The following is a 40,613-nucleotide window of genomic DNA, read 5'->3' as shown; positions in this document are numbered from 1 at the left end:
CGACCCACCCGGGTCACAGCCAAACGTAACGCTCAGCAATACGAAGTAACTGCAACTACAAACTTAAGGACAACATGACCGCTTCGCCGTATGACAACCTGCCGCAGCTGCCGACCTTCACCCTGACCTCGACATCGCTGACCGACGGCGGCCCGTTGGCCAACGCTCAGGTCAGTGGCATCTTCGGCGCCGGGGGAGAAGACGTCTCGCCGCAGCTGAGCTGGTCGGGCTTCCCGGCCGAGACCCGCAGCTTCGCCGTCACCGTCTACGACCCCGACGCACCGACCGCGTCGGGCTTCTGGCACTGGGCCGTCGCCAACCTGCCCGCCGACGTGACCGAGCTGGCCGCCGACGCGGGCAACGGCGAGGCGCTGCCCGGCGGCGCCATCACTCTGACCAACGACGCGAGCCTCAAGCGCTTCCTGGGCGCCGCCCCGCCGGCCGGCCACGGCCCGCACCGCTACTACATCGCGGTGCACGCACTACCTGTGGAAAAGCTGGACATCCCCGAGGATGCCACCCCGGCGTTCCTGGGCTTCAACCTGTTCACGCAGGCCATCGCCCGGGCCGTCATCCACGGCACGTACGAGCAGAAATAGGCCGCGCGCGCCGGGTCGCGGCTCGTCATCGCCCGACCTACTATCGGACCGAGGTCGGGGCAGCGACGCTTGCCGAACCTGAAGGGGGCCATCAGCTTTGTCCACATCCACTTCGGTGAATAAGCGCTCGGCGCCGACGGACGAGGACCGCCTCGACTACATCGACCAGGCCACCTTCCTGTCGTACCGGGCCAATGGCCGGGTCCAGGTCGGCATGGCGCTGTGGTTCTACGAGGGGCCGGTGGACCTCGACGGGTTGCGCCGGTTCAACGAGAACTTCGGCAAGGGGATGGTGGCGCGGTACATCGAGCGCTCCCCACTGCCGTTCGGCCGTCATCGTTGGGTGGCCGCGTCAGGCCCGCCGCGGCCGGTCGACGTCGCCGAAACTCCCTGTCCACGTTCAGGACTGAGCGACTGGCTGGAGGAGCGTGCCCAGATCCCGATCGATCCCGAGCGCGGGCCGGGTTGGCACCTGGGGGTGCAGCCTTTCACCGATGGCTCGACGGCGGTCGCGATAGTGCTCTCGCACTGTCTGATCGACGGCAGCGGCTCGGTCGTCGCGTTCATGGACGCGGTCCTGGGCAACGAGCGCGACCTCGGCTACGAGCGGCCGCGATCCCGGACCCGTCTGCAGGCGATCCGTTCCGACCTGCGACAGACCTTCAGGGACCTGCCGGAGCTCCGGAGGACGGTCAAGGTCGCCGCCAAACTGGCCCGAGAGCGGCGCGGCGAGATGACGGCAACACCGTCGACAGGAGGGTCTGCCTCCGGTGACGAACTCGTGCACGTGCCGTTCGCGTCCGCCATCATCGACCTCGATCACTTCGATGCGCGTGCAGTAGAACTCGGCGGAAACGGCCATTCACTGGTCGCTGCGTTCGCCACGCGACTGGGCGTACGGATGGGCCGCCAGCGTGCGCGGGACGGCGCCATCTCGTTGATGGTCGCGATCAACGACCGCACGTCCTTCGAGGACACCAGGGCCAACGCGATGACGTTCACGACGTTCACCGTCGATCCCGCTTCGGCCACAACCGACCTGACTGCGCTGCGCGGCGAGATCCGCACCGCGCTGCGCCGCGCCCGGGAGCAGCCGGACGAGTCCTTCCAGCTGTTGCCACTGACGCCGTTCATCCCGCGGCGGGCGGTCCGCCATACTGCGGCCATGGTGCTCGGCGAGCTTCCGGTGACCTGCTCCAATGTCGGCGACGTGCCGGAGCTGGTCGGCCGTATCGACGGAGTCCGCCAGGCCGATTACGTGATCTGTTGGGGTGTCGAGCAGAACGTCAAGAAACGCGACATCGAGCAGCCCGGCGGCCTGCTGGTGGTGACGGCCCTGCGCCACAACGGCAAGGTCACCCTGGGCGTCGTGGGCTATCAGGTAGGCGCCGAGAACACCAAGGCCGTGCTGCGCGAGCACGTGCAGCAGACCTTGGACGAACTCGGTGTCATGCCGCTGGAGGTTTACTAGGCCGAGCTACGCGCCCGAACCCACCGCATCGGCCAGTGAAGCGAAGCCACCGGCCTTCAACTTCGCGGCCACGCCGTCGTGAATGTGCTTGGCCCACAGGCCGCCGCCGTAGATGAAGCCGGTGTAGCCCTGCACCAGGGAGGCGCCGGCGAGGATGCGCTCCCAGGCGTCGTCGGCGGTCTCGATGCCACCGACGCTGATCAGCACCAGCTGATCGCCGACGCGCTTGTGCAGCCGCCGCAGGATCTCGAGCGACCGCGCGGCCACCGGCGCCCCGGACACGCCGCCCGCGCCCAGCTCGGCGACGCCGGGCGTCAGCAGCCCTTCACGAGAGATCGTGGTGTTGGTCGCGACGATCCCCGCGAGGCCCAGTTCGACGGCCAGGTCGGCGATCTCGTCGACGTCGTCGTCGGACAGGTCGGGCGCGATCTTCACCAGCACGGGCTTGGTCGTCTCGGCGCGCACGGCGGCCAGGATCGGTCGTAGCGACGCCACGGCCTGTAGGTCACGCAGCCCGGGCGTGTTCGGCGAGCTGACGTTCACCACGACGAAGTCGGCCAGTGGCCCGCACAGGCGGGTGCTCTCGGCGTAGTCATCGACGGCGTGTTCGGGCGGGGTGACCTTGGTCTTGCCGATGTTCACGCCGATGGGCACGGTGGACTGGCTGCGGGTCAGCTTGATGGCGAGCTCGCCTGCCCCGTGGTTGTTGAAGCCCATGCGGTTCAGCAGCGCGCGATCCTCGGGCAGCCGGAAAAGCCGCGGCGCCGGGTTGCCGGGCTGCGCCTGCGCCGTCACGGTGCCCACCTCGGCGTAGCCGAAACCCAGTGGGCCCCAGGCGTTGATGCCACTGCCGTTCTTGTCGAAGCCGGCTGCCAGGCCCACCGGGCCCGGGAACGTCACGCCGAACACCGTCGTCTCCAACACCGGATCCGACGGGGCCAGCCACTTGGCCAGCAACCGGCGGCTGACGGCCAATCCGGTCGCGACGCGCAGCAGCGCGAACACCCAGGTGTGAATCCGCTCCGGGGACACCAGGAAGAACACCCAGCGCAGGGCGCGATACATCAACGGCTCCTCACATCGACGGCTGTTCGGGCGCCAACCTATCGGGCACCTGGCCCGTCGTTTCGCCCGCCCCGGGCACATTTCCCGTCGCGTCGCCCGTCCTGATCTTGCGGCGGCGCAGCAGCACCCGGCGCGAACCGTCGGTATAGAGGCGCACGCGCGTCAGTTCCCACCCGCGGTATTCGGCCTCGATCGACAGCCGGATCGACGCCGACAGCCTGGTCACTTCCGGCGGCAGTCGGAGCGGAATCCATTCGTAGTCGTCGGACAAGTCCTCCGCCCACGCTGCCGGCATCCGCCCCCGCTGCATCAGTGGCCGCCCGACCCCGGCCCCGCGGCGGCGTTCGCGATCACCTGGACCCCGGCGCCCGACCCCGACACCACGAACAAGGTGCCGGTGCGTTCGTCGAAGGAGAGGACGTCGGGCTGCTGCACGGTGCGATATCGGACTTTCTCGACGGGGATACCAGTCGAAAGATCGTAACCAACCACGCTGTTCGTCGCGGTCTGTGAAACCCAGGCGAGTTTCGCCGATCCGACGATGCCGTACGGCGCGCCCCGCACCGGCGCCTGCTGCCGCAGCATGAGCGGTGTCGTCCCGAAGACCAGCAGGCCGTCGCCGCGCGTGTCGGCCACCAGCACCCGCCCGGCGGGATCGGCGGCCAGCGTGGTGGCGCCTTCACCGGCGCGTAGCGCCTGGGCGACGTCGGTGCCGTCGGCGTTCACCTCGGTCACCGAGGTTTGCCCGCGGTCCAGGACCACGACGGTATTGCCTTGCGCGGCAAGGCCGTCCACGCGGGCGAAGGCCTTCATCCGGGACTTCACCGCGGTGCCGTCGACGATCAGCACCGCCCCGTCGGCGGTGCCCAATGCCAGTTTCCCGTCGGCCCGCCGGGCGATCGAGGTGAAATCGGTGCCGGACTGGCCGTCGACCGTGACCGCTTGCACCGTGCGCTTGCCGATGTCGAACCGCAGGTAGCCGCCGCGGGTGGACAGGAACGCCGTGCCCGCGCCGTCGACTGTGACGCCCGTCGCAGCGGCCGGCAGGACCACCGGCGGTGTGCCGGGCACCGTCACCACCGGACGTCCGGCGTCGGTGCCGAGCACGACGAGCGACGCCGTCGCCGTGTCGAAGGCGGCGCCGGTGCCGGGCCCGGGAAGGGAGCGGACGACGCCGTCGGGAGCGCCGGTGACCGGGGGTGACACCGCGGCGCGTGCGGGCGAGATGGTCGGCGGCGCCGTCTCGGCCGGATGTGACGAGCACGCCGCCAGCGTGCCGACGGCCAGCGCGGCCGTCGCGAATCTCGTTAGACCCACCCGATATTCACGCAGCCGACAATTAATGGGATGGTGATCCATTGACACAGGCTGGCTTTCGGTCGGTGAACGGCGGTTAATCGCTAATTGCCAGTTTAGGCAAATATTTTGACGTCAATTATCTGCTTCAGGCGGGTACGTCACGTACCGGAGGGGTATGGTCGGGACCATGAGCATTGCCACCGACGGCGATCTGGCCAACGGTAATTTTGCTATCGAAGACCTTTCGACAGGTCTGCGGGCCAGCGGGTTTGGCCAAGTTGGCGACGGCCGGAGTTTTTCATTTCGCCTTGACGACAAGCGCGTGTTGATTGTGGAGGTCTACCGCCCGCGTCTGTCGGGGCCGGTGCCGCAGGAAGAGGACGTCGTCGCGGTGTCCTCGCGAAGCCTGGCGCACGTCGACGTGCACGACGAGCGCAGTCTCGCCGCCGCCGTACGCGACGCGGTCGCCGACGCACAACCGGTGCAGCGCAACCACTAACGCCTGCGCCTGCCGCTCACGGTACGGTCGTCGGCGTGACTGACGTGGCAGCCATGAGCTGGTGGCAGACGATCGTGCTGGCCGTCCTCCAGGGGCTCACCGAGTTTCTGCCGGTGTCGTCGTCGGGCCATCTGGCCATCGCCTCCCGGGTTTTCTTCGCCGATGATGCGGGCGCGTCGTTCACCGCGGTCACCCAGCTCGGGACCGAGGCCGCGGTGCTGATCTATTTCGCCAAGGACATCTGGCGCATCCTCACCGCCTGGTTCGCCGGGCTGACCGACGCTGCCCGCCGCACCGCCGACTACTGGCTGGGCTGGTGGGTGATCATCGGCACCATCCCGATCTGTGTGCTGGGACTGCTGTTCAAGGACCAGATCCGTTCCGGCGCCCGCAATCTGTGGGTCATCGCCACCGCGATGATCGTGTTCTCCGCGGTGATCGCCCTCGCCGAGTACGCCGGCAAGCAGACCCGCGACGTCGAGCAGCTGACCTGGAAGGACAGCGTCATCGTCGGCCTGGCGCAGTGCCTGGCGCTGGTGCCGGGGGTGTCGCGGTCCGGCGCGACCATCAGCGCCGGCCTGTTCCTCGGCATGAACCGCGAGCTGGCGGCGCGCTTCGGCTTCCTGCTCGCCATCCCGGCGGTGCTGGCCTCCGGCCTGTTCTCGCTGCCCGACGCCTTCAAGCCCGTCACCGAAGGCATGAGCGCCACCGGCGCGCAGCTGACCGTCGCCATCTTGATCGCGTTCGTCGTCGGCTACGCCGCGGTGTCCTGGTTCCTGAAATTCCTGGTGCGGCACAGCATGTACTGGTTCGTCGGCTACCGCGTCGTGCTCGGCGCGACGGTGCTGGCGCTGCTCGGCACCGGGGTGGTGGCCGCATGACCGTCATCTTGCTGCGGCACGGACGCTCGACGTCCAACACCGCCCACACCCTGGCCGGCCGGTCCGAGGGCGTCGACCTCGACGACAAGGGCCGCGCGCAGGCCGACGGTGTCGTCGCCCGAATCGGCGAGCTGCCGGTCAAGGCCATCGTCCGTTCGCCGCTGCTGCGCTGCCAGAACACTGTCGCCCCGCTGGCCGCGGCGCTCGGTATCGAACCGCGCGTCGACGACCGGCTGACCGAGGTCGACTACGGCGGCTGGACCGGCCGCAAGATCGCCGACCTCGTCAAAGAGCCGCTGTGGCCCGTCATCCAGCAGCAGCCCAGCGCCGCGGTGTTCCCGGACGGTGAGGGGCTGGCCCAGGTGCAGTCGCGCGCGGTGGCCGCCGTCCGCGAGATCGACCGGGCCCTGGCGCAGGAGCACGACGGCGACACGCTGTGGATCGCCTGCACGCACGGCGACGTCATCAAGGCGGTGCTGGCCGACGCCCTGGGCGTGCACCTCGACGGCTTCCAGCGGATCGTCGCCGACCCGGCCTCGATGAGCGTCATCCGCTACACGCCGCACCGGCCGTTCGTCCTGCACGTCAACCACACCGGCACGGATCTCTCCTCGTCGCTTCGCCCCCCGCCCGCGGAACCCAAATCCGACCAGCCCGGCAAGCCCGACGATGCCGTACCGACACACGACGCAACCGTCGGCGGCTCGACCGATTAGACCGGTGAACCGGTATTTTGAAAGGTGCCATGGCTCGCGCAATTCACGTCTTCCGTTCTCCCGACCGCTTCGTGGCCGGGACCGTTGGGCAGCCTGGTAACCGGACGTTCTACCTGCAGGCCGTGCACGACCAGCGGGTCGTCTCGGTCATGCTGGAGAAGCAGCAAGTCGCGGTCCTGGCCGAACGCATCTCCGCCCTGCTGGTCGAGATCAACCGCCGGTTCGGCACGCCGATCCCGCCCGACACCGGCGAGGTGACCGACCTCAACCCACTCGTGATGCCTGTGGACGCCGAATTCCGGGTCGGCACCATGGGTCTGGGTTGGGACTCCGAAGCGCAGACCGTGGTGGTCGAGCTGCTGGCCGTCACCGACTCGGAATTCGATGCCTCCGTCGTGCTCGACGACGCCGAGGAAGGTCCCGACGCCGTGCGGGTGTTCCTGAGTCCGCGGTCGGCCCGGGACTTCGCGAACCGCTCCAACCGGGTGATCTCCGCCGGCCGGCCGCCGTGCCCGCTGTGCGAGGAGCCGCTCGACCCGGAGGGGCATATCTGCGTGCGCACCAACGGGTATCGGCGCGGCATGCTGGATGCCGACGGTGATGAGCCGGATGACGCCTCCTGACGCCGAGCGGATTCTGCAACGCGGTGAGCTGACGGCGCTCGGGCGCATCAGGTCGGCCAGCAACGCCACGTTCCTGTGCGAAGCCGAGCTGGACGATGCCCTGCTGCACTGCGTGTACAAGCCGATCTCCGGGGAGGCGCCGCTGTGGGACTTCCCCGACGGCACCCTGGCCGGACGCGAGCTGGCGGCTTACCTGGTGTCTGCCGCGCTGGGCTGGAACCTGGTGCCGCACACCATCATTCGTGACGGCCCGGCGGGCCCGGGCATGGTGCAGCGCTGGGTCGACCAGCCTGGCGACGCGCTCAGCGAAACCGAACCGCCGCCCGGCCCGGACCTCGTCGACCTCGTACCGGCCGGCCGGGTGCCGGCGGGATACCTGCCCATCCTGCGCGCCTACGACCACAAGGGCGACGAAGTGGTGCTGGTACACGCCGACGACGCCCGGCTGCACCGGCTGGCGGTGTTCGACGTGCTGATCAACAACGCCGACCGCAAGGGCGGCCACGTGCTGGCCGGTGCCGACGGCCAGGTGTACGGCGTCGACCACGGCGTCAGCCTGCATGCCGACGACAAGCTGCGGACGGTGCTGTGGGGCTGGGCCGGAAAACCGATCGACGACGACGTGCTCGGTGCGGTCGCCGCATTGCGGGACGCCCTGCACGACGGTCTCGCCGCGACGCTGGCCCCACACCTCACCCGCCCTGAGATTGCCGCGCTGCAGGCGAGAGTTGTTGAGCTGCTTGACAATCCGATCATGCCCACCCCGGATCGGCACCGGCCGATCCCGTGGCCGGCCTTTTGATCGCAGTTTGCACACAGGTGGCGATTTGCGTAGTGATTTCGGCAGTCCTACCGATCGGTAGTGCTCTAGGCTCGTCGGCATGACCGACCACGACAAGGCCGCAGCCCGCCGCGAGATCACCGATGCGCTCCAGAAAGCACTGGACCGCCGGCACGAGGTGCTCGACGTCATCGTCGAAGCCGACAACAAGGCTGCCGCCGTTGATGCCATCGCGAAGCTGCTGGGCACCTCGCATGCCGGGGGCGAGCAGGTCATGGCGATGTCCTTCGATCTGCTGACCAAGGACGCCCGCAAGCGCATCGCCGACGAGCTGGAAGATCTGAACAGCCAGTTGTCCTTTGCGGTGAAGGACCGCCCCGCCAGCTTCGGGGACAACCTGTCGCTGCGCCCGTTCTCCGGTGCCGCCGACCGCGACATCTTCGCCACCCGCACCACCGATGTCGGTGCGTCCGGTGACGGCTCGGGCCGTGCCGCCGGCGACCTGGACGACGAGATCAAGGCCGCGCTTGCCCGCGTCAACGCCGAGGAAGCGGTGTGGTTCGTGGCCGAGGAAGACGGCGCCAAGGTCGGCATGGTGTTCGGTGAGCTGGACGGCGGCGAGGTCAACGTCCGCATCTGGGTCCACCCCGAGTACCGCCACCGCGGCTACGGCACCGCGGCGCTGCGCCGGTCGCGGTCGGAGATGGCGTCGTACTTCCCGGCCGTGCCGATGGTGGTCCGCGCTCCGGGTGCGACACCGAAGTAGGCTGTGCCCCAAAGGAAAAGGGCTCCGGGAATTCCGGAGCCCTTTTCCGTGCCTGTCGGTCAGCTCAGCCGGAGTACGGCTTGGCCTTCACCGGCGGGGAAGCGACGGTGACGGGCTCGACGCTGCTGGGCGTCGTCGGCGCTTCGGTGGAGCCCATGTTGATACCGGCGACCGTCGGCTGGGTGTATTCACCCGACGTGGCGCCATGTCCCGACGAGGCGACGGGCGCGACGGCCGGCGCAGGTGCGTTGGTCACGCCGAGTACGCCCATCGTCACTGCTGCGGCGATGCCCACGAATCCGAATGTCTTCGCCAACTTCATGACGTCCTCCTTGCTGACTACCCGGTAAATAGTTGTCCGAAATGCTATGAGGCCTATTTCGGCAGGACCTGCCAGCAGCCTGCAACGTGCCTGTGAATGGGCGATTTCGGCTGTGACGTTGCCCTCGGCGATACTCATGGGCATGGCGGACAGTGGCAGGGCGCAGACCGATGTCGCGCTGGCCGCCGAGGTCGCGCAGGAGGCCGGGGAATTCCTGCTGTCGGTGCGCGACCGGCTCGGCTCCCACGATCCGTACACCCTCGGCGCGGCCGGCGACCGGCACGCCAACACGCTGATTCTCGATCGGCTGCGCACGGCCCGCCCCGACGACGCCATCCTGTCCGAGGAGGCCGCCGACGATCTGGTGCGCCTGCGCTCGGACCGGGTGTGGATCGTCGACCCTGTCGACGGCACCCGCGAGTTCGGGCGCGGGCGGCCGGACTGGGCCGTCCACATCGCGCTGTGGCAGCGCGACGGCAGCCCGGACGGGTCCATCACCGACGCGGCCGTCGCGCTACCGGCGCACGGCGAGGTGCATCGCACCGACACCGTGACCGGACCGCCACCGCGTCGTCCCGGCCCCATCCGCGTTGCCACCAGTACCTACCGGCCGCCGGCCGTCGTGTGGTGGCTGCGCGATGTGCTCGACATGGAACTCGTCGGCATCGGCTCGGCCGGCGCCAAGGCGATGGCCGTGGTGCGCGGCGACGTCGACGCCTACGTGCACGCCGGCGGGCAGTGGGAATGGGACTCGGCGGCACCGGCCGGCGTGGTGCAGGCGGCGGGGCTGTTCGCGTCGCGTCTCGACGGCTCGCCGCTGCGGTACAACCGGCCCGATCCGTACCTGCCGGACTTCGTCATGTGCCGCCCGGAGTTCGCCGATTCGTTGCTCGATGCGGTGCGCCAAGTGTCTCGTGGACCGAGTTGACGCGGTCGATGCGCTGCGCGCCGTCAGGCGTGAGGGCGAGGACGCGATCGGACAGCACGGCAACGAGGCTCATCACCGCAGCGTGGCTGTCGAACGCGCCGGGGGAGACGTTCGGGCATTCGAGCCACCAGGTGGCACGTGCCGCGAGCGCACGCAGTTGGTCATCGGCGAAGAGCGCCAACGGAATTCGCGAGTCGGAAGCCCAGTCGACGAGTTCTTTGGCCCACCGGCCGTGGCGCCGGAATGACATCGCGATGACGAGGTCCTGCTCATCGAAGTCCGCGATGTCCTCGGCAACGGACTGACCCGAACTGGGCGCCAGCCAGGTGTCGGGCCGGATCTGTGCGAGGTTCAGCCTCAGCACGGTTGCCGCGGCCAGGCTGCTCCGGTAGCCGCAGACGGCGACGCGACGGGCAGTGGCGATCTTCTCTGCGATGGCCTCGACCACGGCCTCATCCAGCAGCGCGTGCATGGCGTGCAGGTTCGCGATGTCCTGCGAGATGATGGCGCTGACGTCGGGCGCGCGCTCGATGGCGACGGGCACACCTGATCGCCGCAGGGCGCGCAGGTGCTCACGCATGGCATCGAAGTTGGTGAATTCCAGGGCGCGCACCAGCCGGGAGAACGTCGCCTTCGAGACGTCGGCCATGGTGGCGAGTTCGCTGGCGCGATAGGTACCGGCATCGCCCGCATGCGCGAGCAGCACATCGGCAGCGCGGCGTTCCTGCGGGCTAAGGGACGCATAGCAATTCGCGATTCTCGCCTCCAGCGAGTCCGGCTCGTCCGCGCGCATCAGCTGCCCTTGTAGGTGGTGTATGCGAACGGGCTGAGCAACAGCGCGACGTGCGTGTGGCCCGCTCCGATCGTGACGTGCACGTCGACGGCGGGGTAGAACGTCTCCCGATCGGCACTGGCGAACCAGGCGCCCGTCGCGAAATGCAGTTGGTAGTCACCGGGATTCAGTGGGACGTCCCAACGAATTCGGCCGTCGTCGTCGGTGTGTGCGGTCGCCACCTGCTCGTTCATTCGGCTCAGGACGACCTCGAGATCCGCGGCGGGTTTCCCGCGGGCCGCGTCGAGCACATGGGTGGACAGGGACGTCTGCGCGGCCGGCGATGTCATGGCGTCACCCTTTCTGCCAAGCGGAGCAGTGCGATCTCCCGAAGCTGGCCGATGGCGATGGCGGCTTCCTCCTCGGGTTCCAGCGACAGCCGATATCGCAGGGCGTCATAGATGTCCGCGGCACTGCGGCCCTTCGCGCGGATGAGGAAGATGCGCCCGAACTTCGCCTCATAGTCCGCGTTGGCCCTGGCCATCGTTGCTGCCAGCCCGTCGGGCATGGCCGGCTGTTCGCCGCGGGAGAGGCCGGACTCGACCGATGTTCCGTCGGCTCGTTCGCCGATGCGCGGGTGCTGTGCCAGCGCCTGGTCCAGGTTGTCGACGCTCCAATCGGCGGCGGCGCGCGCGGCCGCCGACTCGAGTTCACTGATGGTCGCAAAAGGCCGCGCGGCGACAACCGCGCTGAGCCAGGACGCAATATCGGCGCAGGGACGCAGCACCTCTTCGGCTTCCTCAGGCAACGCAGAGTTGAAGGTCTGAAGATCCATGGACTGAATCTAGCGTTGCAGCAAAGATTCGCCCTGACGAGATTGTTACGATCCGTTTACGTCCAGGTCCAGGCCATATCGGCCGTCTCTGGAGCGGAAAACACCGTCACACGGTTGAAACGAAATGGTGACGCCCCAACAAAAACTGAAACGTACGTTGCAGCGGTAAGCCGTTCAACGTGCGTCAGGGGAAATCGTGGCAGTGGGTGACATCGTCCTCGGGTCGAATCAGTACGGCAAAGCGGAGAACCGCCTCGTGCGCATCGTCCGGGACACCCCCGTACATCGCATCATCGATCTGAACGTCACCTCGCAATTGCGGGGCGATTTCAGCGCATGCCACTACGCGGGTGACAACTCGCACGTCGTCGCGACCGACACGCAGAAGAACACCGTGTACGCCTACGCGAAAGAAGTGGGCGTGAAGTCGCCCGAGGATTTCCTGATTGCCCTGGGCCGGCACTTCGTCGGTGATTTCGAATGGGTCACCGGAGGTCGTTGGGAGGCAGAGGAATACGCGTGGGAGCGAATCGTCGTCGACGGCAGGCCGCACGACCACTCGTTTGTCCGGGCCGGCAAGTTCGTCCGGACGACGGTCGTCCAGATGGCCGGCGACACGACGTGGGTGGTGTCCGGCATCAAGGACTGCGTCGTGCTCAAGTCGACCGGATCGGAGTTCCACGGCTTCCCCCGCGACAAATACACCACGCTGGTCGAGACCGACGACCGCATCATGGCCACGTCCATCACCGCATGGTGGCGCTACCTCAGCACTGACACCGACGGCACCGCCCTCGACTTCAACGCGCTGCACGAGGCCATCACCGAGGTCGTGCTCGCCACGTTCGCCGGCGTCCACTCACTCGCGTTGCAACAGACGCTGTTCGAGATCGGCAAGGCGATCCTCGAGACGTTCGATGTGGTCGCCGAAGTGAAGTTGTCATGTCCCAACAAGCACCACTTCGTCGTCGACCTCAGCCCGTTCGGTCTGGAGAACCCGAACGAGGTCTTCTACGCCGCCGACCGGCCGTACGGCTTGATCCAAGCCACGATCACCCGCGAAGGCGCGGAGCAGGCGCCGGAGGCGTGGGCCACGATTCCAGGTTTCTGCTGAGCCATGGACCTGCACACCGTCAGCCGGTACCGATTCGCGCGCACCCGCGACGACCTGCGCCTTGCCGACGGCGAGTCCTTAGTCGCCGGCGGAACGTGGACGTTCTCCGAACCGCAGGCCGAGCTCGCCGGTGTCGTCGACCTCACGACCATGGACTGGTGCCCCATCGAGCGCACCGGCGACGGACTGCGCATCGCGGCCACCTGCACCATCGCCGAACTCGTGCGCTACCCGCGCCGCGCCGAGTGGCCGGCCCAGCAGCTCTTCGGCGACTGCGCCAATGCGTTGCTCGCCTCGTTCAAGATCTGGAACGTCGCCACCGTCGGAGGCAACATCTGCCGGTCGTTCGCGGCCGCGTCGATGGTGTCGCTTGCCGTCGCCCTCGACGGCGTGGCCGAGATCTGGACTCCTGACGGCCAGACCCGATGGGACCCGGTCGCGGATCTGGTCACCGGCAACGGGACCAACTCGCTGGCCCACGGCGAGGTGCTGCGGGCCGTGCACCTGCCGGAACGGGCGCTGCGTTCCAGGGCGGCACTGCGCACCATCGCGCTGGCCGAGTACGGACGCTCGGGTGCCGTCGTCAGCGGCCGCCGCGACGACGACGGGTCGGCGGTCTTCACCGTCACGGCTGCGACGCTGGCGCCCACCGTTTTTCGCTATCCGGAGCTGCCCGGCGCCGAAGCTCTCCGGTCCGACGTCCTGGCCGCGTCCGGCTATTACACGGACCCGCTCGGGTCCGCGGATTGGCGCCGGGCCGTCAGCGCGGTTCTCGCCGTGGACATTCGCTCAGAAATTTCTTCTCGCCTGGAGGTGGGCCATGCCGATTGAGACGGACCGAGCCGACGTCGCGCGCAAGGCCGTGCATCCCGTCGACGAAGTGTTGCCGATCCCCAAGCTCGCGGTGTACGGGATGCAGCACGTGCTGGCGTTCTATGCCGGCGCGGTGCTGGTTCCGATCATCGTCGCCGGCGCCCTGAAGCTGTCGCCCGAACAGACGATCCACCTCATCAATGCCGACCTGTTCACGTGTGGCATCGCGACGATCATCCAGTCCGTCGGCTTCTGGAAAGTGGGCGTCAAACTCCCGTTGATCCAGGGGGTGACCTTCGCGGCGGTCAGCCCGATGATCGCGATCGGCACAGCCGGTGGGTTGTCGGGAGTTCCCGGTCTGCTGTCGGTGTACGGGTCGGTGATCGTCGCCGGACTCTTCACCTTCTTCATGGCGCCGTACTTCTCGAAGCTGCTGCGCTTCTTCCCGCCGGTCGTGACCGGATCGGTCATCACGATCATCGGGATCGCGCTCCTGCCCGTCGCGGCCAACGACATCGTCGGTGGCACGACCACCGAGGCGATGAAAACGGATGTGGCACTGAAGGATCTCGCGTATGCCGCGGGCACGCTGCTGATCATCATCGTGATGCAGCGGCTCTTCCGCGGGTTCCTCGCGACGATCGCCGTGCTGGCCGGGCTGGTCCTCGGCACCGCGGTTGCCGCGCTGCTCGGGGATGTCGACTTCAGTGCGGTAGGTACGTCCCACTGGCTCGGCGTGACCACACCCTTCTACTTCGGCTGGCCCACATTCAGCGCCACCGCGATCATCTCGATGATCGTCGTCATGATCATCACCGCGGTGGAAACCACGGGTGACGTCTTCGCGACGGCCGAGATCGTGGGTAAACGCGTGGGAGCAAACGACATTGCCAGAGCACTGCGCGCCGACGGCATGGCGACCACGATCGGCGGCGTCCTCAACTCGTTCCCGTACACGTGCTTCGCGGAGAACGTCGGGCTCGTTCGCTTGACGCAGGTCAAGAGCCGCTGGGTGGTCGCCACCGCGGGGGTCATCATGATCGTGCTGGGCTATCTCCCCAAAGCCGCGGCCGTCGTGGCCGCGATCCCGCATTCGGTGCTCGGCGGGGCATCGCTGGCGCTGTTCGCCACGGTGGCTGTGGTGGGCATCCAGACGCTGTCGAAGGTCGACTTCAACGACCACCGCAATGCCGTGATCGTCGGCACCGCACTCGGCCTGGGCATGCTCGTCACCGCCCAACCGCTGCTGAAATTCAGTTTTCCCGCGTGGGCCCAGATCATCTGTGGCTCAGGGATCACGCTGGGCGCCCTTGCCGCGATCGTCCTGAACATCGTGTTCTTCCACATCGGGCCGAACCGCGGCCCGATGGTTGCGGGCACGCCACGGACCGGCGAGGTCGGACTCGATGCCGTCAACAAGATGACGCAGGAGGAGTTCGTCAAGACGTTCTCGATCCTCTACCAGGGCCTCGCTTGGCCGGTCGAGCGCGCGTTCGCGCAACGTCCGTTCGCCGACACCCGCGCACTGCGCGGCGCCGTCCAGACCGCGCTGCTCGCGGCCACCCCCGCCGAACAGATGGAGTTGATGCAGGCGTATCCGGACCTCGCCCAGACCCAGGAACACAACGTGTCGAAAGTCGATCTGGCCTACCTGGGTCTCGACGGTCTCACCGAGGAGGAGGCCGAGGAATTCAGCGAGCTTTCTGCGGCCTACGAAGCCAAATTCGGCTTCCCCCTCATCATCTGCCTTCGGGATCTGGAACGGCGCGAACACATCCTGACCCTCGGCTGGCGGCGCCTGGACAACTCCCCGCAGGTCGAGCACATGGCGGCGCTCAGTGAGATCTCGCGGATCGCGGCGTGGCGATTCGACGACCTGGTGGCCGACGCGAATCCCATTGCCTCCGCCCGACGCCTGCGAATCGCGCGATGACGACCGGCCGGCGGCACCGCGTAGTGGCGTGCGTATGAGATTTGATGTCAACGGCACGACCGTCGAAGCCGATGCTCGCCCGGGGCAGTGCTTGCGCACGCTGCTCCGGGAAACCGGGCACCTCGACGTCAAGAGGGGATGCGACGCCGGCGACTGCGGGGCGTGTGCGGTCATCCTCGACGGCGTACCGGTGCACTCCTGCATTTACCCCGCCGCGCGGGTGGGCGGCCGCGCTGTCACCACGGTGGCCGGGCTCGCCGACGGCGATGACCTCCATCCGGTGCAGCGTGCGTTCTGCGACAACTTCGCCTTCCAGTGCGGCTTCTGCACCGCCGGAATGATCGTCACCGCCGCCACCCTCGAGCCGGACGACCTCGGTGATCTCGACCGCCGGATGAAGGGCAACCTGTGTCGTTGCACCGGCTACCGCCCGATTCGCGAGGCGATCCATGCGGCCGTCACCGGCAGCGGCGACCGCGTGGCCGTGGCGGGTCCGGCCATCGGACAGTCACTGCGGCCGCCCGCCGGCCGACGGATCGTCACCGGGTGCGAGCCCTTCACGTTCGACATCGACGTGTCCGGGCTGCTGCATCTCGCGGTGGTGCGGTCACCTCATGCGCACGCCCGGATCCTCGCGATCGATACCGCGGCCGCCGAGAAGGTCCCCGGCGTCGAAGTGATCCTCACGCACCGCAACGTCGCGACGCCGCGCTTTTCCACTGCGCGCCACGAGATCCGGACCGACGACCCGGACGACACCCTCGTGTTCGACCCGGTCGTCCGCTTCATCGGTCAACGGGTCGCGGCGGTGGTCGCCGACACGCCCGCGGCCGCGCACGACGCGGCACGGCGCATCGTGGTCGAGTACGAGCTGCTGCCCGCGGTGTTCGATCCGGAGGCCGCGAGGTCGGCGGGCGCGCCGCTGCTACATCCGGACCGGACGCTCGACGACGGCGTCGCCGACGCGTCGCGCAACGTGATCGCGGCGATGCACGACGGTTTCGGTGGCGACATCGACGAGGCCCTGGCGAACGCGGATGTCACCGTCGGCGGTACGTGGCGGACCGCGCGGGTCACGCACGCGCAGTTGGAGGCCCACGGCACGATCGGCTGGTTGGACGACGACGGCCGGCTCACCCTGCGCACCAGCTCACAGGTTCCGTTTCTGGTTCGCAAGGAACTGTGCCACCTGCTCGGCCTGACCGAGGACCGGCTGCGCGTGTACACCGCGCGGGTCGGGGGCGGTTTCGGCGGTAAGCAGGAGATGTTCACCGAAGACCTCGTCGCGGTCGCCGTGTTGCGCACCGGGCGGCCGGTCGCGTACGAGATGTCGCGGACCGATGAGCTCACCGCGACCGCCTTTCGCCATCCCATGCGTGTCGACGTCACCCTCGGCGCCCGCTCTGACGGCACGTTGACGGCGATGAAGCTGGCCGTGCTGAGCGACGGCGGCGCCTACGGAAACCACTCGCCGGGCGTCATGTTCCACGGCTGCGCGGAGTCGATTTCGGTCTATCGATGCCCCGTCAAGCGGGTCGACGCCGAGGCCGTCTACACCAACAACCCGCCGTCGGGCGCGTTCCGCGGGTACGGGCTCGGTCAGGTGATCTTCGCCATCGAGAGCGCACTCGATGAGCTGGCGCTGCAACTGGGCATCGACCCGTTCACCATTCGCCGCACGAACATGGTGCGCGACGGCGACGACTTGTTGATCGCCCATCCCGAACCCGAACCGGACCTGATCTACGGCAGCTACGGGCTCGACCAGTGCCTCGACCTGGTCGAGCAGGCCCTGGCCGGCGCCGATGACGAGACCGCGCCGACGGGAGCTCAGTGGCGGACAGGGGAGGGCATCGCATTGTCGGCGATCGCCACCATGGCTCCGCGGGGCCATTACTCCTCGGTCAACGTTCGGCTCACCCCGAGCGGCGGCTATGAGGTGGGCATCGGGACCGTGGAATTCGGCAACGGAACCACGACGGTCCACACGCAGATCGCCGCCACCGCGCTGGCCACCACACCGGAACGGATCACGCTGCGCAACGGCGATACCGATGCCGCCGACTACGACACGGGGGCCTTCGCCTCGGCGGGGACCACGGTCGCGGGCAAGGCGTTGTACGCCGCGGCGTCGAGCATGCGAGAGCTGATCCTGGACACGGTCTTTCAGCTGACGGGCGAAGTCGGCGCGCTGGGCGAACACGGGGTGCAGACCTCGACCGGGTTGGTGCGATTCGGCGACATCATCGCGGCCGCGCCGGCGCAGTACCGGGTGGGCGACGGCATCCAGACGACGGGTGCCGAAACGGGTGAATTGCGTTCGATCGCGTTCAATGTGCAGGGATTTCGGGTCGCGGTCAACACCGAGACCGGGACGGTCAAGATTCTGCAGTCGGTGCACGCCGCCGACGCGGGCACCGTCGTCAATCCGGCGCAGTGCCGGGGACAGGTGGAAGGCGGCGTCGCTCAGGGCATCGGGTCGGCGCTCTACGAAGAGATCATGATCGACGAATCGGGCCGGGTGTCGACGCCCACATTCCGCCTGTACCGGGTGCCCCAGATGGCCGACATTCCGGAGACGACAGTGCTGTTCGCCGAGACCGCCGACGACCTCGGTCCGTACGGCGCGAAATCGATGAGCGAATCCCCGTACAACCCCGTGGCGCCCGCCCTCGCCAACGCGATTCGTCGCGCCATCGGCGTGCGTCCATACGAACTCCCCATGTCGAGGGACCGCGTCTGGCGGCTGGCGCAGGAAGGAACACCACAATGAACACTTTCGCGGGTACCGATCCGGAGTGGCTCGCCGTCGCGATCGACCTGGCGACCGCCAACGTCGAAGCCGGCGGCGGGCCGTTCGGTGCCGTGGTCGTCGGTGCCGGTGAGCTGGTCTCCACCGGGCAGAACCGGGTGACGCAGAACCTGGATCCGACCGCGCACGCCGAGGTGATGGCGATCCGGGCCGCCTGCGAGCGGATCGGGAACTTCAGCCTTGCGGGACACACGCTCTACTCGTCATGTGAACCCTGTCCGCTGTGCCTGTCCGCGGCCTTGTGGGCCAGGGTCGATCGCATCGTGTTCGCGGCGGACCGCCACGACGCGGCCGTCGGCGGTTTCGACGACCGGGCCTTCTACGAATTGTTCGACAAGCCGCGGGCGCACTGGGAAGTCCCCGTCCAGCAGCACCGCCTGGACCGGTCACTCCTGCCGTTCGAGACGTGGATCGGCAACAGCAACCGGGTTCAGTACTGACCGTGGACGTCATCGCGGATTTGTTGGCCCGCACCCGGCTCGGTGAGTCGGTGGCGCTGTGCACGGTGGTCGCGGCCAGCGGATCAACGCCGCGGGGGCCCGGTACATCGATGCTCGTGACCGGCGACGGCAGCGTCGTCGGGTCCATCAGCGGCGGTTGCGTGGAGAGCGCGGTGTACGAGCTGGCGCTGGAGGTGCTGGCCTCGGGCGAGCCGCGGCTCGTCAGCTATGGCGCCGGTGATGAGTCGGTGTTCGCCGTCGGCCTGCTGTGCGGCGGCACCATCGATGTCTTCGTCGAGCGCGTCGGCCCGTCGAACGTCGCCGAACTCGAGTTCGCGGTGAAAGTCGCCGACCGGGGCCAGACTGCTGTCCTGGCCACGCTCGTCAGCTCTACGGGGCCGGCTCCGCTCCGGAGCGGAGCCCACCTGGTGATCGCCGACCGGTCGGTGACGGGCAGCCTCGGCGTCGGCTCGCTGGACGACGCCGTGGTGCGCGCTGCGAACTCGTTGGCCACCAGCCGGACGCTGACGGGCCCGGACGGCGACGTCGTCTTCGCGCGCGTACTGGCGCCCAAACCGCGAATGATCGTCTTCGGCGCGACGGACTTCGTCGCCGCCGTCGCGCACGCGGCGGCATTCACCGGCTACCGCGTGACGGTGTGCGATGCGCGAGCGGTATTCGCCACGAAAGACCGGTTCCCGATGGCCGACGAGGTTGTCGTGGACTGGCCCGATCGCTACCTCGGGCAGCAGGTCGACGCCGGGCTGATCGATGCGCGCACCGCGATCTGCGTCCTGACGCACGACGACCGCTTCGACGTGCCGCTGCTCGAGATGGCCCTGTCGCTGCCCGACGTCGGTTTCGTCGGCGCGCTGGGTTCGCGCAGAACACATGACGAGCGGGTGGCCCGGCTGCGCGAGCGGGGGCTCGACGACAGTCGACTGGCCCGGCTGTCCTCTCCGATCGGGCTGGATCTCGGCGCTCGAACTCCCCAGGAGATCGCCATCGCGATCATGGCGGAAGTCATCAGTCTGCGGGAAGGCGGCACAGGTCTTCCGCTGCGTGACCGCGACGGCGAGGTTCATCAGCGGCCGGGGGTGTCCGTGTCTTCGCCCGTTGCCAGATCCTCGCAGGGAACATGAAGCACGCCAGCGCTTTTCAGGTAGTTCTGCGCGCCGTGGTCGCCGCGGGCACTCATGGCGACCCGGTCCCAGTGACTGCGGCCGATCAGAACGGGGTGCCCGGGCGCGCCGGAGTACGTCGCCCTGGCGAGCCGGTCCCGATCCGCGAGAGCACACAAGCGCGAGACGACGGCCGGACCGACGTCCGGCAGATCCACGAGATGAATCAGCGCCGCGTCACCGTCGATCGCCGCGAGTCCCGCCCGCAGCGACGCCGCGATGCCTTCCTCCCACCCCGTAACCTCGATGACCGCCGCAGTGTCGGGCGCGAGCGCCGCAGCGCGTTCGTATTCGGCGCCGAGAGCGACGGCAACAGAGGCGCAACCACCCGAGAACAACACGTCGACGGCACGCTCAATTGCACCGGGCACCAACGCTTTCGGCATGCCGAACCGGCGACCCGCGCCCGCGGCCAACAACAGCCCGGCGACCCGCGGCTGATCAGGCGGCCTCATCGTGCGGACGATACCGGCCCCGGCACAACCACTCGCTCCGAAAACCACCGATGAGGAGTAATCAGATGGAGCTCGTCCCGCGACTGCTCGACGTGATCGAGTCCGACATCCTTCCGCTGACCGCACAGGGCGTTGCCGCGGGCAACAAGGTCTTCGGGGCCGCGCTGCTGCGCAAAACGGACCTGTCGCTGGTGCTGGCGGGGACCAACGCGGAAACGCGTAATCCGCTCTTTCACGGCGAGATCAACACAATCAATCAGTTCTACGAGATCGAAAATCGCCCGGCGACGCGTGACCTGCTGTTCCTGAGCACGCACGAGCCCTGCACCCTGTGCATGTCGGCCATCACCTGGGCCGGTTTCGACAACTACTACTACCTGTTCAGCCACGAGGATTCGCGCGACAGCTTCGCGATTCCGCATGATCTGCGAATCCTCAAAGAACTGTTCGGTCTTGACCCGGGCGGCTATCGACGCAGCAACGCGTTCTGGACCGCCCGGGGGATTCGCGAACTCGCCGATGCTGAGCCGGAGCCACGTCGCGGCGACCTGCACGCGCGCATCGCGCGGATTGCGCAGCGGTATCAAGAACTCTCGGAGGAGTATCAGGAGTCGAAGCCGGGCAGCGGCATTCCACTGAGTTGACGACGGCTAAAGTCGACGTCATGCGATCGTGGCTGGCGCCCAGCGTCCCGAGCCTGCCGGGCCGACCGAAACAGGCCGGTCCCGAACTCCGGCTCTATGACACCGCCGACCGTCAGGTCCGCCCGGTCTCGGCGGGCCCGAAGGCCACCATGTACGTCTGCGGGATCACGCCGTACGACGCCACCCACCTGGGGCACGCGGCCACCTATCTGACGTTCGATCTGGTGCACCGGTACTGGCTCGACGCCGGCCACGAGGTCCACTACGTACAGAACGTCACCGACGTCGACGACCCGCTGTTCGAGCGGGCCGCGCGCGACGGCATCGACTGGCGCGACCTCGGCGACCGCGAGACCGAGCTCTTCCGGCAGGACATGGCGGCGCTGCGGGTGCTCCCGCCGCACGACTACGTCGGCGCCATCGAGTCCGTCGCCGAGGTCGTCGAGCTCGTCGAGAAGCTGCTGGCGTCCGGCGCGGCGTACGTCATCGACGACGCTCAGTACCCCGATGTCTACTTCCGGGCCGACGCCACCACCCAGTTCGGCTACGAGTCGGGCTACGACCGCGACACCATGCTGGCGCTGTTCGGCGAGCGCGGCGGCGACCCCGACCGCGCCGGCAAGGCCAGCCAGCTGGACGCGCTGCTGTGGCGGGTGCAGCGCCCGGGCGAGCCGAGTTGGCCGTCGCCGTTCGGCGCGGGCCGGCCGGGCTGGCACATCGAGTGCGCCGCGATCGCGCTGAACCGCCTCGGTGCGGGTTTCGACATCCAGGGCGGCGGCAGCGACCTGACCTTCCCGCACCACGAGTTCTCTGCCGCCCACGCCGAATCAGTAACGGGGGAGCGGCGTTTCGCCCGCCACTACGTGCACGGCGGCATGATCGGCTGGGACGGCCACAAGATGAGCAAGAGCCGCGGCAACCTGGTGCTGGTGTCGCAGCTGCGCGCCGACGGCGTCGACCCGGGTGCCATCCGGCTCGGTCTGATGGCCGGGCACTACCGCGCCGACCGCTTCTGGAGCCCCGAGGTCCTCAGCACCGCGCAGGTGCGGCTGCAGCGCTGGCGGGCGGCCACCGCCCTGCCCGCCGGGCCGGATGCGACGGATCTGCTCGCCCGGGTGCGCCGGTACCTGGCCGACGATCTCGATACCCCGAAAGTCCTTGCCGCCCTTGATGGCTGGTCGACGGACGCCCTCGAATACGGCGGGCACGACGCCGCCGCGCCGCGATTGGTGGCCGACACCGTCGACGCGCTGCTCGGGGTGACCCTCTAGTCACTTCGTCGTGAGGGTACGTTTCGGACCATGTCTTCTGTGTACGGAAAAGTCGTCTTCATCACCGGTGGTGCTGCGGGGGTCGGGGCCGAGGTGGCCCGCCGGTTGCACCGCAAGGGCGCCAAGCTGGTGCTGACCGATGTCGACGCGACGGCGCTGGACGCCACGGCCGCCACGCTCGGTGACGATGTCCTGACCGTGGTCGCCGACGTCCGCGACCTGTCCTCGATGCAGGCCGCCGCCGACGCGGCCGTCGAGCGCTTCGGCGGTATCGACGTGGTGATGGCGAACGCCGGCATCGCTACCTACGGCTCGGTGCTGCAGGTCGACCCCGAGGCCTTCAAACGGCTGCTCGACATCAACGTGCTCGGGGTGTTCCACACCGTGCGCGCCACGCTGCCGTCGGTCATCGATCGCCGCGGCTACGTCCTGATCGTGTCGTCGCTGGCCGCCTACACCGCCGCTCCCGGCCTGGCGCCGTACAACGCCTCCAAGGCCGCCGTCGAGCACTTCGCCAACGCGCTGCGCCTGGAGGTCGGGTACCGCGGCGTCGACGTCGGCTCGGCGCACATGTCCTGGATCGACACCGCCATGGTGCGCGACACCAAGTCCGACCTGTCGACGTTCGCCGAGATGCTGACCAAGCTGCCGTGGCCCATCAGCAAGACGACGTCGGTCGACAAGTGCGGCGAGGCATTCGTCGCCGGCATCGAGGGCCGCAAGACGCGGGTGAACTGCCCCGGCTGGGTCGGCGCGCTGCGCTGGCTGCGGCCACTGCTGGCGACGCGCATCGGCGAGGTGCCAGTGGCCAAGTTCGTGCCCGACCTGCTGCCCCGCATGGACGCCGAGGTCGCCGCCCTGGGCCGCTCGTCCAGCGCGCACACCGAGCAGCTCGACAAGCACTGACCATGCGGGCCGGTTTCTTCGCCCTGGGCTTCGTCGCGATGCTGCTGGCGGTCACCGGGTGTGCAGACGAGAAGTCGTCGAGCCCGTCCCCGTCATCCCCGCCGACGCCGGAACAGGTGCGGGCCATCGCGAAATCCGCGTACACATACGGGTTTCCGATGGTCGACAACTACCGGGTCCAGTACTCGTACTTCGCCGACAAGGCCGGGCCCGAGTACAAGGGCGCCTGGAACCAGATCCACAACGTCGCGCGCGTCTTCACTCCCGAGGACAAGGCGATCCAGACGCCCAACTCGGACACCCCGTACTCGTTCCTGGGTGCCGACCTGCGCGCCGAGCCGCTGGTGCTGAGTGTGCCGGACGTCGAGCCGGGCCGGTACTACTCGCTGCAGTTCGTCGACGGCTATACCTACAACATCGCGTACGTCGGTAGCCGCGCGACGGGCAACGGCGCGGGCAAATACCTTCTGGCCGGGCCGAATTGGCACGGTGCGACCCCGCCAGGCGTCGAGCGGGTCATCCGCAGCTCGACCGAGCTGGCCTTCGTGCTGTACCGCACGCAGCTTTTCGGGCCGACGGACATCGAGAACGTCAAGAAGATTCAGGCCGGTTACCAGGTAACGCCGTTGTCGGCGTTCCTGAAGCAGCCACCGCCACCGCCGGCGCCGGCCATCGACTTCGTCGCCCCGCTGTCGGCGCAGGACGAGCGCACTTCGCCGAAGTTCTTCGAAATCCTCAACTTCGCAATGAAGTTCGCCCCGGTGCAGGCTGCCGAGGAGGTGATGTGGAAACGCTTCGCCACCATCGGCATCGGTCCCGACGGCACCTACCGAGCGGACCAGCTGACGCCCGAGAACCGCAAGGCCGTCGAGGCCGGCATCGCCGACGCGTGGGCGGCGTTCGAGACCTTCAAGAAGGACAAGTTCGACACCGGCGAAGTGACATCGGCTCAATTGTTCGGCACCGCAACGGATCTCAGGGGTAACTACCTGTACCGCATGGCCGGCGCGGTGCTCGGGATCTACGGCAACACCGCGGCCGAGGCGATCTACCCGGGCGAGTCGAACGACAGCACCGGCGCGCCCCTGACCGGTGCCAACAACTACACGCTGCGGTTCGCCCCGGGGCAGCTGCCGCCCGTCAACGCCTTCTGGTCGGTGACCATGTACGAGATGCCGCAGAGCCTGCTGGTGGCCAATCCCATCAACCGCTACCTCATCAACTCGGCGATGCTGCCCACCTTGATCAAGGACCCCGACGGCGGCATCACGCTGAACGTGCAGAACAAGTCGCCGGGACCGGCCCGCGAAGCCAACTGGCTACCCGCCCCGACCGGCCCGTTCATCATCGCGATGCGGCTGTACTGGCCCAAACCCGAAGCGCTCGACGGCACCTGGAAGGCCCCCAAGCCCGTGAAGGTGCCTTAGTTCTCTTTCCCGCGAGCGGCCGTGTTTGTGCACGACACACCGGGTGATCGCGTACAAAAGGGGGCAGCTCGTCGCCCACGAGCGGCCGCAAGCTGCTCGCTGGAACCCGCGTGTCGGTGTACAAACAGGGCCACTCGCGGATAGGGGACTACGCGGGCTGGGGAACTAACGGCCCCGGCGCTTCAGGTACCGCTCGAACTCCGCGGCCAGCGCGTCGCCGTCGATCTTGCCGAGCGCCTCGTTCATGTCGACCTCGGCGTCGCCGCGTTCTTCGAGGGACTGCACGTATTCGGCGATCTCCTCGTCGTCGGCCGTCATCTCGGTGACCGACTGCTCCCACTCCTCGGCCTGCGCCGGCAGATCGCCGAGGGGCACCTCGACGTCGAGGGCGTCCTCGACGCGCCGCAGCAGCGCGACGGTGGCCTTGGGACACGGGGGCTGCGACACGTAGTGCGGTACCGCCGCCCAGAACGTGACGGCCGGGATGCCGGCCTGCACGCAGGCGTCCTGGAAGACGCCGGCGATGCCGGTCGGTCCCTCGTAGCGGGTCTCTTCGAGCCCGAAGAACTTGGCCGAGTCGGCCGAGTACGCCGCGCCGGACACCGGCACCGGGCGGGTGTGCGGGGTGTCGGCGAGCAGCGCGCCCAGGATGACGACGGTCTGCACGTTGAGTTTGTCCAGGATCGCCAGCAGCTCGGCGCAGAAGGTGCGCCAGCGCATGTTCGGTTCGACGCCGTGCATCAACACCACATCGCGATCCGAGCCCGGTGGGCGGCAGTGGGAGATGCTCATCGACGGCCACACCAGCTCGCGCGTGACGCCGTCGACCTGGCGGATGACGGGGCGATTCACCTGGTAGTCGTAGTAGCTCTCGTCGTCGATCTCGACGAGGTTCCGGGCCTCCCACATGGCATCGAGATGCTCGAGGGCGTCACTGGCGGCGTCTCCGGCGTCATTCCACCCCTCGAACGCCGCGACGACGACGGCATCGTGCAGTTCGGGCAGGTCAAGTCCCTGGGGCAGGGGCCGGTCGGACGGGCTCACAACGCCAGCGTAAGCCCTTCTCGGCGCCCGCGAGCGCTACCCCTGGGCGGGTCGGGCCGAGAAACCGGTTTGGTGACTCCACCTACCATGGTGATGTGACTGCACTGGACAATCGACTGTCCAACGTGGGCGTCCGAACGTCTGTCGGCTGACGACGTAGACTCTTTGGCGTCGAGAGGCGTTGCAACGGATCCGGGTTTTCCGGTGTCCGCCACGCTCGGCAGAGTTAAGGACGCCTTCCGCAATGGAAGGAACGCATGTGACTGCCGCCCCGGTGAAAACCTTCGCGCCGAACATCCGCCCGGACTGCACCGATGAACTCACGGCTGCGCTGGGCCGGCGGATCATGGTCATCGACGGCGCAATGGGGACGGCGATCCAGCGCGACCGGCCCGACGAGGCCGGCTACCGCGGCGAGCGGTTCAAGGACTGGCCGAGCGATCTGGTCGGCAACAACGACCTGCTCACGCTGACGCAGCCGCAGATCATCGAGGGCATCCACCGCGAATACCTCGAGGCGGGCGCCGACATCCTCGAGACCAACACGTTCAACGCGAACGCGGTCTCGCTCGCCGACTACGGCATGGAGGAGTTCGCCTACGAGCTGAACTACGCCGGCGCCGCCCTGGCCCGCCAGGCGGCCGACGAATTCAGCACCCCCGAGAAGCCGCGCTACGTCGCCGGCGCTCTGGGGCCGACGACGCGCACCGCGTCGATCTCGCCCGACGTCAACGACCCCGGCGCCCGCAACGTCTCCTACGACCAGCTGGTCGCCGCCTACCTCGAAGCCGCCAACGGCCTCGTCGACGGCGGCTCCGACATCCTGATCATCGAGACGATCTTCGACTCGCTCAACGCCAAGGCCGCGGTGTTCGCCGTCGAGACACTGTTCGAGGAGCGCGGCCGCCGCTGGCCGTTGATCATCTCCGGCACCATCACCGACGCGTCGGGCCGGACGTTGTCCGGTCAGGTCACCGAGGCGTTCTGGAATGCGATCCGGCACGCCAAGCCGCTCGCGGTCGGCCTGAACTGCGCCCTCGGCGCGCCCGAGATGCGACCGTACATCGCCGAGGTGGCGCGCATCGCCGACACCTTCGTCTCCTGCTACCCGAATGCGGGTCTGCCCAACGCTTTTGGCGAGTACGACGAGTCCCCGGAGCGTCAGGCCGGCTACATCGAGGAGTTCGCCGAGGCCGGTCTGGTCAACCTGGTCGGCGGGTGCTGCGGCACCGCGCCGCCGCACATCGCCGAGATCGCCAAGGTCGTCGAGGGCAAGACACCCCGCGAGCTGCCGGAGATTCCGGTGGCGACCCGGCTGTCGGGTCTGGAGCCGCTCAACATCACCGAGGATTCGCTCTTCGTGAACATCGGTGAGCGCACCAACATCACCGGTTCCGCCCGGTTCCGCAACCTGATCAAGGCCGAGGACTACGACACCGCGCTGTCGGTCGCGCTGCAGCAGGTCGAGGTCGGTGCGCAGGTCATCGACATCAACATGGACGAGGGCATGATCGACGGCGTCGCCGCGATGGATCGCTTCACCAAGTTGATCGCGGCCGAGCCCGACATCAGCCGGGTTCCCGTGATGATCGACTCCTCCAAGTGGGAGGTCATCGAGGCGGGCCTGAAGAACGTGCAGGGCAAGCCGATCGTCAATTCGATCTCCATGAAGGAGGGCGAGGAGAAGTTCATCCGCGAGGCGCGGCTGTGCCGTAAGTACGGTGCCGCCGTCGTCGTGATGGCCTTCGACGAGCAGGGCCAGGCCGACAACCTGGAGCGCCGCAAGGAGATCTGCGGGCGGGCCTACCGGATTCTGACCGAGGAGGTCGGCTTCCCGGCCGAGGACATCATCTTCGACCCGAACTGCTTCGCGCTGGCGACCGGTATCGAGGAGCACGCGACCTACGGCATCGACTTCATCGAGGCCTGCGCCTGGATCAAGGAGAACCTGCCCGGGGTCCACATCTCGGGCGGCATCTCGAACGTGTCGTTCTCGTTCCGCGGCAACAACCCGGTCCGTGAGGCGATCCACGCCGTGTTCCTGTTCCACGCCATCAAGGCGGGCCTGGACATGGGCATCGTCAACGCCGGTGCGCTGGTGCCGTACGACGAGATCGACCCCGAGCTGCGGGACCGCATCGAGGATGTCGTGCTGAACCGGCGCGAGGACGCGGCCGAGCGGCTGCTGGAGATCGCCGAACGGTTCAACACCAAGGGCAAGGAAGAGGACCCGGTCGCGGCGCAGTGGCGCAGCCTGCCGGTCCGCGAGCGCATCACGCACGCACTCGTCAAGGGCATCGACGCGCACGTCGACGACGACACCGAGGAACTGCGCGCCGAGATCGCCGCCGCCGGCGGGCGGCCCATCGAGGTGATCGAGGGCCCGCTGATGGACGGCATGAACGTCGTCGGCGACCTGTTCGGCGCGGGCAAGATGTTCCTGCCGCAGGTCGTGAAGTCGGCTCGCGTGATGAAGAAGGCCGTCGCGTACCTGTTGCCGTTCATCGAGGCGGAGAAAGAGCAGAACGGAACCGCAGCGGCGAAGGACACCAACGGCACCATCGTGATGGCGACCGTCAAGGGCGACGTCCACGACATCGGCAAGAACATCGTCGGAGTTGTGCTGCAGTGCAACAACTTCGAAGTGATCGACCTCGGTGTGATGGTGCCGGCCCAGAAGATCCTGGACGCCGCCAAGGCGCACAACGCCGACATCATCGGCCTGTCCGGCCTGATCACGCCGTCGCTCGACGAGATGGTGAACTTCGCCGTCGAGATGGAGCGCGAGGGCCTGGAGATTCCGCTGCTGATCGGTGGCGCGACGACGTCGCGCGCCCACACCGCCGTGAAGATCTCGCCGCGCCGCAGCGGTCCCGTGGTCTGGGTCAAGGACGCGTCCCGCTCGGTCCCCGTCGCGGCGGCGCTGCTCGACGACAAGCAGCGTCCGGCCCTGATGGAGGCCACGGAGAAGGACTACGCGGCCCTTCGGGAACGGCACTCGCAGAAGAACGAGCGGCCCATGCTGACGCTCGAGAAGGCGCGTGCCAACCGCACGCCCATCGAGTGGGACGGCTACACGCCGCCGGTGCCCGCTGGCGGGACGGGAGTACGAGAATTTCTCGACTACGACCTGGCCGAGCTGCGCGAGTACATCGACTGGCAGCCGTTCTTCAACGCCTGGGAGATGAAGGGCAAGTTCCCCGACATCCTCAACAACCCGGCGTCGGGCGAGGCTGCCCGCAAGTTGTACGACGACGCCCAGGAGATGCTCGACACCCTGATCAAGGAGAAGTGGCTGCGCGCCAACGGCGTCATCGGGTTCTTCCCGGCCAACGCCGTCGGCGACGACATCGAGGTCTACACCGACGAGACCCGCACCCAGGTGCTCACCACGCTGCACAACCTGCGCCAGCAGGGTGAGCACCGCGACGGCATCCCGAACAAGTCGCTCGGCGACTTCGTCGCGCCCAGGGACACTGGTCTGGCCGACTACGTCGGCGCCTTCGCGGTCACCGCGGGGCTCGGCAGCCAGGACAAGATCATGGAGTTCAAGGCCGCCCTCGACGACTACAGTGCCATCCTGCTGGAGTCGGTCGCCGACCGGCTGGCGGAGGCGTTCGCCGAGCGGATGCATCAGCGGGTCCGTGAGGAGTTCTGGGGATACCGGCCCGACGAGCAGCTCGACAACGAGGCGCTCATCGGGGAGAAGTACGTCGGCATCCGCCCGGCGCCCGGCTACCCGGCCTGCCCCGAGCACACCGAGAAGACGACGTTGTTCTCGCTGCTGGACGTCACCGAGCGGACCGGTATCGAGCTGACCGAGTCGATGGCGATGTGGCCCGGCGCCGCCGTCAGCGGCTGGTACTTCTCGCACCCGCAGTCGCAGTACTTCGTGGTCGGCCGCTTGGCCCAGGACCAGGTCGCCGACTACGCGCGGCGCAAGGGCTGGACCTTGAAGGAAGCCGAGCGCTGGCTCGCGCCCAACCTCGGCTACAACCCGGAGGACTGAAGTAGATGTTCAAAGCTGTCCTGTTCGACATGGACGGCACGCTCGTCGACTCCGAAAAGCTGTGGGACGTCGCGATGCATGCCTTTTACGCCGAAAAGGGCGGGGTGCTGACCGACGCCGTCCGGGAGACGACGGTGGGCGGCTCGGCGGAGAACGTCATGCGGATCGTTTACGACGACCTCGGCCTGGACCCGACGCCGGAGTCGATGGCCGAGTCCGCGGACTGGCTGCACGACTACACCGGTGAGCTGTTCGAGCAGGGGCTGCCCTGGCGGCCGGGCGCGCAGGAGTTGCTGGAGACGTTGGCCGCCAGCGACATTCCGCTGGCGCTGGTGACCAACACCCGGCGCACCTTGACCGAACAAGCACTGAAAACCATTGGTAGCCACTACTTCACGGTCACGGTCTGTGGCGACGAGGTGCCCGACGGTAAGCCGCACCCGGCGCCGTACCTGCGGGCCGCTGAACTGCTCGGCGTTGCGGCGGAGGACTGCCTGGCCATCGAGGATTCGGTGACCGGTGCGCAGTCGGCCGATGCCGCGGGTTGCGTCGTGCTCGTCGTCCCCAACGATGTCGAGGTGCCCGACGGGCCACGCCGCCGGCACATCGAGTCGCTGGCCGGCCTCGGGGTCGCGGACCTGCGTGACATCTACACCGAAATATGTTCGTAGCCGCCAGTTCTGGTCCTGTGGCGCGGCCTGCTGTGCAATTGTTGACGCACCCCACGCAGCGTTGCGAAAGGACGTCCGATGTCCCATGGCCCGATCGGTGACGACACAACCGCGATCTTCGATGACGAGGAGTTCGACTCCGGTCGCAGTGCGGTGCGCATAGCGTCGGTGGCGGCGCTCGGCGGTCTGCTGTTCGGCTATGACAGCGCCGTCATCAACGGTGCGGTGAAATCCATCCAGCAGTACTTCGAGATCGACGACCAGTCGCTGGGAATTGCCGTCGCCTCGGCACTGCTCGGTGCGGCAGTCGGCGCCGTGACGGCCGGACGGCTGGCCGACCGGATCGGCCGCCTCTCCGTCATGAAGCTGGCCGCGCTGCTGTTTCTGATCAGCGCGATCGGTGCCGGGCTGGCGTGGAACATCTGGGTGCTCGTGGCGTTCCGGGTCGTCGGGGGTCTCGGCGTCGGCATCGCGTCGGTGATCGCGCCCGCCTACATCGCCGAAACCTCACCGGCGAGCATTCGAGGTCGACTCGGGTCGTTACAGCAGTTGGCCATCGTCAGCGGCATCTTTCTGTCGCTGGCGGTCGACGCACTGCTGGCGCATCTCGCCGGGGGCGCGAGCAACATGCTGTGGCTGGGTCTGGAGGCCTGGCGCTGGATGTTCATCCTGATGGCCGTCCCCGCTACCGTGTACGGTCTGTTGGCTTTCACCATTCCCGAGTCGCCGCGTTATCTGGTTGCCACACACCGTATTCCGGAAGCGCGCAGGGTGCTCACGACGCTGCTGGGGGAGAAGAACCTCGAGATCACGATCGGTCGCATCCAGCAGACGCTCGAATCCGAGGAGAAGCCCACCTGGCGCGACATGTGCAAGCCCGGCGGTGGACCGCTGAGCCTCTACGGCATCGTCTGGGTCGGTTTGGCGCTGTCGGTGTTCCAGCAGTTCGTCGGTATCAACGTGATCTTCTACTACTCGAACGTGCTGTGGGAGGCCGTCGGTTTCAACGAGAGTTCGTCGTTCCTGATCACCGTCATCACCTCGGTGGTGAACATCCTGACGACGGTCATCGCGATCATGCTGATCGACAAGATCGGCCGCAAGCCGCTGCTGCTCATCGGCTCTGCCGGCATGACGCTGACGCTGGCCACCATGGCGGTCATCTTCGGTACCGCCCCGCAGGTGAACGGGGTGCCGCAGCTCAGCGGCGTCGAGGGGCCCGTTGCCCTCATCGCGGCGAACCTGTTCGTGGTCGCGTTCGGCATGTCGTGGGGACCGGTGGTGTGGGTGCTGCTGGGCGAGATGTTCCCCAACCGCATCCGGGCCGCGGCGCTGGGTCTGGCCGCGGCCGGCCAGTGGGTCGCCAACTGGGCCATCACCGTCACCTTCCCCGAACTGCGCAGCATGCTCGGCGTCGCATACGGCTTCTACGCGCTGTGCGCGTTCCTGTCGCTGGTGTTCGTCGCCAAGTGGGTTCGCGAGACCAAAGGTGTTGCGCTGGAGGATATGCACGCCGAGTTGCTGGCAAAGTGAGGCCGCTGGCTGCCTGGCTGCAGTGACTGGCTGATTTCCGCGACTGACTGAATTCAGCGACTGACTGAATTCAGCCACGCGCCCCGGAATCTCCGTCAGATGGCTGATGCCCATCCGTATTGACGTGCGAGATAATTATCGGCGGTGAGCGTTGGTGCTGCCGCGGTTCTGACGCTCCTTCGCGGAAGGGGTGCGCAATGGTCAACGCCGGCTCTCGTTGTATGGCTCGCCTGAACGGTGTGGCTCGTCTGAACGTCGGTGTCTCGGTGGCCACGGCCGCAATCGTGGTGATCGGCTTTGTGGGCGCGGCCCCGCCGGTGCGTGATTCGCATGTCGCCAGTGCCGTCCGGGTAGCGGCTGTGAATACGTCGAATATGTTGCTCGCGGCGCAATGGGCCGCGCTGGACCAATTCCTGGCCACCCACGCCGACTTTTTGGCGACCGCAGGGCGGGCCGAGGCTGATCGCAGCTTTGGTGCTGTAGCCGCGATAACGCCGACGACTGGATCTGGCACGGCGCCAACATCTATGGCGGAATCCAGCACGGCGCCAATGCCTCTGGCGGCGACGGCACTACCCGCTCCGCAGCCGGCCGGCGCCGTCGCCGTCATCGAGCAGGCGATCGTGTCCGCGCTGTCGACGGCGTTCCTGACGTTGGCCCAGCCGCTGGTCAGTACGCCCCAGTTGGCCGCGATCTTCGGCCCGTTCGTGTTCTTGGGCGTCATCTTGTACGGCTTGGTCGTGGGTGTGCCGCTCACAATTTTCAACTCCATTGCTGCCCCGATCCTCAACTTGCTGCCGTTCTCGGCGGTGCCTGCACCCGTCTCGGCGACGCCCACGCCGACTGCAGCCGTGTCGACCGGGCCCCTCGCGCCCACCGCACGCACCGTGGCTGCCTCTGACCCGGTGACGCCATCTCCCAAGGCGACCCATAAGGGCCGGGCCTTGCCGACGTCGCGCACACCGAAAGGCGGGGTGGCGACTCCGGATGCGACCGGTGACGACGACGCGGCGGGGCAGCTCAGGTCGACGGCGCGGCAGTCGATGCCGCACGGGCCGGTGACTGCTGCCAGCCAGTCCGGGGATCGTGATGCCGGCGACCCGGGTTCGGGATCGCAGGCGGGCAATCCCAAGGGTGCCGGCAAGGCGGGGGCTGCGCCGTCTCGTGGCTCGAAGCTGGGCCACGGCAGCCGGTCGGTTCGCGGTGACAAGGGCAACTCCTAGGCGCGGTTGAGGCTTGGCGTTGGCGTTAGCGTCGACGTAGGCGTCGGCGGCTCTCGGGCGTGGCGGCTCTTTTTCGGCCCGTAGCTCCGCGGCGCGTGCGGCACTGCCGTCGCGGCATGGGATGCCGTGGCGGGTGCCCGATTAGCTTGCGGGCCTGTTTGTTTCACCGTCATCGTCTCCGCTCTCTGTCGGGTAGAGGGTGGGGTGCCAGTAGTGGTTGGTTCGGGGTTGGCCGACGTCCAGTAGTGGTGGTGGGGTCCAGTGGGTTCTGCCGTGGGGGCCCATGGTGGTGGTCCAGCCGCCGGTGTCGGCCAGGCGGTTGTCGCGGCCGCAGGCCAGGGTCATGGTGTCGATGTTGGTCAGTCCGTCGTCGCGCCAGTTGGTGATGTGATGAGCCTGCGAGCGGGAGGCCGGGGCGGTGCAGTTGGGTCGGGTGCAGCCGTGGTCGCGGGCGAACAACGCCAACCGTTGTGCTGTGCTGGCGGTTCTGGCTGCTCGGCCCAGATAGAGGGGTTGGCCGGTGTGGTTATCGAAGATGGCGAGGTAGTTGTCCGAGCCTTGCGCGGCCATCCGCACCAGATCCTTGACCGGCAGCTTGGTACCGGTGTGGGTGAGCGCCATCCCGGCGCGCTTTTCCAGGTCGGTGACGGTGCAGGTGGCGACCACCGCGACCGAGAACCCGTTGTGCACCCCGGAGGTTCCGGTGGCCAGCATCATCCGGCCCACGAATTTGAACGCGTCGTACTGCCGCTGCGCCACAGTCCTTGTGTCGTTGTCGATCTGTTCCTGGGTCGGGGTCCCGGAGTAGCAGGGCTGCGGATCGGCCGGGTTGCACATACCCGGGGCGGCGTACTTCTCGAACAACACGTCCCAGTAAGCCCGCCCTTCGGGGTCGAGTTCGGCGGTGACGTCGGTGCGCCCGTCGGGCCGCTGCTTGCCCATCACGAATGAGCGCTTCGGGTCGGGCTCGTCGTCGTCGGGTTCGGGGCCGTCCTGATCGAGCTTGTACAGCAAATCCGCGGCCGCGCGCCGCAAATCCTCCGGGGTTTTGACCCGGGCATCGGCCACCAGATCGGTCTCGCACTGCAACAACGTGATCGGGTCGGCCGCCCACAGCGGCACCTTGCCGAAGAACCAGGTGATCACTGCGATGTGCTCACTGTTGATCGCACCCTCGGCCAGCGCGGCGGCCACCAGTTCCCATACCGGACCCAGTGGTTCCCCGGTGATGGCCGAGCGCGGACCCAAATTATCCGTGTCGCGGACCCTCCGGCGGGCCTCCTCCCGGCTGATCCGCAACCGCACATGCAGCACCTCAGGCCAATCCTTGGCCCCGATCTCCTTGGCGGTGGTCTGGGTCTGTGCGGCCGCCAAAATTTGGTGATCGACCGCTTCGGCGGCGCACTTCAACCTCTCGCGGCGGGACTGCAGCGCCAACAATGTCCGCACGTCCAGGCCGGTGTAGTCCAGGGCCGCGAGCCGCGCATGCGCCGCCTCGTAGGCGGCGTACGCCTCCTCGACAGCGGCTCGATCGGTCAATCCCATACTTCGAACGCTGGTTCGAACCACCGACAAGAAAACGCCGCAAATGTGACGCTAGTTACCCACTGTGACCAGCGAAATCAAAGTGACCCAAGTTTTTTCGAGAGCCGACGTAGCCGCGACATGCGACCCCCGGCAGCCACGTGCACGGCCCGTGGCCCCAGCGTGAAACAATTGCAGCCCGTGAAGACCTTCGATGCGCTATTCGCCGAGCTCAGTGAGCGAGCGCAGACCCGACCGGCCGGCAGCGGCACCGTCGCGGCGTTGGACGCCGGCGTGCATCATCTGGGCAAGAAGATCATCGAAGAGGCCGGCGAAGTGTGGATCGCCGCCGAGCACGAGAGCGACGACGAGCTGGCCGGCGAAATCAGCCAGCTCCTGTACTGGACGCAGGTTCTGATGATCAAGCGCGGCCTGACCCTCGACGACGTCTACGGCAAGCTGTGACCGCCGCATCGAACGGCCTCCTGCGCGTCGCCGTCCCGAACAAGGGCGCGCTCAGCGAGTCCGCGGCCCACATCCTGTCCGAGGCCGGATACCGCCGCCGCACTGATCCCAAGGATCTGACGGTCGTCGACCCGGTGAACAAGGTCGAGTTCTTCTTCCTGCGCCCCAAGGACATTGCGATCTACGTGGGCTCCGGGCAGTTGGACTTCGGCATCACCGGCCGCGACCTGGCCGCTGAGTCGATGGCGCCCGTCAACGAGCGGTTGGCCCTGGGTTTCGGATCCTCGACGTTCCGGTATGCCGCGCCCAAGGGGCGGGACTGGACCGTCGCCGACCTGGCCGGTAAGCGCGTTGCCAGCGCCTACCCGAACCTGGTGCGGAAAGACCTGGCCGACAAGGGGATTGACGCCACTGTGATCCGTCTCGACGGCGCGGTGGAAATCTCGATCCAGCTCGGTGTCGCCGACGCCATCGCGGACGTCGTCGGATCCGGCCGGACCTTGGCGCTGCACAACCTGGTGGCCTTCGGTGAGTCACTGTGCGATTCGGAAGCGGTCCTCATCGAGCGCGCCGACGTCGCGCCGGATCCGGCGCGCGACCAGCTCGCGGCCCGCATCCAGGGCGTCGTGTTCGGGCAGCAGTACCTGATGCTCGACTATGACTGCCCGCGCAGCGTTTTGGAGCAGGCGACAGCCATCACACCGGGCCTCGAATCGCCGACCATCGCGCCGCTGGCCGACGCCGACTGGGTCGCCGTGCGCGCCCTGGTGCCGCGGCGCCAGGTCAACGCCATCATGGATGAGCTCGCGGCCATCGGGGCCAAGGCGATCTTGGCGTCCGATATCCGGTTCTGTCGCTTCTGACCCGTGCCGGTGTTAGCGTCGCCGTGAGGTCCGCAATCTGACGGAGGGTCACGTGACGCAAGCGCTGGTTCTGCTGTTCGCCTTACTCATTGGTGTGGTCGCGGGCCTGCGGGCGCTGACTCCACCCGCCGTGGTGGCCTGGGGCGCCAAGCTCGGCTGGTTGCCGCTGGTGGGTACCTGGGCCGAATGGGTCGGCAACTGGATCACGGTGACGGTGCTGACGATCCTGTTGGTGGTCGAGTTGATCACCGATCAGCTGCCCAAGACGCCGGCGCGAACGGTGCCGTCGCAGTTCGGGGCCCGGTTGTTCACCGGTGCGTTCGCCGGTGCGGTCATCGGTGCCGGGTGGCATCACACGTTCATCGGCATGGGCGGCGGCATGATCGGCGCGGTCATCGGGACGCTGGCAGGCTTTCATGCGCGCCGAATCCTGGTGGCGCGCAACGGCGGACACGACCTGCCGGTCGCGCTCGCCGAGGACGTCCTCGCGGTCGGTGGTGGCTTCGCGATTGCGGCCGTCGCACTGAGTGCCATCGGTCCGTATGTCGTCGTCTGAGGCCACCGCGTTCGACGCCGTGATCGTTGGCGCGGGGCAAGCGGGACCACCCTTGGCGGGCCGACTCACCGAGGCCGGCCGGACGGTCGCCGTCATCGAACGCAAGCTCGTCGGCGGCACGTGCGTGAACTACGGCTGTATCCCGACCAAGACGCTGGTCGCCAGCGCCTACGCCGCCCACCTGGCCCGCCGCGGTGCGGAATACGGCATCGGCACCGGCGACGTCACCGTCGACATGGCAAAAGTCAAGGGCCGCAAGGACGGGATCGTCACCGCGGACCGGGAGGGCGTCGAAAGCTGGCTGGAGGGCATGGACGGCTGCACGCTGCTGCGCGGCCACGCACGCTTTCTCGACCCACACACTCTCCAGGTCGGTGACCAGCAGATCACCGGCAAGCAGATCTTCCTCAACACCGGCGGCCGCGCGACGGCCCCGGACATCCCCGGCCTGGCTGACGTCGACTACCTCACGAACGTTGGCATCCTCGAACTCGACACGGTGCCAGAGCATCTGGTGATCATCGGCGGCAGTTACATCGGCCTCGAGTTTGCGCAGATGTTCCGCCGGTTCGGCGCCGAGGTCACGGTGGTCGAGCGGGGACCGCGGCTCGCCTCGCGCGAAGACGACGACGTCTGCGCCGCCATCAAGGACATCCTCGAACATGAGGGCATCACAGTTCATCTGGGCGCCAGCGACATTCGGGTGGCCAAGGACGGTGACGGGGTGGCGGTCAGCACCGGCAGCGCCGTCGTATCGGGCTCACACCTGCTGGTCGCGGTCGGCCGGGTGCCCAACACCGACGACCTGGGTCTCGAAAAGGCCGGCGTGGCGACGGATTCGCGCGGATACATCACCGTCGACGATCAGCTGCGGACCACCGTCGACCACATCTGGGCCATGGGCGACTGCAACGGCAAGGGCGCGTTCACTCATACGTCGTACAACGACTTCGAGATCGTCGCCGCCAACCTGCTCGACAATGAACCCCGCCGGGTCAGCGACCGCATCCCCACCTATGCCCTGTACATCGATCCGCCGCTCGGGCGCGCCGGCCTGACCGAGGCCCAGGTTCGGGAGTCGGGCCGAAAAGCGTTGGTGGGCAAGAGGCCGATGACCCGCGTCGGCCGCGCGGTCGAAAAAGGGGAGACGCAGGGCTTCATGAAGGTCGTGGTCGACGCCGAGACCAACCAGATTCTCGGCGCGTCCATTCTCGGTGTCGGCGGTGACGAGGTGGTGCACTGCATCCTCGATCTGATGGCCGCAAAAGCCCCGTACACCACCATGACGCACACCGTGCACATCCATCCGACCGTCGCCGAGTTGGTACCCACGATGCTCGAGGGGCTCAGGCCCCTGCAGTAACGGGCTCCGTAACAGCCTGTGCGACACCGCGTCCGGCGACCAGTTGCCGGGTGACCTCGGCGACGCGCCGGCCCAGGTGTTCGCACGTCGCCACGTCGGACGGGTGTACCTGGTCGGGATTGGCGTCGACGTCGGTCGCTGCCGCGGCACCGAGCCAGAAGCCCAGCCTGTTCAGCTCGTCCGCGCTTGCGGTGGAGTGATTCCAGCCCGGACCCAGGCCGAGGTTCACCCAGTGCATGTGATGCTGGGCGGCGAACACCGCCAGCGAGACAAGCGAATTGAGCTTGTCACCGCTCTTGCTCCCGGAGTTGGTGAACCCGGCGGCGACCTTGTCGCGCCACGTGCCCTGCTGGCAGCGCCGGCCCGTCTGCTCGGCGAACGTCTGGAATGCCGCCGATACATTGCCCATGTAGGTGGCGGTACCGAAGATGATCGCGTCCGCGCTGTCCAGCGTCTGCCAATCGTCTTCGGTGAGATCATCCAACCGGATCATGGTGACGGTCGCGCCGGCCGATTTGGCTCCGGCGGCGACCGCCTCGGTGAGGAACGCGGTGTGCCCGAACCCGGACTGGTAGGCCACAACCACTGACGGGGCGTCGTGAAAGGTGTTGTCCGACATCGATTACTCCTGGGTTTTGGGGCCTGCGGGTGGGGCGTCCAGCGGGCTGTGCCCGGCGATCTCGGCGTATCGCTCCAGCCAGCCGGGCAGGGGAGTGCCGTCGAGCAGCGCCTGCAGCCGGTCGAGGAAAGCCTGTGTGCCAGGCCGGAATCCGTTGGCGTTGGGCACTCCGAGGCCGCGATGGGTCATCCGGAGCAGGGTGCCGGTGCCGTCGGCGGTGAGTTCGTAGCGGACCACGCCGGGTTCGACGATCTGTTGGTGCCACTCATGCTCGAACACGTGCGGCGGATCCCAGACCAGGATGCGGCCCGTCATGCGCTTCATTTCCGGTGGCACGGGCGGGCCCGAGGCGACCGTCTCGATCGAGCCGCCCTCTCGTCCGTCGATGACGGTCTTGCCCATCCAGATGTCGCGATGCGCGGGCTCGGTGATCGCGGCCCACACCCGCTCGACGGGGTGCTTCAGGCGCCGCTCGAATGTCAGGGTTGCGCGGTCGCCGTCGACCGTGACGACGCCCTCGAGTTCATCGGTTGTCATGTTCCTCCTCGAATGTCGAATCCAGATGGCGCTCAAGGGCATCCAGATGGTTGGTCCAGTAGCGGCGGTAGCGGTCGATCCACTGGTCCATCTCGACCAGACCGTCGGCGCGCAGCGCGTAGATGCGTCGTTGGGCATCGGGCCGGACCTCGACCAGTCCGACTTCCCGCAACACCCGGAGGTGACGGGAGACCGTCGGTTGCGTCAGTCCCGGGAGCGTGGCGACCAGCTCGCCCGCGGTGCGTTCGCCCTCGGCGAGTACGTCGAGCAGCGCGCGCCGGTTCGGTTCGGCGACCGCTTCGAAGACGTCCATGAAGTCAGTATGCCCAGCTATCTATATAGACGCAAGTACATATAAGACTCAGCGATACAAGCGGAGTGATTTCCGCAGCTCAGAGTGTTGTGCGGTTACGCGGTCTCACTGCGGTGCGGACTGGTCCAGGTCGGCGATGTGGAGGCCGTAGGGCACGGCTTTGGCCAGCGTGACTGTCACCGGGATGCCGCTGGACAGTCGGTAGGTGCGTCGTTGCCCGGCGCACGCGCCTGCAATGGCGGCGCCCAACGGGGATTCGATGGAATGGACGGGCATGTCGGCGTATTCGGCGCCCTGTACGCCGAGTAGGAACGTCTCGAAGTCCCCGGTGGCGTCGTGTCGGATGGTGACCACCATCCCGGGTTCGGCAATGCCGTCGTTGGGTGGGTCTTCGCCGACGACGGCATTGATCAGCAGGTCATGAATCTGCTGAATCCGCTTCTCCCACGCGCGTCGCACTGCTGCGGCGTTCGCGTCGATGTTCTCGTCGGCCGTTCCGGCGGAGTGAAGATAACGCAGGGTGTCCAGTTCGCGGTGCAGCCGTTCGTAGGCTTGTGGGGAGATCCAGACTCGTGTCGTGGTGGCCATGTCATTTCCATTCGTCGCGAGACCGGTTGCGCGGTAGGACATTTCAAGTTCTTTAGGTGTCGCCGGATGTCGAGTTCGGGGCATGCATTCCGTAAGGGACCGCCTTGAGTAGCGTGATGGGCACGCTGGCCCCGCTGGGGATGGGGTAGGTGCGTTGCTCGCCGACATGTGCGCCGGCGACCGCGCTGCCCAGCGGTGATTGCATGGAATACACATCGACATCGGGGTCCTCGGCACCGCGTACACCGAGCAGAAACGTCTCGATGTCCCCGGTGTCGTCGTAGCGAACGGTCAGGACCATTCCCGGTTCAGCGATCCCGTCGTCGGGCGGGTCTTCACCGACCACGGCATTGGACAGCAGATCTTGAATCTGACGCATGCGCGCTTGTCGCGCCAAGTAATTCTCGACGAGGTTGTCGTCGGTGTCCATGACGTCGCCACGAACTTCGATACCCGGTCGTGAACGCAGCACGGTCAGTTCGGCCTGCAGCCGCGTATGGGCCTCACGCGTCATCCAAAGACGTTCAGTGCTGGTCATTTTCGGTGCTGTCCTTTCGTCGAAGCCGAGGTTGTCGCCAGGGGCGGGCCGGTGGTGGACGCGCCGCCCCTGACGACTGGAGCGCCCGTGGTGTGGGGCTGCACGGGCGGTGTGGACCAGTGATTGGTGGGTCTAGCTGTACTCGGCCATGACGTTGGTAGCGGGCGTGTTGGCTTGATGTGGGGAGAACCTCCGGGTGAGGTGTGGCTTGTCG

General features: G+C 67.5%; 42 protein-coding genes. 27 read left to right on the top strand and 15 right to left on the bottom strand.

The window, feature by feature from the left end:
* Positions 1–74 precede the first annotated feature (74 nt).
* Positions 75–599, top strand: coding sequence for a YbhB/YbcL family Raf kinase inhibitor-like protein (locus tag ACJH7A_RS24840; RefSeq protein ID WP_346414619.1), 525 nt, complete (start codon positions 75–77; stop codon positions 597–599).
* Positions 600–714: 115 nt separating this feature from the next.
* Positions 715–2,070: a hypothetical protein gene (locus ACJH7A_RS24835; protein ID WP_346414618.1), complete on the top strand. Its 1,356-nt coding sequence runs from the start codon at positions 715–717 to the stop codon at positions 2,068–2,070.
* A 6-nt stretch (positions 2,071–2,076) separates the two neighbouring features.
* Here the strand turns inward: ACJH7A_RS24835 and ACJH7A_RS24830 are convergent, their stop codons facing one another.
* Genes ACJH7A_RS24830 through ACJH7A_RS24820 form a run of 3 tightly spaced genes read right to left on the bottom strand, consistent with a single transcriptional unit; the run spans position 2,077 to position 4,494 of the window.
* The gene (locus tag ACJH7A_RS24830; RefSeq protein WP_226521475.1) at positions 2,077–3,135 is read right to left on the bottom strand and encodes a quinone-dependent dihydroorotate dehydrogenase; all 1,059 of its coding nucleotides are present in this window, start codon (positions 3,133–3,135) and stop codon (positions 2,077–2,079) included.
* Positions 3,136–3,145: 10 nt separating this feature from the next.
* Positions 3,146–3,445 (bottom strand): DUF5703 family protein, encoded by a 300-nt coding sequence (locus tag ACJH7A_RS24825; RefSeq protein ID WP_138248676.1) that lies wholly within the window; start codon positions 3,443–3,445, stop codon positions 3,146–3,148.
* Positions 3,445–4,494, bottom strand: a complete 1,050-nt coding sequence (locus tag ACJH7A_RS24820; protein WP_371824536.1) for a YncE family protein — start codon at positions 4,492–4,494, stop codon at positions 3,445–3,447. The genes ACJH7A_RS24825 and ACJH7A_RS24820 overlap by 1 nt, the downstream gene beginning before the upstream one ends.
* Positions 4,495–4,621: 127 nt before the next feature.
* Here ACJH7A_RS24820 and ACJH7A_RS24815 point away from each other — a divergent pair, with 127 nt between their 5' ends.
* The 6 genes from ACJH7A_RS24815 (at position 4,622) to ACJH7A_RS24790 (ending at position 8,700) form a co-directional block, all read left to right on the top strand.
* A complete protein-coding gene (locus ACJH7A_RS24815) occupies positions 4,622–4,933 on the top strand; it encodes a hypothetical protein (RefSeq protein WP_061006446.1) in 312 nt (103 codons plus the stop codon).
* 53 nt (positions 4,934–4,986) lie between these two features.
* On the top strand, positions 4,987–5,814 hold the full coding sequence (locus ACJH7A_RS24810) for an undecaprenyl-diphosphate phosphatase (RefSeq protein WP_346414626.1): 828 nt from the start codon (positions 4,987–4,989) through the stop codon (positions 5,812–5,814).
* Positions 5,811–6,530, top strand: coding sequence for a histidine phosphatase family protein (locus tag ACJH7A_RS24805; RefSeq protein WP_226521478.1), 720 nt, complete (start codon positions 5,811–5,813; stop codon positions 6,528–6,530). Before ACJH7A_RS24810 ends, ACJH7A_RS24805 begins: the two co-directional genes overlap by 4 nt.
* Before the next feature lie 29 nt (positions 6,531–6,559).
* Positions 6,560–7,153: a DUF3090 domain-containing protein gene (locus ACJH7A_RS24800; RefSeq protein ID WP_293019314.1), complete on the top strand. Its 594-nt coding sequence runs from the start codon at positions 6,560–6,562 to the stop codon at positions 7,151–7,153.
* Entirely contained in the window at positions 7,140–7,955 is an 816-nt protein-coding gene (locus tag ACJH7A_RS24795; protein ID WP_293019312.1) for an SCO1664 family protein, read from the top strand. The genes ACJH7A_RS24800 and ACJH7A_RS24795 overlap by 14 nt, the downstream gene beginning before the upstream one ends.
* Before the next feature lie 79 nt (positions 7,956–8,034).
* Positions 8,035–8,700: a GNAT family N-acetyltransferase gene (locus ACJH7A_RS24790; protein WP_293019310.1), complete on the top strand. Its 666-nt coding sequence runs from the start codon at positions 8,035–8,037 to the stop codon at positions 8,698–8,700.
* A 64-nt stretch (positions 8,701–8,764) separates the two neighbouring features.
* Here the strand turns inward: ACJH7A_RS24790 and ACJH7A_RS24785 are convergent, their stop codons facing one another.
* Positions 8,765–9,022: a hypothetical protein gene (locus tag ACJH7A_RS24785; RefSeq protein ID WP_406802867.1), complete on the bottom strand. Its 258-nt coding sequence runs from the start codon at positions 9,020–9,022 to the stop codon at positions 8,765–8,767.
* Between the two features lie 136 nt (positions 9,023–9,158).
* On the opposite strand from ACJH7A_RS24785, the gene ACJH7A_RS24780 reads away from it, so the two are divergent.
* Positions 9,159–9,950 carry a 3'(2'),5'-bisphosphate nucleotidase CysQ gene (locus ACJH7A_RS24780; protein ID WP_318987218.1) on the top strand — a complete coding sequence of 264 codons (792 nt, stop codon included), beginning with the start codon at positions 9,159–9,161 and terminating at the stop codon, positions 9,948–9,950.
* Here ACJH7A_RS24780 and ACJH7A_RS24775 read toward each other — a convergent pair.
* From ACJH7A_RS24775 to uraD (ACJH7A_RS24765), 3 genes are read right to left on the bottom strand one after another with little or no spacing between them, the layout of a single operon-like run.
* Positions 9,880–10,743 (bottom strand): MurR/RpiR family transcriptional regulator, encoded by an 864-nt coding sequence (locus ACJH7A_RS24775; RefSeq protein WP_318987205.1) that lies wholly within the window; start codon positions 10,741–10,743, stop codon positions 9,880–9,882. The two genes, ACJH7A_RS24780 and ACJH7A_RS24775, sit on opposite strands and share 71 nt — an antisense overlap.
* Positions 10,743–11,072, bottom strand: a complete 330-nt coding sequence (uraH, locus tag ACJH7A_RS24770) for a hydroxyisourate hydrolase (protein WP_318987204.1) — start codon at positions 11,070–11,072, stop codon at positions 10,743–10,745. Before uraH ends, ACJH7A_RS24775 begins: the two co-directional genes overlap by 1 nt.
* Positions 11,069–11,557, bottom strand: coding sequence for a 2-oxo-4-hydroxy-4-carboxy-5-ureidoimidazoline decarboxylase (gene uraD / locus ACJH7A_RS24765; protein WP_406802866.1), 489 nt, complete (start codon positions 11,555–11,557; stop codon positions 11,069–11,071). Before uraD (ACJH7A_RS24765) ends, uraH begins: the two co-directional genes overlap by 4 nt.
* Before the next feature lie 202 nt (positions 11,558–11,759).
* On the opposite strand from uraD (ACJH7A_RS24765), the gene pucL reads away from it, so the two are divergent.
* Genes pucL through ACJH7A_RS24735 form a run of 6 tightly spaced genes read left to right on the top strand, consistent with a single transcriptional unit; the run spans position 11,760 to position 19,811 of the window.
* Positions 11,760–12,671 carry a factor-independent urate hydroxylase gene (gene pucL, locus ACJH7A_RS24760; protein WP_406802868.1) on the top strand — a complete coding sequence of 304 codons (912 nt, stop codon included), beginning with the start codon at positions 11,760–11,762 and terminating at the stop codon, positions 12,669–12,671.
* 3 nt (positions 12,672–12,674) lie between these two features.
* Positions 12,675–13,502, top strand: coding sequence for an FAD binding domain-containing protein (locus tag ACJH7A_RS24755; RefSeq protein WP_406802865.1), 828 nt, complete (start codon positions 12,675–12,677; stop codon positions 13,500–13,502).
* On the top strand, positions 13,492–15,417 hold the full coding sequence (gene uraD, locus ACJH7A_RS24750) for a 2-oxo-4-hydroxy-4-carboxy-5-ureidoimidazoline decarboxylase (RefSeq protein WP_406802864.1): 1,926 nt from the start codon (positions 13,492–13,494) through the stop codon (positions 15,415–15,417). Before ACJH7A_RS24755 ends, uraD (ACJH7A_RS24750) begins: the two co-directional genes overlap by 11 nt.
* A 34-nt stretch (positions 15,418–15,451) precedes the next feature.
* A complete protein-coding gene (locus tag ACJH7A_RS24745) occupies positions 15,452–18,190 on the top strand; it encodes a molybdopterin-dependent oxidoreductase (protein WP_406802863.1) in 2,739 nt (912 codons plus the stop codon).
* Positions 18,187–18,669: a nucleoside deaminase gene (locus tag ACJH7A_RS24740; RefSeq protein WP_406802862.1), complete on the top strand. Its 483-nt coding sequence runs from the start codon at positions 18,187–18,189 to the stop codon at positions 18,667–18,669. Before ACJH7A_RS24745 ends, ACJH7A_RS24740 begins: the two co-directional genes overlap by 4 nt.
* A gap of 2 nt (positions 18,670–18,671) precedes the next feature.
* Complete coding sequence (locus tag ACJH7A_RS24735) at positions 18,672–19,811, top strand: XdhC family protein (protein ID WP_406802861.1); 1,140 nt, start codon at positions 18,672–18,674, stop codon at positions 19,809–19,811.
* Here the strand turns inward: ACJH7A_RS24735 and ACJH7A_RS24730 are convergent.
* On the bottom strand, positions 19,754–20,305 hold the full coding sequence (locus ACJH7A_RS24730; protein WP_406802860.1) for an NTP transferase domain-containing protein: 552 nt from the start codon (positions 20,303–20,305) through the stop codon (positions 19,754–19,756). The two genes, ACJH7A_RS24735 and ACJH7A_RS24730, sit on opposite strands and share 58 nt — an antisense overlap.
* A gap of 65 nt (positions 20,306–20,370) precedes the next feature.
* On the opposite strand from ACJH7A_RS24730, the gene ACJH7A_RS24725 reads away from it, so the two are divergent.
* From ACJH7A_RS24725 to ACJH7A_RS24710, 4 genes are read left to right on the top strand one after another with little or no spacing between them, the layout of a single operon-like run.
* Positions 20,371–20,949, top strand: a complete 579-nt coding sequence (locus ACJH7A_RS24725) for a nucleoside deaminase (protein WP_406802859.1) — start codon at positions 20,371–20,373, stop codon at positions 20,947–20,949.
* A gap of 20 nt (positions 20,950–20,969) precedes the next feature.
* Positions 20,970–22,220, top strand: a complete 1,251-nt coding sequence (gene mshC, locus ACJH7A_RS24720) for a cysteine--1-D-myo-inosityl 2-amino-2-deoxy-alpha-D-glucopyranoside ligase (protein ID WP_406802858.1) — start codon at positions 20,970–20,972, stop codon at positions 22,218–22,220.
* Between the two features lie 30 nt (positions 22,221–22,250).
* Positions 22,251–23,126 (top strand): SDR family oxidoreductase, encoded by an 876-nt coding sequence (locus ACJH7A_RS24715; protein ID WP_212812016.1) that lies wholly within the window; start codon positions 22,251–22,253, stop codon positions 23,124–23,126.
* Between the two features lie 2 nt (positions 23,127–23,128).
* Positions 23,129–24,553 (top strand): DUF1254 domain-containing protein, encoded by a 1,425-nt coding sequence (locus ACJH7A_RS24710; protein ID WP_212812015.1) that lies wholly within the window; start codon positions 23,129–23,131, stop codon positions 24,551–24,553.
* A gap of 165 nt (positions 24,554–24,718) precedes the next feature.
* Here the strand turns inward: ACJH7A_RS24710 and ACJH7A_RS24705 are convergent, their stop codons facing one another.
* A complete protein-coding gene (locus ACJH7A_RS24705; protein ID WP_406776168.1) occupies positions 24,719–25,576 on the bottom strand; it encodes a PAC2 family protein in 858 nt (285 codons plus the stop codon).
* A gap of 265 nt (positions 25,577–25,841) precedes the next feature.
* On the opposite strand from ACJH7A_RS24705, the gene metH reads away from it, so the two are divergent.
* From metH to ACJH7A_RS24685, 4 genes are all read left to right on the top strand, one after another.
* On the top strand, positions 25,842–29,606 hold the full coding sequence (gene metH, locus ACJH7A_RS24700) for a methionine synthase (RefSeq protein WP_244872593.1): 3,765 nt from the start codon (positions 25,842–25,844) through the stop codon (positions 29,604–29,606).
* 5 nt (positions 29,607–29,611) lie between these two features.
* Entirely contained in the window at positions 29,612–30,277 is a 666-nt protein-coding gene (locus tag ACJH7A_RS24695) for an HAD family hydrolase (protein ID WP_406802857.1), read from the top strand.
* Between the two features lie 78 nt (positions 30,278–30,355).
* Positions 30,356–31,810, top strand: a complete 1,455-nt coding sequence (locus ACJH7A_RS24690) for a sugar porter family MFS transporter (RefSeq protein ID WP_406802856.1) — start codon at positions 30,356–30,358, stop codon at positions 31,808–31,810.
* 239 nt (positions 31,811–32,049) lie between these two features.
* Positions 32,050–33,033 carry a hypothetical protein gene (locus ACJH7A_RS24685; RefSeq protein WP_406802855.1) on the top strand — a complete coding sequence of 328 codons (984 nt, stop codon included), beginning with the start codon at positions 32,050–32,052 and terminating at the stop codon, positions 33,031–33,033.
* A 141-nt stretch (positions 33,034–33,174) separates the two neighbouring features.
* Here ACJH7A_RS24685 and ACJH7A_RS24680 read toward each other — a convergent pair whose 3' ends face one another.
* Positions 33,175–34,578: a DUF222 domain-containing protein gene (locus ACJH7A_RS24680; protein ID WP_406802854.1), complete on the bottom strand. Its 1,404-nt coding sequence runs from the start codon at positions 34,576–34,578 to the stop codon at positions 33,175–33,177.
* Positions 34,579–34,740: 162 nt separating this feature from the next.
* Here ACJH7A_RS24680 and ACJH7A_RS24675 point away from each other — a divergent pair, with 162 nt between their 5' ends.
* From ACJH7A_RS24675 to ACJH7A_RS24660, 4 genes are read left to right on the top strand one after another with little or no spacing between them, the layout of a single operon-like run.
* Positions 34,741–35,022: a phosphoribosyl-ATP diphosphatase gene (locus ACJH7A_RS24675; protein ID WP_029118502.1), complete on the top strand. Its 282-nt coding sequence runs from the start codon at positions 34,741–34,743 to the stop codon at positions 35,020–35,022.
* Positions 35,019–35,885, top strand: a complete 867-nt coding sequence (hisG, locus tag ACJH7A_RS24670) for an ATP phosphoribosyltransferase (protein WP_406802853.1) — start codon at positions 35,019–35,021, stop codon at positions 35,883–35,885. Before ACJH7A_RS24675 ends, hisG begins: the two co-directional genes overlap by 4 nt.
* Before the next feature lie 52 nt (positions 35,886–35,937).
* Positions 35,938–36,441, top strand: a complete 504-nt coding sequence (locus tag ACJH7A_RS24665) for a DUF4126 family protein (RefSeq protein WP_020103688.1) — start codon at positions 35,938–35,940, stop codon at positions 36,439–36,441.
* The gene (locus tag ACJH7A_RS24660; RefSeq protein ID WP_406802852.1) at positions 36,428–37,804 is read left to right on the top strand and encodes an FAD-containing oxidoreductase; all 1,377 of its coding nucleotides are present in this window, start codon (positions 36,428–36,430) and stop codon (positions 37,802–37,804) included. The genes ACJH7A_RS24665 and ACJH7A_RS24660 overlap by 14 nt, the downstream gene beginning before the upstream one ends.
* Here ACJH7A_RS24660 and ACJH7A_RS24655 read toward each other — a convergent pair.
* From ACJH7A_RS24655 to ACJH7A_RS24635, 5 genes are all read right to left on the bottom strand, one after another.
* Complete coding sequence (locus ACJH7A_RS24655; protein ID WP_212812008.1) at positions 37,788–38,423, bottom strand: flavodoxin family protein; 636 nt, start codon at positions 38,421–38,423, stop codon at positions 37,788–37,790. The genes ACJH7A_RS24660 and ACJH7A_RS24655 overlap by 17 nt on opposite strands.
* A 3-nt stretch (positions 38,424–38,426) precedes the next feature.
* Positions 38,427–38,960, bottom strand: coding sequence for an SRPBCC family protein (locus ACJH7A_RS24650; protein WP_212812007.1), 534 nt, complete (start codon positions 38,958–38,960; stop codon positions 38,427–38,429).
* On the bottom strand, positions 38,947–39,273 hold the full coding sequence (locus ACJH7A_RS24645) for a helix-turn-helix transcriptional regulator (protein ID WP_020103692.1): 327 nt from the start codon (positions 39,271–39,273) through the stop codon (positions 38,947–38,949). The genes ACJH7A_RS24650 and ACJH7A_RS24645 overlap by 14 nt, the downstream gene beginning before the upstream one ends.
* A 105-nt stretch (positions 39,274–39,378) precedes the next feature.
* Positions 39,379–39,861: a GreA/GreB family elongation factor gene (locus tag ACJH7A_RS24640; RefSeq protein ID WP_212812006.1), complete on the bottom strand. Its 483-nt coding sequence runs from the start codon at positions 39,859–39,861 to the stop codon at positions 39,379–39,381.
* Positions 39,862–39,913: 52 nt separating this feature from the next.
* Entirely contained in the window at positions 39,914–40,399 is a 486-nt protein-coding gene (locus ACJH7A_RS24635) for a GreA/GreB family elongation factor (protein WP_212812005.1), read from the bottom strand.
* Positions 40,400–40,613 lie beyond the last annotated feature (214 nt).

The sequence above is a fragment of the Mycobacterium sp. SMC-17 genome, from assembly GCF_045310915.1.
Lineage (GTDB): Bacteria > Actinomycetota > Actinomycetes > Mycobacteriales > Mycobacteriaceae > Mycobacterium.
Note: the sequence above shows the minus strand (reverse complement) of the source record. Positions and strands in the feature narration are given on the sequence as shown.

What these genes read in the sequence shown, in the direction of transcription:
- ACJH7A_RS24840 (WP_346414619.1), top strand. Translation starts at nt 75, where the DNA reads ATGACCGCTTCGCCGTATGACAACCTGCCGCAGCTGCCGACCTTCACC.
- ACJH7A_RS24830 (WP_226521475.1), bottom strand. Translation starts at nt 3,135, where the DNA reads ATGTATCGCGCCCTGCGCTGGGTGTTCTTCCTGGTGTCCCCGGAGCGG.
- ACJH7A_RS24825 (WP_138248676.1), bottom strand. Translation starts at nt 3,445, where the DNA reads ATGCAGCGGGGGCGGATGCCGGCAGCGTGGGCGGAGGACTTGTCCGAC.
- ACJH7A_RS24820 (WP_371824536.1), bottom strand. Translation starts at nt 4,494, where the DNA reads ATGGATCACCATCCCATTAATTGTCGGCTGCGTGAATATCGGGTGGGT.
- ACJH7A_RS24815 (WP_061006446.1), top strand. Translation starts at nt 4,622, where the DNA reads ATGAGCATTGCCACCGACGGCGATCTGGCCAACGGTAATTTTGCTATC.
- ACJH7A_RS24810 (WP_346414626.1), top strand. Translation starts at nt 4,987, where the DNA reads ATGAGCTGGTGGCAGACGATCGTGCTGGCCGTCCTCCAGGGGCTCACC.
- ACJH7A_RS24805 (WP_226521478.1), top strand. Translation starts at nt 5,811, where the DNA reads ATGACCGTCATCTTGCTGCGGCACGGACGCTCGACGTCCAACACCGCC.
- ACJH7A_RS24800 (WP_293019314.1), top strand. Translation starts at nt 6,560, where the DNA reads ATGGCTCGCGCAATTCACGTCTTCCGTTCTCCCGACCGCTTCGTGGCC.
- ACJH7A_RS24795 (WP_293019312.1), top strand. Translation starts at nt 7,140, where the DNA reads ATGACGCCTCCTGACGCCGAGCGGATTCTGCAACGCGGTGAGCTGACG.
- ACJH7A_RS24790 (WP_293019310.1), top strand. Translation starts at nt 8,035, where the DNA reads ATGACCGACCACGACAAGGCCGCAGCCCGCCGCGAGATCACCGATGCG.
- ACJH7A_RS24785 (WP_406802867.1), bottom strand. Translation starts at nt 9,022, where the DNA reads ATGAAGTTGGCGAAGACATTCGGATTCGTGGGCATCGCCGCAGCAGTG.
- ACJH7A_RS24780 (WP_318987218.1), top strand. Translation starts at nt 9,159, where the DNA reads ATGGGCATGGCGGACAGTGGCAGGGCGCAGACCGATGTCGCGCTGGCC.
- ACJH7A_RS24775 (WP_318987205.1), bottom strand. Translation starts at nt 10,743, where the DNA reads ATGCGCGCGGACGAGCCGGACTCGCTGGAGGCGAGAATCGCGAATTGC.
- uraH (WP_318987204.1), bottom strand. Translation starts at nt 11,072, where the DNA reads ATGACATCGCCGGCCGCGCAGACGTCCCTGTCCACCCATGTGCTCGAC.
- uraD (WP_406802866.1), bottom strand. Translation starts at nt 11,557, where the DNA reads ATGGATCTTCAGACCTTCAACTCTGCGTTGCCTGAGGAAGCCGAAGAG.
- ACJH7A_RS24755 (WP_406802865.1), top strand. Translation starts at nt 12,675, where the DNA reads ATGGACCTGCACACCGTCAGCCGGTACCGATTCGCGCGCACCCGCGAC.
- uraD (WP_406802864.1), top strand. Translation starts at nt 13,492, where the DNA reads ATGCCGATTGAGACGGACCGAGCCGACGTCGCGCGCAAGGCCGTGCAT.
- ACJH7A_RS24745 (WP_406802863.1), top strand. Translation starts at nt 15,452, where the DNA reads ATGAGATTTGATGTCAACGGCACGACCGTCGAAGCCGATGCTCGCCCG.
- ACJH7A_RS24740 (WP_406802862.1), top strand. Translation starts at nt 18,187, where the DNA reads ATGAACACTTTCGCGGGTACCGATCCGGAGTGGCTCGCCGTCGCGATC.
- ACJH7A_RS24730 (WP_406802860.1), bottom strand. Translation starts at nt 20,305, where the DNA reads ATGAGGCCGCCTGATCAGCCGCGGGTCGCCGGGCTGTTGTTGGCCGCG.
- ACJH7A_RS24725 (WP_406802859.1), top strand. Translation starts at nt 20,371, where the DNA reads ATGGAGCTCGTCCCGCGACTGCTCGACGTGATCGAGTCCGACATCCTT.
- mshC (WP_406802858.1), top strand. Translation starts at nt 20,970, where the DNA reads ATGCGATCGTGGCTGGCGCCCAGCGTCCCGAGCCTGCCGGGCCGACCG.
- ACJH7A_RS24715 (WP_212812016.1), top strand. Translation starts at nt 22,251, where the DNA reads ATGTCTTCTGTGTACGGAAAAGTCGTCTTCATCACCGGTGGTGCTGCG.
- ACJH7A_RS24710 (WP_212812015.1), top strand. Translation starts at nt 23,129, where the DNA reads ATGCGGGCCGGTTTCTTCGCCCTGGGCTTCGTCGCGATGCTGCTGGCG.
- metH (WP_244872593.1), top strand. Translation starts at nt 25,842, where the DNA reads ATGGAAGGAACGCATGTGACTGCCGCCCCGGTGAAAACCTTCGCGCCG.
- ACJH7A_RS24695 (WP_406802857.1), top strand. Translation starts at nt 29,612, where the DNA reads ATGTTCAAAGCTGTCCTGTTCGACATGGACGGCACGCTCGTCGACTCC.
- ACJH7A_RS24690 (WP_406802856.1), top strand. Translation starts at nt 30,356, where the DNA reads ATGTCCCATGGCCCGATCGGTGACGACACAACCGCGATCTTCGATGAC.
- ACJH7A_RS24680 (WP_406802854.1), bottom strand. Translation starts at nt 34,578, where the DNA reads ATGGGATTGACCGATCGAGCCGCTGTCGAGGAGGCGTACGCCGCCTAC.
- ACJH7A_RS24660 (WP_406802852.1), top strand. Translation starts at nt 36,428, where the DNA reads ATGTCGTCGTCTGAGGCCACCGCGTTCGACGCCGTGATCGTTGGCGCG.
- ACJH7A_RS24655 (WP_212812008.1), bottom strand. Translation starts at nt 38,423, where the DNA reads ATGTCGGACAACACCTTTCACGACGCCCCGTCAGTGGTTGTGGCCTAC.
- ACJH7A_RS24650 (WP_212812007.1), bottom strand. Translation starts at nt 38,960, where the DNA reads ATGACAACCGATGAACTCGAGGGCGTCGTCACGGTCGACGGCGACCGC.
- ACJH7A_RS24645 (WP_020103692.1), bottom strand. Translation starts at nt 39,273, where the DNA reads ATGGACGTCTTCGAAGCGGTCGCCGAACCGAACCGGCGCGCGCTGCTC.
- ACJH7A_RS24640 (WP_212812006.1), bottom strand. Translation starts at nt 39,861, where the DNA reads ATGGCCACCACGACACGAGTCTGGATCTCCCCACAAGCCTACGAACGG.
- ACJH7A_RS24635 (WP_212812005.1), bottom strand. Translation starts at nt 40,399, where the DNA reads ATGACCAGCACTGAACGTCTTTGGATGACGCGTGAGGCCCATACGCGG.